The following is a 54,028-nucleotide window of genomic DNA, read 5'->3' on the forward strand; positions in this document are numbered from 1 at the left end:
GTAGAGGCAGTAGAGGCAGTAGAGGCAGTAGAGGCAGTAGAGGCAGTAGAGGCAGTAGAGGCAGTAGAGGCAGTAGAGGCAGTAGAGGCAGTAGAGGCAGTAGAGGCAGTAGAGGCAGTATCAGAATCCACCAAAAGAAAAGCCGGGACAAGCCCGGCTTTTTCTTTTATCACTCAGCAGCTGCTTCAGCAGCGGCCGGGCGGTCTACCAGCTCAATGTAAGCCATAGGAGCGTTGTCACCAGCACGGAAACCGCATTTCAGAATGCGAGTATAACCGCCGGCGCGCTCCAGGTAGCGCGGGCCCAGTTCATTGAACAGCTTAGCCACGATCGCGTTATCGCGAGTACGGGCAAATGCCAGGCGACGATTAGCAACGCTATCAGTCTTGGCAAGGGTGATCAGCGGTTCAACTACACGACGCAGCTCTTTTGCCTTAGGCAGAGTCGTCTTGATGATCTCATGACGAACCAGGGAGCTGGCCATGTTGCGGAACATAGCCTGACGATGGCTGCTGTTCCGGTTCAGTTGACGACCACTCAAACGATGGCGCATGACCTTATCCTTCTAACTAAATCTGTGAAACCCGTAATCTGGATTACTCGTCAGCGATGCTGGCGGGCGGCCAGTTCTCAAGGCGCATGCCAAGAGACAGACCACGGGAGGCCAACACGTCCTTGATCTCAGTCAGGGACTTCTTACCGAGGTTAGGAGTCTTAAGCAACTCAACTTCGGTACGCTGTACCAGATCACCAATATAGTGGATAGCTTCTGCCTTCAGACAGTTCGCTGAACGAACTGTCAGCTCCAAATCATCGACAGGACGCAGCAGAATCGGATCAAACTCGGGTTTCTCTTCTTTCTTCTCGGGCACGCTGACATCGCGCAGATCCACGAAAGCTTCCAGTTGCTCTGCCAGAATAGTGGCGGAACGACGGATGGCTTCTTCCGGATCCAGAGTACCATTGGTCTCCATGTCGATAACCAGCTTGTCCAAGTCGGTGCGCTGTTCCACACGTGCCGCCTCGACATTGTAGGCGATGCGAACGATGGGGCTGAACGCGGAGTCCAGCAGCAGGCGACCGATAGGACGCTCTTCATCATCGTTGTGAACACGAGCAGAAGCAGGCACATAACCACGACCGCGCTGAACTTTCAGGCGCATGCTGATCTCAGCATTTGCACCAGTCAGGTGGCAGATTACGTGCTCCGGGTTTACGATCTCGACTTCATCACCGTGAGTGATATCACCAGCGGTAACGGGGCCTGTTCCAGACTTGGTCAGGGACAGAGTTACCTCGTCCTTGCCTTCCAGCTTCACAGCGATACCTTTCAGGTTGAGCAGGATTTCAAGAATGTCTTCCTGTACACCTTCTTTGCTGCTGTACTCGTGCAGTACTCCGTCGATCTCGACTTCAGTAACCGCACAACCGGGCATAGATGACAGCAAAATACGACGCAGGGCATTGCCCAGCGTGTGGCCAAAGCCACGCTCAAGCGGCTCGAGAGTCACTTTCGCGTGAGTCGGGCTAACTTGCTCGATGTCAACTAGCCGCGGTTTAAGAAAATCTGTTACAGAACCCAGCATTGTGTCCTCTCTTTAGAAGCTAGCTTTACTTGGAGTAAAGCTCGACGATCAGCTGTTCGTTAATGTCGGCAGACAGGTCGGAACGCTCCGGCAGGCGCTTGAAGGCACCTTCCATCTTAGCAGCGTCAACCTCTACCCAAGTCGGCTTCTCGCGCTGACCAGCAACTTCCAGGGAAGCTTTGATACGCGCTTGCTTCTTAGCCTTCTCGCGAACGCAGATCACGTCCTCAGGGGATACCTGGAAAGAAGGAACATTCACAACGCGGCCGTTTACCATGATGGCTTTGTGGCTCACCAGCTGACGAGATTCAGCACGAGTGGCGCCGAAGCCCATGCGGTAGACGACGTTGTCCAGACGACCTTCCAGCAGCTGCAACAGGTTTTCACCGGTGTTACCCTTTTGACGGGCAGCGTCGCGGTAGTAGTTGCGGAACTGTTTTTCCAATACGCCGTAGATACGACGTACTTTTTGTTTCTCGCGCAGTTGCACACCGTAGTCGGACAGACGCGCTTTACGCGCACCGTGTTGACCAGGAACGGTGTCAATCTTGCACTTAGAATCAATCGCACGAACACCAGACTTCAGGAAGAGGTCGGTGCCCTCACGACGGCTAAGCTTAAGCTTAGGACCGATATATCTTGCCATCTTCTTTCTCCAACAATCCTAGACCAAGTAGCTACAGCGTTACACGCGGCGCTTCTTGGGAGGACGACAACCGTTGTGCGGGATCGGAGTCACATCAGTAATGTTAGTGATGCGGAAACCAGCCGCGTTCAGAGCGCGGATGGAAGACTCACGACCGGGACCCGGACCTTTGACCATGACTTCCAGGTTCTTCACGCCGTATTCTTTGGCGATCTCACCAGCACGCTCAGCAGCTACCTGGGCAGCAAACGGAGTGGACTTACGGGAACCACGGAAACCGGAACCACCAGAGGTAGCCCAAGACAGAGCATTGCCCTGACGGTCAGTAATGGTCACGATTGTGTTGTTGAAAGATGCATGAACGTGCGCAATACCGTCGCTCACTTGCTTTTTAACGCGCTTGCGAGCACGAGTCGGAGTTTTAGCCATTTTCTACCTTCCCGTTACTTCTTGATAGCCTTGCGCGGACCCTTACGGGTACGAGCGTTGGTCTTGGTACGTTGACCACGAACAGGCAGGCTACGACGGTGACGCAAACCACGGTAGCAACCCAGATCCATCAATCGCTTGATGTTCATGGAAATCTGACGACGCAGGTCACCTTCGACGGTGAATTTACCTACTTGTTCACGCAGACTCTCGATCTGAGCTTCGTCCAGGTCTTTAATTTTCACATTCTCAGCGATACCGGCTGCGGCACAGATGGCCTTGGAGCGGGTACGACCGACGCCATAAATAGCAGTCAACGCAATGACTGCATGTTTATGGTCAGGAATGTTAATGCCAGCGATACGGGCCACTATTCACTCCTACATATAGTAGATAACGACCACCACAAAGCCCGTGAGCGGATACGTGGCGGTCAACCAATACACAACAAAAGTTGGCTGGCTATATTAGCCAGCACAACTATTTGTTGCAAGTACTAACCGTAAAAAATTAGCCTTGGCGCTGTTTATGCTTTGGCTCGCTGCAAATCACACGCACCACACCGTGACGCTTGATGATTTTGCAGTTACGGCAGATTGCCTTAACGGAAGCACGAACTTTCATTGCTTAACTCCGTAACTACGCCGACCTTTAGCGGCCGTAGCCCTTCAGGTTGGCCTTCCTCAGGACGTCGCCATATTGATGAGACATCATATGGGTCTGAACCTGAGCCATGAAGTCCATGATAACTACCACGATAATCAGCAGCGAGGTGCCACCGAAGTAGAACTGTACGTTCCAGGCAGTCATCAGGAACTGGGGTACCAGACAGATAAAGGTAATATAGAGCGCACCTGCCAATGTCAGGCGAGTCATAACCTTATCGATGTAACGTGCTGTCTGCTCGCCCGGGCGGATCCCCGGGATAAAGGCTCCACTCTTCTTCAGGTTATCTGCTGTCTCGCGGGGGTTGAACACCAGCGCGGTATAGAAGAAGCAGAAGAAGATAATGGCTGCTGCATAGAGCATCTCGTACAAGGGCTGACCCGGCTGCAGGACCATAGAGACCTGTTGCAGAATGTCAGCGATCTTGCCCTCGCCCTGACCAAACCAGGAGGTAATGGTACCCGGGAAGAGGATGATGCTGGATGCGAAAATCGCAGGAATCACACCGGCCATATTCACTTTCAACGGCAGGTGTGTGCTTTGCGCAGCGAATACCTGGCGGCCTTGTTGACGCTTGGCATAGTTAACGACGATACGACGCTGACCACGCTCCACGAACACCACAAAGTAAGTCACAGCGAAAACAATCAAGCCCAGCAACAACAACAGCAGGATGTGCAATTCCCCTTGACGTGCCTGTTCGGCCGTAGCGCCAATGGCATGAGGCAGACCGGCGACGATACCTGTGAAGATAATCAACGAGATACCATTACCAATCCCACGCTCGGTAATCTGTTCACCCAACCACATCAAGAACATGGTACCGGTGACCAGACTCACAACGGCTGTGAAATAGAAGCCCAAACCCGGATGAGTCACGAGTCCTTGCATCATATTCGGCAGACCTGTTGCAATACCAATGGCCTGGAACGTTCCCAAAACCAGCGTGCCCCAACGGGTATATTGGCTAATCTTGCGACGGCCGGATTCACCTTCTTTCTTGAGTTCAGCAAGAGCAGGGTGAACCACAGTCAGCAGCTGGATAATAATCGACGCCGAAATGTACGGCATGATCCCCAGTGCAAGAATAGAAGCACGCGAGAGTGCACCACCACTGAACATGTTGAACATCTCAATGATGGTGCCCTTCTGTTGTTGGAACAACTCGGCCAGTACGGCGGCGTCAATACCAGGGATCGGCACATAAGAGCCTGCACGGAACACGATAATTGCCCCGAGAACGAAGAGCAGACGGCTCTTCAGTTCGCTCAGACCACCTTGTGCTTTAACATCCAATCCTGGTTTCTTAGCCATTGTACTGATTATTCCTCGATTTTACCGCCAGCGGCCTCGATGGCTGCACGTGCACCCTTGGTGACGGACAGACCACGAACGGTCACAGCACGGTCAATGTTGCCAGACAGAACAACTTTAGCGAACACGATGTTTTTGGTAATAACACCGGCTTGCTTCAGAGTGCTCACGTCGACCACATCACCTTCTACCAGGGCGATTTCGTTCAGGCGCACTTCGGCAGAAACCAAAGATTTGCGAGAGAAGAAACCGAACTTCGGCAGACGGATTTTCAAAGGCATCTGGCCGCCTTCGAAACCGTTGCGGACCTTGCCGCCACCGGAACGAGAGGTCTGACCTTTAACACCACGACCACCGGTCTTGCCCAGACCAGAACCGATACCACGGCCCGGACGGTGCTTGACGCGCTTGGAGCCAGCGGCCGGAGACAGAGTATTCAGACGCATGCTTAGCCCTCCACCTTAACCATGTAATAAACCTGGTTGATCATGCCGCGTACGCAGGGAGTATCTTCCAGCTCAACGGTGTGACCAATGCGACGCAGACCCAGACCACGCAGAGTCGCCTTGTGCTTTGGCAGACGGCCGATAGAGCTGCGAGTTTGAGTTACTTTTACAGTGTTAGCCATGTCGCATTACCCCAGAATTTCTTCAACGCGTAGACCACGCTTGGCCGCGATCTGTTCCGGTGATTGACCGTGAACCAGAGCGTCGACAGTTGCGCGAACAACGTTGATTGGGTTGGTGGAACCGTAGGTCTTGGCCAGCACGTTGTGGATACCAGCAACTTCCAGTACGGCACGCATGGCGCCGCCTGCAATGATACCAGTACCTTGGGAGGCCGGCTTCATGAACACGGTGGAACCAGAGTGAACGCCACGCACCGGGTGGTGCAGGGTGCCGTTGTTCAGCTCAACCTTGTTCAGGTTACGCTTAGCCTGTTCCATCGCCTTTTGAATGGCGGCCGGAACTTCACGGGCCTTACCGTAACCGTAACCTACACGGCCGTTACCATCACCCACCACGGTCAACGCGGTGAAGGACATGATACGACCACCTTTAACAGTTTTCGAAACACGGTTTACTGCAATGAGCTTTTCTTGCAGTTCGCCGGCTTGAGATTCGACTTTAGCCATCTTCGACTCCTAGCTTAGAACTGAAGACCAGCGTCACGAGCAGCGGCAGCCAGAGCGGCTACACGACCGTGATACTTGAAACCGGAACGATCGAAAGATACGTTCTGAACGCCTTTGGCAATAGCACGCTCAGCGATAGCCTTACCTACAGCGGTAGCAGCATCTGCGTTACCGGTGTATTTCAGAGCTTCACTGATGGCTTTCTCTACTGTGGAAGCAGAGGCCAGAACTTCGGAACCGTTGGCTGCAATAACCTGCGCATAGATATGACGCGGGGTACGGTGAACAACCAGACGGGTAGCTCCCAGTTCCTGCATCTTTTTCCGAGCACGAGTAGCACGACGGAGACGAGCTGCTTTCTTGTCCATAGTGTTACCTTACTTCTTCTTAGCTTCTTTAGTACGCACTTGCTCGTTGGCATAGCGTACACCCTTGCCCTTGTAGGGCTCCGGAGCGCGGTAAGCACGGATATCGGCGGCGACTTGGCCAACCAGCTGCTTGTCCACACCACGCAGAACGATCTCGGTGGCGGACGGACATTCAGCGGTGACACCAGCCGGCAGCGCATGCTCTACCGGGTGAGAGAAGCCCAGTGCCAGCGCAACAGCATTGCCCTTGATGGAGGCTTTGTAACCTACACCAACCAGCTGCAGCTTGCGCTCGAAGCCTTGGGTAACACCGACTACCATGTTGTTGACCAATGCACGGGCAGTACCGGCCTGAGCGTCAGCACCAGCGATGCCATCGCGCGGGGCGAACTTCAGTACATTGTCTTCTTTGGTCACTTCTACACCGGCGTGGATGGAACGAACCAGGGAACCCTTGCCACCTTTGATGGACAGTTCTTGGCCGTTCAGAGTCACCTCTACGCCAGCAGGAATAGTGACGGGTGCCTTAGCAACGCGAGACATTTCCGACCTCCTATTAAGCGACGTAGCAGATGATCTCACCACCCATGCTTGCCTTGCGGGCAGCACGGTCGGTCATCACACCTTTAGACGTGGACACGATAGCAACACCGAGACCGCCCATGACTTTCGGCAGATCAGTAGTGCGCTTGTAAATACGCAGGCCGGGACGGCTCACGCGTTGGATCAGTTCTACAACCGGCTTGCCCTGGAAATACTTCAGTTCGATTTCCAGTTCCGGTTTCACGTCACCAGCTACGTTGTAGCCAGCGATGTAACCTTCTTCTTTCAGCACTTTGGCGATAGCCACTTTCAGCTTGGAAGAAGGCATGGAAACCGCAACTTTGCTCGCCGCCTGACCGTTACGGATGCGGGTCAGCATATCCGCGATCGGATCTTGCATGCTCATAGTCTAACTCCCGAGATTCTTACCAAGAGGCCTTTTTGAGGCCCGGAATTTCGCCCTTCATGGCATGCTCACGCACCTTGATGCGAGAGAGGCCAAACTTCCGCAGGAAACCGTGCGGACGACCAGTGATGTTGCAACGGTTACGCTGGCGGGACGGACTGGAATCACGGGGCAGCTGTTGCAGTTGCAAGACAGCATCCCAACGCGCTTCTTCAGAAGCGTTCATATCAACGATGATAGCTTTCAGCTCGGTACGCTTGGTCGCGAACTTGGCTGCCAGCTTCGCACGCTTTGCTTCACGTGCTTTCATGGATGTTTTAGCCATAACCCTAACCTTACTTGCGGAATGGGAAGTTAAAGGCAGCCAGCAGAGCACGGCCTTCTTCGTCGGTATTCGCGGAAGTGGTGATGGTGATATCCAGACCACGGACGCGATCGACCTTGTCATAGTCGATTTCCGGGAAGATGATTTGCTCACGCACGCCCATGGAGTAGTTACCACGGCCATCGAACGCCTTGGCGTTCAGACCACGGAAGTCACGGATACGCGGTACGGAGATGCAAATCAGCCGTTCCAGGAACTCCCACATACGCTCGCCACGCAGGGTTACTTTACAACCTATCGGGTAGCCTTCACGAATCTTGAAGCCCGCAACAGATTTGCGTGCTTTGGTGATCAGCGGCTTCTGACCGGAAATGGCAGCCATATCGGCAGCAGCATTTTCCAGCAATTTCTTGTCAGAGATCGCTTCACCAACACCCATGTTCAGGGTGATTTTCTCGATCCGAGGGACTTGCATGATAGTCTTGTAACCGAACTGCTTGGACAGTTCATTTACTACATCGGATTTGTAGTAATCATGCAGTTTCGCCATCGTTAAACTCCAATTACTTCACAAGTTCGCCGGTGGATTTGAAGAAACGGACTTTCTTGCCGTCTTCAATCCGGAAACCAACGCGGTCAGCCTTGCCAGTGGCAGAGTTGAACAGCGCGACGTTAGATACATCGATGGGGGCTTCTTTGGTGACGATGCCGCCAGCCTGACCCAGTGCGGGTACCGGCTTTTGGTGTTTCTTCACCTGGTTGATGCCTTCCACGATTACCTTACCTTTTGCAATCAGGACTTGAGTGACTTTGCCACGCTTGCCCTTGTCTTTGCCGGTAAGAACAATTACTTCGTCTTCGCGACGGATTTTAGCTGCCATCGTTCGACTCCTTACAGTACTTCGGGTGCCAGGGACACAATCTTCATGAACTTCTCGTTACGGAGTTCACGGGTCACCGGGCCAAAAATACGAGTACCGATTGGCTGTTGGTTGTTGTTAAGCAACACAGCCGCATTGTTGTCGAAACGGATGACAGAGCCGTCCGGACGACGAACGCCTTTACGGGTGCGTACGACCACCGCGTTATACACATCACCTTTCTTCACTTTACCGCGAGGAATGGCTTCCTTGATGGAAACCTTGATGATGTCGCCGATGCCGGCATAACGGCGGTGCGAACCACCCAGAACCTTAATACACATTACACTGCGAGCGCCGGAGTTGTCGGCAACACCCAGCATACTTTGCATCTGGATCATCTTAGTGCTCCGCTTTGTTTACTTCTTATCCCTGATGGGATCTGGCTGCCTTCAAAAGGCGCGAAACTATAACACAGCTATTTTTGAAAAGGTAGCCTAAAAAACAAACGGCCCCGATGGGGGGCCGTTTGGGCTAAAAAGTACCGAATTAGGCCTTTTCTACGACAGCAACCAGGGTCCAGGACTTGGTCTTGGACAGCGGGCGGCACTCGCGGATTTCCACGAGATCGCCAGCCTTGCACTCGTTGTTCTCGTCATGCACGTGCAGCTTGGTAGTACGCTTGATGATCTTACCGTAGATCGGGTGCTTTACCTTGCGCTCGATAGCGACGGTGATGGACTTGTCCATCTTGTCGCTAATTACACGACCTTGCAGAGTACGGATCTTGTCAGTCATTACGCACCTGCCTTCTCAGTCAGTACAGTCTTGATACGTGCGACGTCACGACGCACTTGTTTCAGAGTGTGAGTCTGAGCCAGCTGGCCGGTGGAAGCTTGCATGCGCATGTTGAATTGCTCACGCAGCAGACCCAGCAGCTCCTGGTTCAGTTCTTCGACGCTCTTTTGACGCAGATCTTGGGCTTTCATCACATCACCGTCTTAATTACGAAAGTGGTCTGAACAGACAGCTTAGCTGCGGCCAGGGCAAACGCTTCACGCGCCAGAGCCTCAGGTACACCATCCATCTCGTACAGAACCTTGCCAGGCTGGATCGGGCAAACCCAGTATTCCACGTTACCCTTACCTTTACCCATACGAACTTCGAGGGGCTTTTCGGTGATGGGCTTGTCCGGGAACACACGGATCCAGATCTTGCCTTGACGCTTAACGTGACGGGTCATGGCACGACGGGCTGCTTCGATTTGACGAGCAGTCAGTTGACCACGAGATGTCGCCTTCAGGCCAAAGGTACCGAAGGATACTTCGTTACCGGCATTGGCCAGACCGCGGTTACGACCCTTGTGGGTCTTGCGGAATTTAGTACGCTTAGGTTGCAACATTTACCGAATCTCCTTACTTGGCAGCGCGGCGCTTGTTGTCACGCTTGGGCTTCGCAGGAGCTTGCTCTTGAGCAGCGGCAGCATTGACTGCAGCCAGACCGCCCAGAACTTCGCCCTTGAAGATCCAAACTTTAACGCCGATCACACCGTAAGTGGTGTGGGCTTCAGAAGTTGCGTAGTCGATGTCGGCGCGCAGGGTGTGCAGGGGCACACGACCTTCACGGTACCATTCGGTACGCGCGATTTCAGCGCCGCCCAGACGACCGGAAACTTCCACTTTGATGCCCTTGGCACCCAGGCGCATGGCGTTCTGTACGGCGCGCTTCATAGCACGACGGAACATTACGCGACGCTCCAGCTGGGAAGTGATGCTGTCGGCAACCAGTTTGCCATCCAGCTCCGGCTTGCGGACTTCGGAAATGTTGATCTGAGCAGGCACGCCAGCGATTGCGGCTACAGCTTTGCGCAGTTTTTCAACGTCTTCGCCTTTCTTGCCGATCACGACACCCGGACGAGCGGTGTGAATGGTCACACGGATGCTCTTGGCCGGACGCTCGATAGTGATCTTGGACAAGGAAGCGTTTTTCAGCTCCTTGGTCAGGAACTGGCGTACTTGGAAATCGCTGTACAGGTTGTCAGCGAAGTCTTTGGTGTTCGCGAACCAGGTAGAATTCCAAGGCTTGGTAATACCCAGGCGAATGCCATTAGGATGTACTTTCTGACCCATTGCTTATCTCCCAGCCTTAGCGTCGGATACCACTACAGTGATGTGAGCGGTACGCTTGAGGATACGATCCGCGCGACCTTTGGCACGCGGGCGGATGCGCTTCATGGAGGGACCTTCGTCTACCATGATGGTGGCAACACGCAGGGTGTCGATATCGGCACCTTCGTTGTGCTCAGCGTTGGCAATGGCAGATTCCAGCACTTTCTTCACCAGAACAGCAGCCTTTTTCGGGCTGAAGGTCAGGATGTTCAGAGCCTTGTCTACGGACAGACCACGTACTTGATCGGCTACCAGACGAGCTTTCTGGGCAGAAGTACGGGCATAACGGTGTTTAGCGATAGCTTCCATCATTTATCCCTTAGCGCTTCTTAGCCTTCTTATCAGCAGCATGGCCGCGATAAGTACGAGTCGGTGCGAATTCACCCAGTTTGTGACCGATCATTTCTTCGGTAACGAAAACCGGAACGTGCTGACGACCATTATGGACAGCGATGGTCAAACCGATCATGTTCGGGATGATCATTGAACGACGGGACCAGGTCTTAACCGGCTTTTTATCCCCGCTTTCCACCGCTTTCTCTACCTTCTTCAGCAAGTGCAGGTCGATAAATGGACCCTTCTTGAGAGAACGTGGCATGGTGATTCCTCTATGTTAACAATTACTTGTTACGACGACGTACGATGTACTTGTCGGTACGCTTGTTCTTACGGGTCTTGAAGCCCTTAGCCTTCTGGCCCCATGGGGACACAGGCTGCATGCCCTTGTTACGACCCTCACCACCACCGTGCGGGTGATCAACCGGGTTCATCGCCATACCGCGAACGGTCGGACGAATACCACGCCAGCGGTTAGCACCGGCTTTACCCAGTTGACGCAGCATGTGCTCGGAGTTACCCACTTCACCGATGGTAGCGCGGCACTCGGCCAGAACTTTACGTACTTCGCCGGAACGCAGACGCAGAGTTACATAGTTACCTTCACGAGCCAGGATCTGGATGAAAGTACCAGCGGAACGAGCCAGCTGGGCACCTTTACCAGGCTTCATCTCAACGGCGTGAACGGTAGAACCGACCGGGATGTTGCGCATCGGCAGGGTGTTACCTACCTTGATGGCAGCATCAGCACCAGAGGCGATTGCATCACCAGCTTTCAGGCCTTTCGGAGCCAGGATGTAACGACGCTCGCCGTCTGCATACAGCACCAGGGCGATGTTTGCGGTACGGTTAGGATCGTATTCCAGACGCTCAACTTTGGCCGGAATGCCGTCTTTGTCGCGCTTGAAGTCGATCAGACGGTAGTGTTGCTTGTGACCACCACCGATATGACGAGTGGTGATACGACCGTTGTTGTTACGGCCACCGGACTTGCTTTTGCTGTCCAGCAGAGCGGCGAAGGGCTTGCCCTTGTACAGCTCTTGGTTGACGATCTTGACGACGTGGCGGCGGCCCGGAGAAGTAGGCTTGCACTTAACGATTGCCATTTTTCAGAACTCCTCTTACTCGGCTGCGCCCATGAAGTCGATGTCCTGACCAGCTTTCAGGGTCACATAAGCCTTTTTCCAATCGGAACGACGGCCTACGCGTGCACCTGCGCGCTTGGTCTTACCCTTCATGTTCAGGGTACGGACGGTCTCAACTTCGACCTCGAACAGTTTCGCAACTGCAGCTTTGACTTCCGCCTTGGTGGCATCAACAGCAACTTTGAACACGATAGTGTTCTGCTTTTCTGCGACCATGGTGCTCTTTTCAGAGATGTGCGGAGCCTTCAGAACTTTCAGCAGACGCTCTTCACGGATCATGCCAGCATCTCCTCGATTTGCTTAACTGCGTCAGCAGTCATCAGAACCTTGTCGAAAGCGATCAGGCTGACCGGGTCGATACCGGCAACGTCACGCACGTCAACTTTGTACAGGTTACGAGCAGCCAGGAACAGGTTCTCATCGACTTCAGCAGTCACGATCAGAACGTCAGTCAGTTCCATTTCTTTCAGCTTGGCGATCAGTTCTTTGGTCTTCGGCGCTTCGATGCCGAACTTCTCAACAACGATCAGGCGCTCTTGACGTACCAGCTCGGACAGGATGCTACGGATAGCGCCGCGGTACATCTTCTTGTTTACTTTCTGGCTGTGATCTTGCGGCTTAGCAGCAAAGGTCACACCACCGGAACGCCAGATGGGCGAACGGATGGAGCCAGCACGGGCACGACCAGTACCCTTCTGACGCCACGGCTTTTTGCCGCCACCAGACACTTCAGAGCGAGTCAGCTGCGCACGAGTACCCTGACGGGCACCAGCGGCATATGCAACGACAACCTGGTGAACCAGAGCTTCGTTGAATTCGCGCCCGAAGGTAGTCTCGGAAACTTCAAGAGCGCTCTTGGCGTCTTTCATTACCAATTCCATTACTATCTCCTCAGACGTTACGCTTTGACGGCAGGTTTGACGATCACGTTGCCGTTGGTTGCACCCGGTACTGCGCCTTTGATGAGCAGCAGGTTGCGTTCAGCGTCAACACGAACCAGTTCCAGGTTCTGAGTCGTTACACGCTCAGCACCCATGTGACCAGCCATCTTCTTGCCCTTGAATACACGGCCCGGGGTCTGGTTTTGACCGATGGAGCCAGGTACACGGTGGGACAGGGAGTTACCGTGGGTCATATCCTGGGTACGGAAGTTCCAGCGCTTAACAGTACCGGCAAAACCTTTACCCTTGGATGTGCCGGTAACGTCTACCAGCTTAACGTCAGCGAGAAGATCTACTTTCAGCTCGCTACCAACAGTGAAAGTTTCACCGTTGTTCAGGCGGAATTCCCACAGACCGCGACCGGCTTCTACACCAGCTTTGGCGAAGTGGCCAGCTTCCGGCTTGGTTACGCGGCTGGCTTTCTTGGCGCCAGTGGTAACCTGAATAGCGTTGTAGCCGTCGGTTTCTACAGATTTGACCTGAGTTACACGGTTAGCTTCAACTTCGATAACAGTCACCGGGATAGAAACGCCATCTTCAGTGAAGATGCGAGTCATACCCACTTTGCGACCTACAAGACCGATTGTCATTGTTATCAACCTCTTTCCGTAATTAACCCAGGCTGATCTGGACGTCTACACCAGCTGCCAGATCCAGACGCATCAGAGCGTCTACGGTCTTGTCAGTCGGCTCAACGATGTCTACCAGACGCTTGTGAGTGCGGATCTCGTACTGATCACGCGCGTCTTTGTTGACGTGCGGGGAGATCAGAACGGTGAAACGCTCTTTGCGAGTCGGCAGCGGGATAGGACCGCGAACCTGCGCGCCAGTGCGCTTAGCAGTTTCAACGATTTCCGCAGTGGATTGATCGATCAGGCGATGATCAAAAGCCTTCAGGCGGATACGGATTCTTTGGTTCTGCATTGACAGAGCTCCAATAGATAAAAGAACATAAATCAACACCGCCCGACCGGACTACTCCCGCCAGAGGTGTGATTTTTCACGTTTCCTCCCATATCGGGAGGACTGTATGGCTGGCAACTCGTAAACGGGAAGCTCAGCAAGCAGACATATCGTCTGGCTGCCTCATGGGCAAGCGGAGGGGATTATACGGATTTTTTCCACTCACGCAAGTGAAGGCGGACAGATTGTGCGCAATGTTGTGTGGCGGATGGATCTCCTTACGATCGGCCCATCGCCCTCGGCAAGATGGTAACGACAATGTTGCAAACAGGCTGATAGACTGCGCCCTCGCCCCTGTCTGCGGAACCCATCCCATGCTCAAGAATCAGAAGAAAGCCTACCAGTACGGGCTCTGTGCCGTCGCCCTCTGGTCCACGGTGGCCAGCGCCTTCAAGATCTCCCTCGCCTACTTTGAACCGGTACAGCTGCTGCTGGTCGCGGCCTGCACCTCGACCCTGACCCTGGGGTGCATAGTGGCCTGTCAGGGCAAACTGCCGCTACTGCTCGACTACATCAAGAGTCGCCCCCTCTACTACCTCGCTCTCGGGGTCCTGAACCCCTTTCTCTATTACCTGCTGCTGTTCAAGGCATATGATCTGCTGCCCGCCCAGCAGGCGCAGACTCTCAACTACACCTGGGCCATCACCCTCAGCCTGCTGGCCGTTCCCTTCCTCGGTCAAAAGCTGCGCCGCCGCGATGGCGTCGCCATCGTGCTCGGCTATTTCGGCGCCCTGGTGATCGCCACCAGGGGGGACGTGTTCGGTCTGCAGTTCGACAGCCCCCTCGGCGTCACGCTGGCGCTGGTGTCGACCCTGATCTGGGCCGGTTACTGGATCCTCAACACCCGCAATCAGGGGGACCCCGTCGTCAGCCTGCTGCTCGGCTTCCTCATCAGCCTGCCCTTCATCATCGTGGCGACCTGGTTGCTCTCGGACTTTGCCATGACCGCCTGGCAGGGATGGGCTGGCGCCATCTATGTGGGGCTGTTCGAGATGGGTTTCGGTTTCGTGCTCTGGCTGATGGCCCTGCGCCACGCCACCAACACGGCCCCCATCAGCAACCTTATCTTCATCTCGCCGTTTGCCTCTCTGGTGCTGCTCAACCTGTTGATCGGCGAAACCATTCACCCGGCAACCCCCATCGGGCTGGTTCTCATCGTCGCCGCCCTGCTTATCCAGCAACTCAAATATGGCAAGCGCTACCGCAAGGTGAGCGACCCCCACCCCTGACAGACAAAGGGCGTATCCCTCGATACGCCCTGCTTTCAATCCATCCACTCCAGCGGCTGGTTCTTGGGTAGCCGGATCTCCACCTGCAAGCCCCCCAGTTCGGAGCGCCCCAGCCTGATGGTGCCGTGATGCTGGGAGACTATCTTGGCAACGATGGCCAGCCCCAGCCCACTCCCGCCACCGGTGCGCGCCACATTGCCCTGGGTGAAGGGCTTGAGCACCCGGGAGTAGTCCTCTTCTGCGATCCCCGGGCCATTGTCGGAGAGTCGCAGCCGCACCCAGTGGCCATCATCCCTGAGCTCGGCCTGCAACCGGGTCGCACCATAGCGCAGGGAGTTGCCCGACAGATTGTTGAGGATACGGCGAATGCTGATGGGATGGCAGGCCACACGCACCGCCTCCTCCGGCAGGAGCAGCTCCACTTCCAGTCCCTGATCGGTCTGCATCAGCAACGCATCGTGAATGAGCTGGGTCAGGTCGACGGGCCGGGCATCGAGCCCCTCGTTCGGGCGAATGTAATCGATGAACTGATCAATGATGCCGTTCGACTCATCGATATCCGCATTGATGCTCTCCTTGAGGTACTCATCCCCCGAGGACATCATCTCGGTTGCGAGACGAATACGGGTGAGAGGGGTGCGCAAATCGTGGGATACCCCGGCCATCATCAGGTTGCGCTCCTCGATCAGCCCCTTGATGGAGCTCGACATGTGGTTGAAGGTGCGGGTCAGGCGGCGCACCTCCCGCGAGCCCTGCTCCCCCAGGGCATCGGGAAAGTTGCCGCGCGCCACCGCCACGGCCCCCGCTTCCAGATCCTCCAGCGGTCGCACCAGCTGACGGGCAAAACGCCAGGCTGCAAACAGGGTCACCACCAGCAAGACGCTCATATAGAGGATGAGCGGTTCGATGTCGTCATCTTCAATTTCAGTCAGGGGAATGCGCACCCACATCTGGCTGGCCTGGGGAGGCTGGATCCAGATGATATAGTGATCCTGGATTTCAACTCTGACCCTGGTATCCCCTTTCAATTCGCGGCTGATGCTCTGCTCCAGATAGGGGTAGGGCTTGGAATCATTCAGCCCGTGCTGCTCCGCCTCGCTCTGGGTATAGATGTCGCTGCCAGTGGTCACATAGACCAGCGCCTCGGCATCTTCACTGAGCGCCAGCTGGTTGTTGTCCACCGGGAAGATGAGTTTGACCTGGTTTGCCAGCAAGTGGCTGATCTGCTTGACGGTCGGCGCCAGCAGGTAGTTGTAGAAGGTAACGTAGGAGACGACTTGATAGACCACCAGCACGGCAGCCAGAAACCAGAGCATGCGGGAGAACATGCTGCCCACTTTCTTCATGCGTTCTCACCGTCCGGTACGAACACATACCCCAGACCCCAGACAGTCTGCAGATAGCGGGGCTGGGCCGGGTCCTGTTCCAGCAGGCGGCGCAGGCGGGAGACCTGCACATCAATGCTGCGCTCGGTGGCCGTGTACTCGCGACCACGGGCCAGGTTCATCAGCTTGTCACGGGAGAGCGGTTCGCGAGGATGACTCACCAGCACCTTGAGCACGGCGAACTCCCCGCTGGTCAGGGCAACCGGTTCGCCATCACGACTCAGTTCACGGGTCGCCAGATTGAGCTGGTAGGCCCCGAAACTCACCATCTTCTCCGCCGCGGAAGGGGCGCCGGGCAGCTCCACGGTATGGCGGCGCAGCACGGCGCGGATCCGGGCCAGCAGCTCACGGGGGTTGAACGGCTTGGGCAGATAATCGTCGGCCCCCATCTCCAGACCGACGATGCGATCCACTTCGTCCCCCTTGGCGGTGAGCATCAAGACAGGGATCTGGTTGCCGGCCTCGCGCAGGCGGCGGCAGATGGAGAGGCCGTCTTCCCCCGGCAGCATCAGATCAAGCACCATCAGGCTGAAGTTTTCACGCGTCAGCAGGCGATCGGCCTGCTCCCCGTTGGCGACACCCCGCACTACAAACCCCTGCTCGGTGAGGTAGCGCTCCAGCAAGGAACGCAGTTTCAGATCGTCGTCCACCACCAGGACCTTGTATTGCTGACTCATTGCCACCTCTCTTTTCTGTCTCCCCTCATACTAGAGCCGCCCCCTGCAACCACAAAGCATAAATATGTTACCGGTTATTGCCCTCATTCGGCCCCGGAGCCGGGAAGGATGGATGGCCAGCTCTGCTTTTTGCTCGACAGGGCGGCGACAATGACTAAGATCCCGGGCAACCGGATGCAATTGGCGAGGGAGTGATAACCCCATGAAAACCAAACTCATTACCCGTGAAGGCTACACCAGGCTCCGGCAGGAGCACGACATGCTCTGGCGGGAGGAGAGGCCCGATGTCACCAAAAAAGTAGCTTGGGCGGCGAGCCTGGGTGATCGCAGCGAGAATGCCGATTACCAGTACAACAAGAAACGCCTGCGGGAGATCGACCGCCGGGTTCGCTACCTGCGCAAGTGCCTGGAAGAGCTGACCATAGTCGACTACTCCCCCTCCCAGGAGGGCAAGGTCTTCTTCGGCGCCTGGGTCGAGGTGGAAAACGACGAGGGTGAGACCAAGCGCTTTCGCATCGTCGGCTATGACGAGATCTTCGAGCGCAAGGATTACATCTCCATCGACTCCCCCATGGCCCGCGCCCTGCTCAAGAAAGAGGTGGGGGACGAGGCCATAGTGCGTACGCCAGTCGGTGACGCCTGCTGGTACATCAATGAGATCAGCTATCCCAAATCAGCCAGCGCCGGCCCTGGCTGCCAAATCGGCTGACGAGACCAGGAGAGACCGAGCATGCCCACCCACCGGGTATGACAAGCATCGTTTTTGCCGGGGTGGCATCCCGCTGCCCGACCCCATATAGTGCTCACACCCGGCGCCTTGCGGCGCCAACCGGCCTGCGCGGCAGTGGCCTGGCAGGTATCTAAAGTATCGCCAGGACAGACCCCCTGTTCGGCGACATAGCCCCACGCTGGCCAGTTAGACAGGACCCGACCAAGAGACCCTCGATGCAAAGCCACGTAATAGAACATCAGATCGCCGGTGAGCTGAATGCCCGCCCGGAACAGGTGCAGGCAGCCGTTCGCCTGCTGGACGAAGGCGCGACCGTTCCCTTTATCGCCCGTTACCGCAAAGAGGTGACCGGCGGTCTGGACGACAGCCAGCTGCGTACCCTGGAGAGCCGCCTCGGCTACCTGCGCGAACTGGCGGATCGCCGCCAGGTGATCCTGCGCTCCATTGAAGAGCAGGGCAAACTGACCCCCGAGCTGGCCCGCGAGCTGAACGATGCCGACAGCAAGACCCGGCTGGAAGACCTCTACCTCCCCTACAAGCCCAAGCGCCGTACCAAGGGGCAGATGGCCATCGAAGCGGGGTTGGAGCCACTGGCCGACCTGCTGCTGAGCGACCCGCTGAAAGATCCCGAGCAGGAGGCGGTTCGCTTCCTCAATGCCGAGCAGGGGATCACCGACGGCAAGGCCGCCCTCGACGGTGCCCGCTATATCCTGATGGAGCGCTTCGCCGAGCAGGCCGACCTGCTGGAGAAGCTGCGGGACTACCTGTGGCACAACGCCACCCTGCGCGCTCGCGTGGTGGCCGGCAAGGAGCAGGAAGGGGCCAAGTTCAAGGATTACTTCGAACATGACGAACCTCTGCACAAGGCCCCCTCCCACCGGGTGCTGGCCATGCTGCGCGGTCGCAACGAGGGGATCCTCAACCTGGCGCTGGTCGCTGGTGACGATGAGGGCGCCAGCCCCTGCGAAGGGATCATTGCCCATCACCTCAAGCTCAACCTGCAAAATCGCCCGGCCGACAAGTGGCTGCAAGGGGTGGTGAGCTGGACCTGGAAGATCAAGCTCTCCCTGCAGATGGAAACCGAGCTGATCGGCCGTATCCGCGAGTCAGCGGAGGAGGAGGCGATCAAGGTGTTCGCCATGAACCTCAAGGATCTGCTGATGGCGGCACCGGCCGGCATGCGCTGCACCATGGGGCTGGATCCCGGCATCCGCACCGGGGTCAAGGTGGCGGTGGTGGATGCCACCGGCAAGCTGGTCGATCACGCGACCATCTATCCGTTCGAACCCAAACGCCAGGTTGACCAGAGTCTCAAGACCCTGAGCGAGCTGTGCCAGAAGCACAAGGTCGAGCTCATCAGCATCGGCAACGGCACCGCATCCCGGGAAACCGACCGCCTGGTGAGCGATCTGTTCGAGCGCTACCCGGCCGCCAAGGCGCAGAAAATCGTGGTCAGTGAAGCGGGGGCATCGGTCTACTCCGCCTCCGAGCTCGCCTCCCAGGAATTCCCGGATCTCGACGTCTCCATTCGCGGCGCCGTCTCCATCGCCCGCCGGCTGCAGGATCCCCTGGCAGAGCTGGTCAAGATCGACCCCAAGAGCATAGGTGTCGGTCAGTACCAGCACGATGTCGGCCAGAGCCAGCTGGCCCGCCGCCTCGACGCGGTGGTCGAGGATTGCGTGAACGCGGTGGGGGTGGATGTGAATACCGCCTCGGTCGCCCTGCTCAACCGGGTTTCCGGCCTCTCCCAGACCCTGGCCCAGAACATCGTCGCCTACCGGGACGAACACGGCGCCTTCCAGCATCGCCAACAGTTGCTGAAAGTAGGCCGACTCGGGCCCAAGGCATTCGAGCAATGCGCCGGCTTCCTGCGCATTCGGGGCGGCAGCAACCCGCTGGACGGCTCGGCGGTGCACCCGGAATCCTACCCTGTGGTGGAGCGGATCCTCGCCAAGCTGGAGCAGACCGTGGGCAGCCTGCTCGGCAACAGCAGCCTGCTGCGCACCCTCAAGCCCACCGACTACACCGACGAGCAGTTCGGGGTGCCTACCGTCACCGACATCATCGGCGAGCTGGACAAGCCCGGCCGCGACCCGCGTCCCGAGTTCAAGACCGCCACCTTCAAGGAAGGGGTGGAGAAAATCAGCGATCTGGTGCCCGAGATGGTGCTGGAGGGTGTGGTCACCAACGTCACCAACTTCGGCGCCTTCGTCGACATCGGTGTCCATCAGGACGGGCTGGTGCATATCTCCTCCCTCACCGATCGCTTCGTCAAGGATCCCCGCGAGGTGGTCAAGGCGGGCGACATAGTGCGGGTCAAGGTGCTGGAAGTGGACGTGCCGCGCAAACGCATCAGTCTGACCATGCGTCTGGATGAAAAAGCCGGCCAGCCTGCACGCAAACCGGCCGAGCCGCGTCACACCGGCAACGCCCGACCGAAACAGGCGCCCCGTCAGAGCGCTCCGACCGAGGGTGCCATGGGCAACGCCTTCGCGGCTGCCCTGTCGAAACTGAAGAAATAAGTCCCCAGAATGCAAAAAAGCCCCGAAAGGGGCTTTTTCATGCCTGCACGGAGCGGGATCAAACGTCCTGACTCAGGCTATGGGGGGAGGCTGGCCTCACCGCTTGCTGATAGTGCCTGGCAATCACCTGGTTTCGATTGTCCATATAAGCACCGAGCGGGCCTGTGGTTTCCTGCCTGAGGGTCATCAGATCCTTGCGGGCCTGTGCCTCCTTGCCAGAGGCGGCACGGGCCACACTCATGTCTTGTGACGATGGTTCATCGGGAGCCAGTGCAGCGGCACGCACCTGCTGCATCTTGGCGATGGTCGCGGCGGGATCCCCGGGAATGGTCCCCATGTCGATGACCACCTCCCCCCCGGTGGCATAACGCTTGCCATCCGGCCCACGGGAAAACTGGTAGGTAGGGCTCCCCGCATGCTCACCGCCGACCGCCTGGTGTGCCTGCTCGTGCTTGCGCACCTCGAGATCCCGCTCGACCAGCGCAGCCACCTGACGCTGCTGCTTCTGCTGCTCCTGCTGTTCGCCATCCTGGCGTTGTCGACGCTCCCCCTCCTCCCCCGTTGCCTCGACAAAACGGTGCGCCACCATCACGGGGCCGGTCTGGCCGTTCTCTTTCGTGGACGAGGATGGGGTGGCGGGATTGGCCTGGGCGGCCCGGGATCTCTCTTTCTGGGAACCGACGCCGGACTCGGCGTTGGACGCCTCGCTCTGGCGGCTGGGGGGCACCAGTTCTGCGCGGCGGTTGTCAGTCTGTGCCGATTCCGTCTGCGGCTGCAGTTGATTCGGAATGATGGTCGGCAGACTGACGTTGATGTTCATGTCACACCCGGATATCGATCAGGGTGCCCAGCATGTCGCTGGCCGTCTGGATCACCTTGGCGGATGCCCCGGCATGCAGCTCGGCCACCTTGAGATTCACCAGTTCATCCGGCAACTGCACCTGATCACCCGCTGGCGTATTGAGACGGGCGATCTGGCTGGACGCCTGGCCCGCCAACTGCTCGGCCCGTTGGAACCCCTGCACGCCCGCCGTCATGGCTGATTCGATACGCATTGGCACACTCCTCTGTAGGGTTGGCCAATTATCCACCAACCTGACGAGTTATTGAAGCCTGCCGCTCAAATCTCAGTCAATGAACCGCCGCAGGAGGGTGATGAACTGCTCTGGATGGGAGATGAAGGGAGCATGGGATGCCTTCTCCAGCACCAGACTGTGGCTGGCAGGGTAGCGCGCATCCAGCAAGGGAATGGCGGCCTTCGGCACCAGGGTATCCAGCCTGCCGTAAAGACGCAGCCAGGGCAGATCCAGGCCGATCAGTTCATCCCGCAGATCGACCTCGGCCAGCAGGCCCAGACCCGCCTCCAGGGCCGCAAGCCGGGGAGCGGGTCGCTCCGCCAGCCAGTGACGCAACTGGCGAATGTCGTTTCTGGCGTGCTCGCTGCCCATGGCCTGGATCGCGAGGAAGCGCTCTATGGTCTGCATGAAGTCGCCGGCCAGCATCTGGTTGAACCCCGCCAGCACCTTGGGGGCAATCCCGGGCCACTCGTCGCGGGCCATGAAGCAGGGAGAACTGGCTACGGTAATAAGAGAGTGAAGGCGTTCAGGCATGGTCAGCGCCAACTGACTCGCCACCAGACCACCGAGGGACCAGCCGAGCAGATGGCATTTTTCAGGCAATATGGCCGCCACCTGCTCTGCCAGCCAGGGCAGGGTGTAGTCTGTCCCTGCTTGCAGGGGGCTGTTGCCAAAGCCGGGCAGGTCCACCAGATGCAGCCGATAGTGGGCAGCCAGTTCTTGGGCAATACCGTGCCAGACGGCCCCGTTCATGCCCCAGCCATGCAACAACACCAGGTCCGGGCCCTGGCCAAACCGCTCAACCGATACGCTCATCTAGACTCAAGATCCCTGTTTATCTGCTTGGAGCCTGCATGTTAAAGCGGCTGCTCGCCAAAGCAAGTCCGATCCTTGGCACCCAGTCCGACTGGCTCGGTCTGTGCCTGCTCTGTCGCCAACCCTGTGACGAGACGCCCTTGTTGTGCTCCTGGTGCCGCCACGCCCAGCGCCAACACGACAGACGATGCCTGATGTGTGCAGCACCGCTGCCGGAGCAACATCGCGAGAGCGAACTGCTGTGCGGACGCTGCCAGCGCAGACCCGCCCCCTGGGAGCGTTTGCAGGTGATCGGTGATTATCAGGCACCTTATGCCCAACTCATCTCCCGGCTGAAGTATTCCGGTCAGATCCTGCTCGCGCCGCTGCTTGCCCGCCTGCTGGCAGACCATCTGGACCTATCCAACCCACCGCAGGTCATCATTCCGGTTCCCCTGCACTGGTGGCGCCAGTGGTGGCGCGGCTTCAATCAGGCAGAAGAAATCGGCCATGCCCTGAGCGCACTCACCGGCATTCCTTGCGACCCCCGCGTACTGCGCCGGACAAGGTCGACCCCGCAACAGACCCGGCTCAGTGCCGGCCAGCGGCGACGCAATCTGCGTGGCGCCTTCGAAATGGCACCTCACCACTACCGGCATGTGGCACTGCTTGATGATGTGGTCACCACGGGCGCCACCGCAGGTCAGCTCACCCGGTTGCTTCATGAGCACGGCGTCACCACGGTAGAGGTGTGGGCCATCTGCCGTACCCTCCGACACCTGAAATAACCGGGCAGGGATCCGGCCCGGGAGTCCGCTGGCGGCATGATTCCGATACGCCCGGGCTCACAGGCTCGCCATCGGCACGCTACCCAAGCCCCGCCAAGCGAGTTATCATGAATACCCTAGTCGTACACTCAGGTTTATGAGGATAGTGATGATCAGCATTTCCGACACCGCCCAGGCCCACTTCCGCAAGTTGCTGGAGAAGCAGCCTGATGGCACCAACATCCGGGTGTTTGTGGTCAATCCGGGAACCCAGAATGCCGAGTGCGGCGTATCCTATTGCCCACCCGACGCGGTCGATCCGGAAGATCAGCACCTGCCGTTCAGCGGCTTCGACTGCCTGGTCGATCCCCTGAGCGCCCCCTTCCTGGTGGATGCCACCATCGATTTCGTCACCGATCAGATGGGCTCCCAGCTCACCCTGAAAGCCCCCAACGCCAAGATGCGCAAAGTGGCCGATGACGCCCCGCTGATCGACCGTATCGAATACGTGCTGATGTCCGAGGTGAACCCCATGCTGGCCGGTCACGGCGGCAAGGTCACCCTGGTCGAGCTGACCGACGACAAACTGGCCATCCTACAGTTCGGCGGCGGTTGCAACGGTTGCTCCATGGTCGACTACACCCTGAAAGAGGGGATCGAGAAGCAGTTGCTGGAGAAATTCCCGGGCGAACTCAACGGCGTCAAGGATGCCACCGAGCACCAGCGCGGCGACCACTCCTACTACTGATTTGCCCCCTTGCGGCAAAGAAAAGGCCCCGCCAGCTGGCGGGGCCTTTTGCATTCTGCGGATGGCAGAAGATCACTCGTCCTTCTTGTCTCGCGACAGCAGGGCGATGGCCGCCTCTTTCGGATTCTTGCCTTCGTACAACACCTTGAAGATCTGTTCGCAGATGGGCATCTCGACGCCACAGCGGGCCGCCAGCAGATGCACCTCCTTGGTGTTGCGATAGCCTTCCACCACCTGGCCTATCTCGGCCATGGCGGTGTCAACCGACTTGCCCGCTCCCAGCGCCAGACCGAAACGGCGGTTGCGCGACTGGTTGTCGGTACAGGTCAGCACCAGATCCCCTAGCCCCGCCATCCCCATGAAGGTCTTGACGTCGGCCCCGAGGGCGGCACCCAGACGCTGCATCTCCACCAGGCCCCGAGTGATGAGCGCAGTTCTGGCGTTGGCGCCAAAGCCGAGTCCGTCAGAGAGACCGGCACCGATGGCGATGACGTTCTTGACCGCCCCGCCCAGCTGCAGACCGATGAAGTCCGGATTGGTATAGACCCGGAACGAGCGGCCGCAGTGCAGCAGGTGGGAGAGATCGTCGGCAAAGTCGTCGTGAGTCGAGGCCACCGAGATGGCGGTCGGCAGACCGGCGGCCAGCTCGCGGGCGAAGGTCGGGCCCGAGATGACCGCCAGTGGAATGGCATCCCCCAGCACCTCCCGCGCCACCTCTTGCAGCAGACGGCCGCTGTCCGGCTCCAGCCCCTTGGTCGCCCAGGCGATCCGGGTATCCGGGCGCAGGAAGGGTTTGACCCGGGCCAGTACCTGGCCGAACACATGACTCGGCACCACCAGCAGCAGCACGGGAGCGGCTTGCACCGCCGCCTGCAGATCCGACGTCAGTTGCAGATCGGCCGGGAAGGGGACATCCGGCAAGAATGCCTTGTTGCAGCGATCCTGTTCCAGCTCGGCGACATGGGCAGGGTCGTGACCCCACAGCAGGGTCGGATGACCATTGCGCGCCAGAGAAATGGCAAGGGCGGAGCCATAAGACCCCGCCCCCAGGACCGAGATTGCGATCTGGTCGGCCATTATCAGGCTTCCGCAGTCGCCTGCTGGGCCTGTACCTGCGCCATGTGTTGGGCGAACAGGGCGTCGAAGTTGACCGGTGCCAGGTTCAGCTGCGGGAAGGAACCCTTGCTCACCAGGTTGGACACCGCTTCGCGGGCATACGGGAACAGGATGTTCGGGCAGAAGGCCGCCAGGCAGTGGGCCAGTTGCGGCTCAGGCAGGTTGCCGATGGTGAAGATGCCGGCTTGCTGCACTTCGCACAGGAAGGCGGTCTCGGTTTCCAGCTTGCAGGTGACAGTCAGGGTCAGCACCACTTCATAGACGCTGTCGGCCAGGACATTGGTCTTGGTGTCCATGTCCAGCTTGACGTCCGGCTGCCACTCTTTCTGGAAGATGTGCGGAGTATTCGGGGCTTCGAAGGAAACATCCTTGGTGTAGACACGCTGGATGTGGAATTCCGGTTGCACTTCCTGGTTGTTGATTTCGTCAGCCATTTCGTTTGATTCCTTTTTAAGATAATGAGTGGGCGCAGGCCCTTAAATCAGCGTTTTTTGGTCACCGGCAGATTGTCTGCACGCCATTGGGCCATGCCACCGCTGAGCACATACACCTGCTTGAAACCGGCCTTGCTCAGTTGGCGACCCGCGCCACCAGCGGTCATCCCCGACTCGCACACCACTATGATGGGGGCATCCTTGTGCTTTTCAACCGGACCCAGATTATTCGCCTGGATCTGGGCGAGCGGCAGGTGATGGGCCCCGGCCAGATGACCCTTGGCAAATTCATCCTGACTGCGAATGTCCACGACGGTGGCATTTTCACGGTTGATAAGCAGGGTAGCGGCGTGGTTGTTGACCGCCTTCACCGGAGAAAAACGAGCACGCACAGTGGTATACACCAGGGTGCCTGCCAGGCCCAACCAGGCTGCGGTCAGCAGCGGATTGCGGGCCGCGAAATCCAAATACTCTTGCATCTTCTACTATCCAGGGACCAAGACAAGGGCCCGAGTATACATGGGGCCCTGCATAAGATCAGCCATCTTGGCGGCAAAGCGAGAGCAAGCTCCCATCAGGGATGGCTGCCGATTCTTCCTCCTCCAACCGGGCCGAACGAGAGGATGCTCCATGCCGAAAAGAGGGGGGAAACAGAGGAAAACCCGCCGCGGCAGACAAGCCGGCAACATGCCTAAAACAGCGGGATAACAGTTAAAAAGCGAGGCTGGAGAGGGACTTGGCTATCAGGTGACTATTTCGGCAGATGTAGTAATATTACGCTAGTTTCACTTCCCGCAATTCATTCCTATCCGAGAGGACATAGCCTTATGTCAACAGCTAAGAAACCGCTGGTTCTGGTCATCATGGACGGTTGGGGCTACAGCACCAAGCAAGAGTACAACGCCGTTGCTGCCGCCAAGACCCCCAACCTGGATCGCCTGGCCCGTGACTACACCAGCACCCTGATCTCCGGCTCCGGCCTGGACGTGGGTCTGCCGGACGGCCAGATGGGCAACTCCGAAGTGGGCCACACCAACATCGGTGCCGGTCGCGTCGTCTATCAGGAGCTGACCCGCATCTCCAAGGACATCCAGGACGGCGACTTCTTCCAGAACGTCGAGCTGGCCAAGGCTGTCGACGCTGCCGTGACCAAGGGCAAGGCCGTGCACATCATGGGTCTGATGTCCCCGGGTGGCGTACACAGCCACGAAGAGCACATCATGGGCATGATCGAGATGGCCGCCAAGCGTGGCGCCGAGCAGATCTACTTCCACGCCTTCCTGGATGGCCGCGACGTCCCGCCGCGCAGTGCCCAGTCCTCCATCGAGCTGTTCGACGCCCTGTTTGCCCGACTGGGCAAGGGCCGTTTCGCCTCCATGATCGGTCGTTACTACGCCATGGACCGCGACAACCGCTGGGATCGCGTGCAGCAGGCCTATGACCTGATGACCCAGGGCAAGGGCGAATTCACCGCTGACAACGCCACCGACGCGCTGGCCGCCGCCTATGCCCGCGACGAGAACGACGAGTTCGTCAAAGCCACCCGCATCGGCGACGCTGTACCGATGATCGACGGCGATGCGCTGATCTTCATGAACTTCCGAGCCGACCGCGCCCGCGAGATCACCCGCGCCTTCGTCGACAGCGACTTCACCGGCTTCGCCCGCACCGCCACCCCGGCCCTGCACTTCGTGATGCTGACCGAATACGCGGCCGACATCAAAACCGCCTGCGCCTATCCGCCCACCGCCCTGGTCAATACCCTGGGTGAGTGGCTGGCCAAGCAGGGCAAGACCCAGCTGCGCATCTCCGAGACCGAGAAGTACGCCCACGTCACCTTCTTCTTCAACGGTGGCGAAGAGGCCTGCTTCACTGGCGAAGATCGCGAAATCGTAGCGAGCCCGAAAGTGGCTACCTATGACCTGCAGCCGGAGATGAGCTCCGAAGAGCTGACCGACAAGCTGGTTGCGGCCATCAAGAGCGGCAAGTACGACGTCATCATCTGCAACTACCCGAACGGCGACATGGTCGGTCACACCGGCGTGTTCGATGCGGCCGTCAAAGCCTGTGAAGCGGTCGACCACTGCATCGGTCGCGTCACCGACGCCCTGGCGGAAGTGGGCGGCGAGTGCCTCATCACCGCCGACCATGGCAACGCCGAGAAGATGATGGACGAAGAGACTGGTCAGGCTCACACCGCCCACACCAATCTGCCGGTTCCCCTCATCTACTTCGGTCGTAAAGCCGAGGTTGCCGAAGGCGGCAAACTGTCCGATCTGGCCCCCACCATGCTGACCCTGATGGGTCTGCCGGTGCCGCCGGAAATGACTGGCAAGCCCCTGATGATTCTGAAATAATCCTGCCCCATGCGGGGATGCGAAATTATTTCACAGAAAACCAGTCGCGTCGGCCTGTTGGCCGGCGCGCTGTTTTTTTGCCTGATCGGCGGTACCGGCACAGCCCGGGCTGCGAACCAGCAGTTGGGGGCCATGCAGTCCCAGATCAAGGAACAGCAACAGACCCTCAAGCTCAGCAAGCAGGAGCTTGCCAAGCTCAACACCCAGCTCAAGGCTGACGAGCAGGCCATTTCGGCTGCCGCCGCCAAACTCGAGCAGACCAGACAGCAACTCCGGCAGAACCAGCAGAAGCTGGCGTCCCTGCAGCAGGACAAGCTGGCACTGGAGCAACAAGCCAAACACCAGAAGCAGTTGCTGGCCAAGCAGGCGGAAAGCGCCTTCCAGGCGGGCAACCACGATTACCTCAAACTGCTGCTCAACCAGCAGGATCCGGCCAAGCTGAGCCGCGCCCTCGACTACTTCGACTACCTCAACAAGGCCCGCATCGAGGCCATTGAAGCCCTGCGCGCCACCCGTGACAAGCTGGCCAAGAACCAGCAGGCCACCAGAGAGACCGAGAACCGCCTCCAGACCCTGCTCGGCGAGCAGCAGGAGCATCACCAGAGCCTGCTGGCCAGCCAGCAGAGCCGTGCCAAGGTGCGCAACCAGTTGCAGCAGTCGGTGCAGGCCGACGAACAGAAGCTCGACAAGCTGGTCAAGGCGGAGAAGGCGCTCAAGGCGCGGCTGGAAGAGCTGCGTCGCCAGCAGGAAGAAAAGGAACGCCGCGAACGGGCCGAGCGGGAGCGCCTCGCCAAGATCAAGGCCGAGCAGGAGCGCCAGCGCCGTCTGGAGGCCCAGCGCCTGGCAGCCGAGCAGAAGCGCATCGAGGAGCAGCAGCGGATCGCGGCCCAGCAGCGCCAGGTCGGCGAACAGCAGCGGCTGGCGGCCCAGCAGCAACGCGTCGCCGAACAGCAGGCCAAGGTGGCGCAGCAGCAAGCGGCCGCCCGCAACAGCGCCAAGGCAAGCAGCAACGGCTACGGCGGTCTGAGCACGGGTGGCAACCTGCGCTGGCCGGTGCAGGGCCCCATCCTCATCTCCTACGGCTCGCCGCGTACCGCCGAGCTGAAGTGGAAGGGCACCCTGATCGGCGCCAGTGAAGGGACCCAGGTCAAGGCGGTGGCACCGGGCCAGGTGGTCTACGCCGACTGGCTCGACGGCTTCGGCATGCTGCTGGTCATCGACCACGGCAAGGGTTACATGAGCCTCTACGGCCACAACCAGTCGCTGCTGCGCCAGGTGGGACAAAAGGTGGAGCAAGGGGAACCCGTGGCCCTGGTCGGCGACAGCGGCGGACAGGAGCGCTCCGGCCTCTACTTCGAGATCCGCTATCAGGGCGAGGCCATCAACCCGACCAAGTGGCTGGCCAGACGCTAAGCCCGCCTTGTCGGTGCCCGAGTGAAGTCCGCTACCTCATCCCCAGCCCTTCTCCCGCGAGGGGGGCAGGGAGCAAAAGACAGCAACACCGCGTCGTTTACCACTTCACCTGACAAAAAGTCTGCATCGCGCAGGCTTTTTGCTTGGCAGGGGAGGCACCACACCGCCCGCCCCGATGATGAAAACTTACCTCTTTTCCACCCCGCTCAGGGGAAGACCACCAGCCCGATCTGCTCCAGCAGCCCCTGCTGCTGATCTTCATTGATCTGCACCCCGGCGAGGTCGACCCGGCGCAGATCCAGACCGGGCAGATCGCACTGGCGCAGATCGCAGCCTTGCAGGTTGAAGCTGGTCCAGTCGATTTGCCCGAACTCGGAGCCGCTGAGATCCGAGCCAGCCAGGGAGGCGCCCAGCAGGTTGGCCCCCTGCCAGCGGTTGCCGGCAAGCTCGCACCGCTCCAGCAGGCAGCTTTCGAAGTTGGCGTAGCTGAAGTTGTTGCCGGTGAGGTGGGCCTCGCAGAAGTAGCTTTTGGCAGTGATCCGGTTGGCGAAACTGGCATGGGCGAAGTTGATCCCCATGGCCTGGCAGTCGCGCATCTCCAGCCCAAGACACTGGCTGCGGCCGAAGTCCGCCAGGGTGAGATCGCAGCGCAGGAAGCTCGCCTCCCTCAGATCGCAGCCCTGAAACAGGCAGCCCAGCTCCCGTTCCCTGTCATAGAAGCTGCAGTCGACGAAGCGGCTCTCCCCGAGATCGAGCCAGGAGAAGTGACAGCCGATGAAGCGGCACCCCTGGAACTGCTCCCCCTCCACCTCCTGCTGCTCGAAGTGGACCCCCTCGAAACACCTGCCCTTGATCATCCCCTGCCCCCTGTTGATGGCGTCATATGCTGACATTGCCGTGCAAAAACGGTAATGTTACTTGTAACATTTTTTGCCGGATCCCCAGATGAACGACACCCGCAAGCGCCGCCCTACCCTGCAGGACATTGCCGACCTGACCGGTGTCACCAAGATGACCGTCAGCCGCTACCTGCGCGACCCGTCCGCCGTGGCCGAAGGGACCCGCGAGCGCATCGCCGCCGCGGTGGAGGAGCTCGGCTACATCCCGAACCGGGCGCCGGACATGCTGTCGAACGCCACCAGCAAGGCGATCGGCATCCTGATCCCCTCCCTCTCCAACCAGGTCTTCTCGGCAGTGATCCACGGCATCGAGGCGGTGACCCGGCCCGCCGGCTACCAGACCCTGCTCGCCCACTACGGCTACAGCCCGGAGCGGGAGGAGGAGCAGATCGCCTCGCTCCTCTCCTACAACGTGGACGGGCTCATCCTCTCGGACACCCAGCACACCGAGCGCACCCGCAAGATGATCGCCACCGCCGGCATCCCGGTGGTGGAGACCATGGATCTGCCCCTCTCCCCCATCGACATGGTGGTGGGCATGGATCACCGGGCCGCCGCCCGGGCCATGGTAACAGAGATGCTGCGCCGGGGACGGCGCAAGGTGATCTACCTCGGCGCCCGGCTCGACGTGCGCACCCAGCTGCGAATGGAAGGCTACTACCAGGCGATGGCCGATTTCGGTCTGACCGGCCAGCACCTGCTGACGGAGCAATCCTCCAGCTTCACCCTGGGGGGAGAGCTGCTGGCCCAGGCCATGGCGCGCTTCCCCGATCTCGACGGCCTGTTCTGCACCAACGACGACCTGGCAGTGGGGGCCCTGCTGCAATGCCAGGCCAGGTGGATCCCGGTGCCCCAGCAGGTGGCCATCGCCGGCAGCAACGCCCTCGACATCGGCCACGCCATGACCCCCAAGCTCGCCAGTATCGTCACCCCCCGCGAGACCATAGGTCGCGAAGCCGCCATCATGCTGCTGGCCCGCCTCGGCGGCCAGCCGCTGGCGACCAGGTGCAAGGACATCGGCTTCTCCCTCTATGAGGGGGAAAGTCTCGGCTGATCCCCGTCCATCATGGCGCGTTCGACCGCCATGATGGCGTCTTCTCCCCTCTCCCCTCGCCGCCCTCTGGCCTATGCTGGCTCCTCCATCCCCCCTGTCAGGAGCAGACCATGCACCACACCGAACGATTGAAAGCCTGCCTGCAGCGCGTCATCTGCGATCCCGCCTTCCCCCTGGCGGAGCTCGACGCCTGGTTCACCCCCGACTACTGCCAGGAGGTGAACGGCGAGCGGCTCGACTACCCGGCGTTTCACCAGCACATCGCCACACTGCGCCGCCATCTGGCCGGGGCGAGCATCGAGTTTGTCGCCACCCTGGCGCAGGGGGAGCGGGTGCACTCGACCCATGTGGTACGGGCCACCCGCCAGGACGGCGGCACCCTGGTCTGCAAGGTGAGCGGCCTCTTCACCTTTCGCGGCGATCGGATCTGCCACACCGACGAGGTGACCTGTCTGCTGGCGGGCAGCAAGGAGGATGCGGATATCGGCTCGCGGTGCTGACTGCCGGCAACCCGCAGACACCGCCATGGCGGGCAGGAAGGCAGACGACGGGCCCTCAGGCCGCCGGTTCGCGCCGGGCAAGGCGCTGGAGTGCGCGGGACAAGGCACCGGGATCCTCGTAGCCGAGCCGATCGGCGATCTGGGCCAGCGTGAGCCCCCGGTGCTGCAACTGGCGCGCCCGTCCCAGCACCACCTGCTCCCGCCACTGGCGAAAGCTGCACCCCAGCTGCTGGAGGAAGAGCCGGTTGAGGGTGCGCACCGAGGCGCCGCAATCTGCCGCCAGCGCCGTCAGCGTCAGATGGATGGCGGGTGCCTGGCACACCCTGTCCAGCACCCGCAGCAGGCGCGGGTCCAGCTCACCGGTGAGGGGAATGCGCGCCGCGAGCGGGTCGGCGCGCTCCAGCTCCTGGCCAAGCACCGTCAGATAGGCCCCCTTCACCTCCTCCTCGGCCAGCTCGGGCAGGCGGGCGAAGAGGCCCGCCAGCAGCGGGCTGACCTGCAAGGGGCCGAAGGCGGTGCGGGCCGACGTCGGCACATAGAGGAGGGAGAGCCGGGAGCGGCGCAGCACGCGAAACTCGTGCTCCCACCCCGCCGGAATAAAGCAGATCTGGCCCGCCACCAGCAGTTCTCCCTCCCCTCGCCCCGTGATGATGCCGCCCCCGTCGTGCAGATAGCAGTATTGGGCATGGGGGTGGCAGTGCAGCGCGGTGAAGTGCCCTTGCGGGTAGGATGGATGCAGACAGGACATGAAGGCTCCAGGGGAGAGGGGCGGCCCCCGACCTTAAGCCAGGGCGAGGCCGGAAGCAAACGGCCCACCCCCTCCGGGGGCGGAAAAACAGCAGGCCACCCGGGGGTGGCCTGTTTAATTTTTCTAAACGATATTTGCTTAGCGTTTAACCAATTCAACCGCTTCCCGGGAGAGGCGGGTCACCTCCTCCCAGTTGCCGCTCTTGACGGCGTCTGCCGGCAGCATCCAGGAGCCGCCGACGGTGGCCACACATTTCAGCGCCAGGTAGTCGGCCACGTTTTTCGGGCCGATGCCGCCGGTGGGGCAGAATTTCACCTGGGGCAGGGGCGCCGCGATGGCGGAGAGTGCCTTGGTGCCGCCGTTCGCCTCGGCCGGGAAGAATTTGAGGTGGTCGTAGCCCGCTTCCAGCGCCTGCATCACCTCGGACGGGGTGGCCACCCCCGGGATCAGCGGTGCCGTGCTCTTGGCCGCGTGGGCCAGCAGGGCCGGGGTCATGCCCGGGGAGATGATGAAGCGGGCACCGGCAGCGACGGCGGCATCAAACTGCGCGCAGTTGAGCACGGTACCGGCACCGACCATGGCATCCGGCATCGCCTTGGCGATGAGGGCGATGGCGTCCAGCGCCACCGGGGTGCGCAGGGTGATCTCGAACACCGAGATGCCGCCGTCGAGCAGCGCCTTGGCCATCGGCAGGGCCTGCTCCAGGTCGTTGATGACCATCACGGGTACCAGGGGGGAGGCGGCAAACACCTCGGCAGGGGTCACTTTCCAGTTCTGCATAGCTCTTCCTTAGTCAAAGATGGTGGCGCCGCACTCGGCGCTCGATACCGCGCGACGCATCACGCTGAACAGTTCACGGCCCCACCCCTCTTGTTCCAGGGTGAGGTCGATCTCGGCCTGGGTACGGCCGCTCAAATCGGTCAGGCAGTCGAGGCGGCCGGACTCGGCATCCACCCGCAGCAGATCGCCATCGGCGAGCAGGCCGATGGCCCCGCCGTGCAGCGCTTCCGGGGTGACGTGGATGGCGGCCGGGATCTTGCCGGAGGCGCCGGAGAGGCGGCCGTCGGTGACCAGGGCCACCTTGTGACCCGCCTTCTGCAGGTTGCCAAGCACCGGCATCAGCTTGTGCAGCTCCGGCATGCCGTTGGCGGCCGGGCCGTTGTGGCGCACCACGATGACGGCGTCCTGGTTCAACTCACCGGCCTTGTAGGCCGCCTCCACCGCATGCTGGGAGGAGAAGACCCGGGCCGGGGCCTCGATGACCCGATACTCGGGCGCGACGGCGGAAACCTTGACCACGGCGCGGCCCAGGTTGCCCGCCAGCAGCTTGGTGCCGCCGGTGGCCTGGAACTCGCTGCCAGAGGGAGAGAGCACGCTCGGATCCGCGCTCTCGCCCACCGGTTGCCACACCAGCTTGCCATCCACCAGTGCCGGACGGCTGAGGTAGTCCTGCATCTCGCCGAAGACCGGGGTGGCATCCAGGTGGATCAGCCCCTCTTCGGCCAGACGACGCATCAGGCCGGGCACGCCCCCCGCCTGTTCGAAGGCGTTGACGTCCGCCGGGCCGTTCGGGTACATGCGCACCAGGAGCGGCACCACGTCGGAGAGATCGCTCAGGTCGTCCCAGGTCAGCTCCAGGCCGGCGGCGCGGGCCAGCGCCACCATGTGGATGCTGTGGTTGGTGCTGCCGCCGGAGGCGAGCAGGGCCACCAGGCCGTTGACCAGGGCGCGCTCGTCGATCACCGCACTCAGGGGGCGATAGGCCGGGGAGCCCGGGATCATGGCGCTGATGCGGCGGGCCGCTTCCTCGGTGAGGGCGTGGCGCAGCTCGCTGTGCGGATGCACGAAGGCGGAGCCCGGCAGCATCAGGCCCATGGCTTCGAACACCAGCTGGTTGGTGTTGGCGGTGCCGTAGAAGGTGCAGGTGCCTGCCGCGTGGTAGGCGCCGCACTCCATCTTGAGCAGGGCGTCACGGCCCACTTCACCGGCAGCGTACTGCTGGCGCACCTTCACCTTCTCGTCGTTGCTGATGCCGCTCGCCATGGGGCCGGCAGGCACGAAGGCGGTGGGCAGGTGGGCGTGGGAAAGCGCCCCCATGATCTGGCCCGGGGCAATCTTGTCGCAGATACCGAGCAGCAAGGTGGCGTCGAAGGTGTTGTGGGAGAGGGAGACCGCGGTGGCCTGGGCGATGAGATCCCGGGAGAAGAGGGACATGTCCATCCCCGGCTGACCCTGGGTCACGCCGTCGCACATGGCGGGCACGCCGCCGGCGACCTGGGCGCTGTGGCCGAGCTCCGCCAGGGCGCCCTTGATGATGTCCGGGTAGCCCTGATAGGGCTGATGGGCACTCAGCATGTCGTTGTAGGCGGTGACGATGGCCACGTTGGCGCGGGTCATGTCGAGGATCCGCCCCTTCTCGTCACAGCTCGAGGCGGCCACGGCGTGGGCCAGGTTGCCACAGGAGAGGGAGGCGCGGGTCTTGCCCTGATCGGCCTGGCGCTGGATGCGGGCCAGGAAGCGGGCACGGCGGGCGGTGCTGCGCTCGCGGATGCGGTTGGTCACCTGGGTGATCACGGGATGGGTCATAGCTTTCTCTCCAACTCTATATACGGGCGCGGTCGGCTGCAGCCGGGCGCGCGACATGGCTCATTGCGCCTACGTCAGCGCGGTGACGGCACGGTCGACCACCTGTTCGAAGGTCCCGTCGATATCGATGCGAAACACGCCGGGCTCGCCATCCGGTCGCTCCAGGGTATCAAACTGGCTTTGTACCATGGCTTCGCGCATGAAGTGGCCCTGCCGTGCCCGCATCCGTTCGAGAATGAGGGACTGGCTGCCGTCCAGAAACAGGAAACTCACCGAGTCGTTGCCCTCGCGGATCTGGTCGCGGTACTGCTTCTTGAGGGCCGAGCAGACGATGACGCCGAGCTCGTTCTTGCGCTCCAGGCTGTAGGCCGCATCGCGGATCCGCTCCAGCCAGGGGGCCCTGTCTTCGTCGTTGAGCGGGTTGCCCGCCGCCATCTTCTGGATGTTCGCGCGAGGGTGCAGATCATCGCCGTCGATGAACTTGGCCCCCAGAGCATTGGCCACCTTGAGGCCGATGCTGGACTTGCCGCTGCCACACACACCCATCACGATAATGCACTTGCCCGCCATTATTTGACCTCTCTCTCACTTTTCAAAAAACGTTCGCCTGATGGGTTCTAAGCTACCACGTTACCGGTAACATGTTACCGGTAACGTTTCGCAATGTGAAGTGCAGCACAGAAATGTGCAGAACAACAACTAGAACCATTTGAGGACAATTTTATGGACGGAGCAATGAACACACCCGATGTCGCCTATCTGCTCTCGGTAGCGGGCGGAGCCATTGTCATGTTGCTGGTGCTGATCATGCGATTCAAGGTACATGCCTTCGTGGCATTGACCCTGGTCAGCATGCTGACAGCCCTGGCCACCGGGGTCACCTATGACCAGGTGATCCCCACCATGCTGACCGGTTTCGGCGGCACCCTGGCCTCGGTCGCGCTGCTGGTCGGCCTCGGCGCCATGATAGGCCGGATCCTGGAGATGACGGGGGGCGCCAAGGTACTGGCCGATACCCTGATCAACCGCTTCGGCTCCCACCGCGCCCCCTTCGCGCTGGGTGTGGCCTCCCTGCTATTCGGCTTCCCGATCTTCTTTGACGCCGGCCTCATCGTCATGCTGCCCATCATCTTCAGCGTGGCGAAGCAGTTCGGCGGCTCCGTCCTCAAGTATGCCCTGCCCTCCGCCGGTGCCTTTGCGGTGATGCACGCCTTCCTGCCGCCCCACCCGGGCCCGGTGGCCGCCAGCGAGCTGCTGGGTGCCAACATCGGTCTGCTCACCATCGTGGGCCTGCTGGTCGCGCTGCCCACCTGGTATCTGGGTGCTTACCTGTTCGGGCTCTGGTCCGGCAAGAAGTTTGAGCTGCCCCTGCCCCCGAGCTTCACTGCCAGTGCCGAGCAGCTCTCCGACAAGGCGCCGAGCTTCGGCCAGGTGATCTCCATCCTGCTGCTGCCGCTGGTGCTGATCTTCATGGATACCGGCCTCAATACCCTGAGCGTCATGGGCGTCATCGACAAGGGTGCGGACTGGGTCAACGTGCTGCGCATGGTCGGCAAGACTCCGGTCGCCCTGCTCATCACTGTGCTGTACGCCCTCTGGATGTTCCGCCAGAGCCAGGGCAAGGTGCAGCTCGAGAAGTTCTGCAACGACGCCCTGGCCCCGGTCTGCGCCGTCATCCTGGTCACCGGTGCCGGCGGCATGTTCGGCGGCGTATTGCGGGCGAGCGGCATCGGCACCGCGCTGGCCGACGTGCTCTCCGATACCGGCATGCCGGTGATCCTGGCAGCCTTCCTGGTGTCCGCCGCGCTGCGGGTCGCTCAGGGTTCCGCCACCGTGGCCCTGACCACTACCGCCGCCCTGATGGCGCCGACCGTGGCCGCCACCACCGGCCTGAGCGAACTGGATCTGACCTTCATCGTCATTGCCATCGCCGGGGGTGCCACCGTGCTCTCCCACTTCAATGACTCCGGCTTCTGGCTGGTCAGCCGCTTCCTGAACATGGACGAGAAGACCACCCTCAAGACCTGGACCGTGATGGAGACGCTGCTCGGCACCATCGCCTTCCTCATCGTGGCCACGGCCAGCGCCATCCTCTGACGGAAACACATCGGGGCCGCATCCGTCGGCCCCGATGTGATATTGCACCGACTTTTTACGGATTCTTGCTTGGGCCCATCGCCACAGATTGCTAGAATTGCCTATTCTTCGCCCCGAGTGGAACGCTTCATCCCGTGATTTCAGGCTTCTCTATGCATTCATCGGCACATTATCGACAGTTGCTGACCCGCTTACCCCAGATCGCGGTTGCCGCGGATCAGTTCCAGATACTCAGCAGCGCCAAAGACTTCAAGAGCCGTATCCTGTCGCTCATCGCCCATGCGACCCAGCGCATCTATCTGATCGCGCTCTATCTGCAGGATGACGAGGCGGGACGGGAGATCCTCTCCGCCCTCTATGCCGCCAAGCAGCGCAATCCCTCTCTCGACATCAAGGTGTTCGTCGACTTCCACCGCGCCCAGCGCGGCCTGATCGGCAAAGGCAAGCAGGGGGGCAACCACCTGATGTACCAGGCCATGGCCGCCAGCCACCAACACCAGATCGAGATCTACGGCGTGCCGGTCAAGGGCCGCGAGCTGCTCGGGGTGCTGCACCTCAAGGGCTTCATCTTCGACGACACCCTGCTTTACTCCGGCGCCAGTCTCAACGACATCTACCTGCACCAGCAGGAGCGCTACCGCTTCGATCGCTATCACCAGATCCACAGCCCGGCACTGACCCGCAGCATGGTCAACTACGTGGATGACGTCTTCCTCGGCAGCGAAGCCGTCCAGCGGCTGGATCGCACCGGCATCCCCGGCGCCAAGCAGCTCAAGGGACCGATCCGCCGCTTCAAGCAGCGTCTGCGCCTCTGCCAGTACCGCTTCGAGAGCATCCAGCCCAACGATCGGGAGATCACCGTGACCCCCATGGTGGGCCTGGGCAAGCGGGGCAACCAGCTCAACCGGATGATCCGCAACCTGGTGCGGGCCACCGAGCGGGAGATCTTCATCTGCACCCCCTACTTCAACCCCCCCAAGGAGTTGAACAAGGACGTGGAGGCGCTGCTCAAACGCGGCTGCAAGGTGACCATCGTCGTGGGCGACAAGACCGCCAACGACTTCTTTATCCCCCCGGAGGAGAAGTTCTCCACCATCGGCGGTCTGCCCTATCTCTACGAGACCAACCTGCGCAAGTTTGCCGAGCGCAACCAGCACCACATCGACAACGGCCGGCTCAACCTCATGCTCTGGTGCTGCGAGAAGAACTCCTATCACCTCAAGGGGATCTTCGTGGATGAGGAGTGGGCCCTGCTCACCGGCAACAACCTCAATCCCCGAGCCTGGGCGCTGGATCTGGAGAACGGCCTGCTGGTACACGACCAGCACCATCACCTGCGCGAGCAGTTCAGTGCGGAGCGGGAGAACATCCTGGCCCACACCCGCCGCATCAGTCACTTCGACCAGATAGAGCAGATCAAGGATTACCCGGATCAGGTGCGCAAGCTGCTGGCCCGGATCCACAGGGTCAAGGCTCACCTGCTGCTCAAGCGCATCATCTGACCGCCAGGGCGCCCCGTCAGTGAAAAGGCCTGCCGTTTCCGGCAGGCCTTTTTCATGGATGACCCTCACCCCGCTCCCTTGCCCACCAGCCCGGAACGGCACAACGCGGCTTGCATCGAGGCCGCAACAACCCCTATCATCTGGACATATTTACAGTGTTTTCGGGCATCTAATTGATGAAATTGGATAAAATCTCCCTCGACAGCCTCAAGGGTGTCGGCAGCAAGATGCTGGAGAAACTCGAGCGGCTGGGGCTGGCCACGGTGCAGGATCTGCTGTTCCACCTCCCCCTACGCTACGAGGACCGCACCCAGGTGTGGCCCATCGGCGATCTGCCGCCCGGCCTGCACGGTGCCGTCGAGGGCGAGATCCAGGACACCCAGCTGGTGATGGGGCGCCGCCGCATGCTGGTGTGCCGTATCAGCGACGGCACCGGCAGCCTGACCCTGCGCTTCTTCAATTTCACCGCTGCCCAGAAAAACAGCCTGGCCCAAGGCCGCCTTATCCGCTGCTTCGGCGAGACACGTCCCGGCAAGTACGGCCTGGAGATGGCCCACCCCGAGTACAAGCTGCTCGGCGAGGAGCAGGCCGGCCAGACCGAAGAGGCCCTCACCCCCGTCTACCCCACCACAGAGGGGCTGCGCCAGCTCACCCTGCGCAGCCTCACGGATCAGGCCCTGGCCCAACTCGACCTCTACGGGGTCGAGGAGCTGCTGCCTGCCGGCCTCTATCCCCAGCAGATCGATCTGGCCGCGGCCCTGAAGCTGCTGCACCGCCCGCCTCCCTCGGTGGCGCTGGCCCTGCTCGAGAGCGGCCAGCACCCGGCACAGCAGCGGCTGGTACTGGAAGAGCTGCTGGCCCACAACCTCTCGGTCTTGAAGGTACGCGCCCAGGCACAGACCCAGCTGGCCCGTGCCCTCAAACCCGCTCCCGAGCTGGTCCGGCAGCTGCTCGGCGCCCTGCCGTTCACCCCCACCGGCGCCCAGAGCCGGGTGGTGGCGGAGATAGCCAGGGATCTGCAACAGAGCCACCCCATGATGCGGCTGGTGCAGGGGGACGTGGGCTCAGGTAAAACGCTGGTCGCGGCACTGGCCGCCCTGCAGGCCATCGGCAACGGCTGCCAGGTGGGGCTGATGGCCCCGACCGAGCTGCTTGCCGAGCAGCACGCCATCAACTTCGCCAGGTGGCTGGAGCCGCTCGGCATCAAGGTGGGCTGGCTGGCGGGCAAGCAGAAGGGCAAGGCGCGGGAAGAGGCGCTGGCCGCCATCGCGGACGGCAGCGTCAAGATGGTGGTGGGCACCCACGCCATCTTCCAGGAGCAGGTGGTATTCCAGCGCCTCGCCCTGGTCATCATCGATGAACAGCACAGGTTCGGCGTGCATCAGCGTCTCGCCCTGCGAGAAAAAGGAGAGCGGGAAGGGGTGCATCCCCACCAGCTCATCATGACCGCCACCCCCATCCCCCGTACCCTGGCGATGACCGCCTATGCCGACCTCGATACCTCCATCATCGACGAGCTGCCACCGGGCCGCACCCCCATCACCACGGTGGCACTGCCCGACAGCCGCCGCCAGGACGTGATCGAACGGGTCAGACTCGCCTGCGAGGAGGGCAAGCAGGCCTACTGGGTCTGCACCCTGATCGAGGAGTCGGAGGTGCTGGAGTGCCAGGCCGCCGAGGACACCGCCGCCGAGCTGCAAAATCTGCTACCCGGCCTGCACATCGGGCTGGTGCACGGCCGGATGCGACCGGTCGAGAAACAGCGGGTGATGGAGGAGTTCAAGGCGGGCATACTGCAACTGCTGGTCGCCACCACCGTCATCGAGGTGGGGGTGGACGTGCCCAACGCCAGCCTGATGATCATCGAGAACCCGGAGCGACTGGGGCTGGCGCAGCTGCACCAGCTGCGCGGCCGGGTCGGGCGTGGCTCGGTGGCCTCCCACTGCGTGCTGCTCTATCATGCCCCCTTGTCCAAGACGGCCCAGAGCCGCCTCGGGGTGCTGCGGGAGACCAACGACGGCTTTCTCATCGCCCAGCGGGATCTGGAGCTGCGTGGCCCAGGCGAGCTGCTTGGTACCCGCCAGACCGGTCTGGCCGATCTCAAGATCGCCGATCTGGTGCGCGACCAGCCGCTCATTCCCCAGGTGCAGAAGATGGCGCGCTTCCTGATGGACAAACACCCGGCGCATGTCGAGCCCCTGATCCGCCGCTGGCTGGGCCTGCGAGACCACTACTCCAATGCTTGACCAAGGCAGATGCAGAAGAGGGTCAACTTGCCTGATGGATAAACACCCGAGCCATGTCGAGCCCCTGATCCGCCGCTGGCTGGGCCTGCGAGACCACTACTCCAATGCTTGACCAAGGCAGATGCAGAAAATGGTCACCTTGCCTGATGGATAAACCCCCGAGCCATGTCGAACCCTTGATACGATACTGGCTCGGTCTACGGGATCACTACTCGAATGCCTGACCAAGCAACAGAAACAGGAGGAAAGCACTGATGAATTCCTGGCTCCGCGGCCTGCTCTACACCTTTGCCTTCCTGCTGCTCTTTGTCTGGGTCGGTCTCGGCCTGTTCGATGCCGAGCGCGCCAAAGGCCCCATCGCCAACTGGCTCAGCCAGCAGACCGGGGTGCCCGTCACCATAGGCCGGCTGGTGTTCAATCCGCTGCACCCCTACACCCTGCTGGCGGAACAGGTGCGCTATGGGGATGCGGTACAGCTGGAAAAACTCTATCTGGAGATCGAGCACATCGACTGGTTGAACCGGGATGTGCGCATCGCCCACCTGGACCTCATCCGTCCCGTCATCAAGCTGCCGCTCCCCAACCAGTTGCCAAGCCTGCCGGTTCACTCCCTCACCATCAGCGACAGCACCATCGACAACCTGAACCTGCAGAGCGAGGCCCTGACCCTGCGCGGCCTCAGTGCATCCCTGAGTGACTGGGAACTGATCGACCCGAGACGCCAGCCCCAGGCCAACCTCACCCTGGGCATCAACCAGCTGGAGACCCCCATGTTCACCCTGGCCCGTCTCAGCCTCAAGGGGCGGCTGGAGGGGCAGGTGCTCAGCACCGACAGACTGACCACCAACCTGTTCGACGGCCTGCTCGAGACCGGCATGGTGCTGAACTGGCCAGAGCGCAGCCTGCAACTGCACGATCTCAAGGCCCGCGCCATGCGACTCGAGCTTGGTGACATCCCCCCTGGCGAGTTCCCCCTGCGCCGCATCACCCTGGACAGGGGTCAGCTTGCCCAGGTGAGCATCAATGCCATCGATCAGGAGCTCTCCCTCAACAACTTCAACGGCCAGCTCACCGCCTTCGACTGGCAGGCGGGCAGCCAGCCCAGCGGCTATCTGGCGGGCACCCTAGGCGACATGGGCCGCGGCTTGTTCCAGCTTGAGGCCGTCGAGGGCAAGCTCGCCTTCTCCCCCCGCCAGCTGGATGCCGAGCTGCGGGGCAAAGCATACGAAGGGGAGTTCAACGTCGAGCTGGCCCTCGACACCCAGCAGCAGAAGCTCACCCTGAAGGATCTGGCCCTGAGCGGCATGGACATCAGTTTGCCCCAGGGGTGGTGGCAGGATTGGCAGGGCTGGCGCCCGCAACAGATCGACATCCGCAAACTGGCCTTCGACAAGCTCAAGGTGCTCTCTTTCGACGACACCCTGCCCCTCTCCCTGACCGGCTGGCAACTCTACCTGAACGATCTCGCCCTGCGGGGCAACCAGCCAGGCCCCCTGCTGGGGCGCGCCCGCATCGAGAGCAAGTGGTTCGAGCTGGTGTGGGACGGTCTCAGTGCTCGCAACGGCACCCTGGATGGCGAGCTGACCCCCAGCTCCTGGCAGCTCAACACCTTCACCACCTCCCTGCCCGACGAGGGCTCCCTCAACCTGAGCGGCCAGTGGGGCAGGACGCCCGGGCAGGAGAGCCGCCTGCAGTTGCAGGGCAAGCAGCTGGATCTGGAGCAGTGGGGCAAGTTGCTGCACTCCCCCGTCTCCTTCGCGGGCAAGGTGGATCTGGCGGCAGATCTGCAGGCCGACCTCAACGGGCAGCCCGGCGAGCAGACGGCCAACTGGCGCCGGACCCTTCAGGGCAGCCTGAGCCTGGAGAGCAAGGATCCCTTCTGGGACAAGGTCGGCATCGACCCCTTGCTGGATGACTGGTTCAGGGAGCAGACCCCCCCCGATCTGACACCGCAGACGCTGTGGCAGGCGATGCAACGCGGAGACACCCCCTTCTATCAGATCAGGCTGGATGCCAGGGCGGAGCAGGGCAAGGTGCGGATCGAGCAAGGTGGCGCCTCCACCATCACCCACCTGCTGGCGCTGCAAGGTGGTGTCGACCTGGCCGCAGACCAGTGGCAGCTCGACCTCGGGGTCCTGAACAAGGGGCGCTGCGCCGAGCTGCTCGCCCGCTGGCGCGGCCCCCTCAATGCGCCCGACCTGGGCTGGAGTTTCCCCACGGGACAGGACGCCTGTGGCTGGGAGGCGGGTGTGCGCTACCCCGCCCAGGGACGAAGCGGCCCGCTCTGGCGCCCACGGCCACCCGCCGCCCAATAACGAACAAGGCCTCGCGAAGAGGCCTTGTTGCTGTGAACATCAGGGATCAGCGTGCGCCGCGCTTGATGGGCAGTACCACATACTGACCGACAAACTCCACCGCCAGCTTGCGGCCACTGAACAGCTGCACCCGCAGGCTGAACTTGGCGGATTCTCCGCCCCTCAGCGGCTCGAGCACGGCGGGCATGCCCTCCCGGGCCACCCGCGCCTCCGGCTCTTCGCTCACCGGCCGGTAATACTTGATGTTGCCCTCGGCCAGCACGGTATCCCCTCCCAGCCCTGCCTCCTTGAGCTGCAACCAGATAAGACCCCAGCCCGCCAGCACGCACTGGCTGTAGATGCTGCCGGCGAACATGGTGTCGTGGACGTTGAGATTGGCCGCCAGGTTGGCCTTGAGGTGGAAGGTCTGGCCATCGTAGTGGGTGATGTGCACCCCCATCTTCTCGCTGATGGGAATGCCCCGCGACCAGCGGGTGGTGAGATCCTGGCACCACTCCGGACGGTACTGGATGGTCTGCATGGGACTCAGGGACTTGATCATCTGGCGGTGAGGGATGCGGCCGAAGGAGACGGGGCCTTCCCCTACCTCGAGGAAGCCACAGCGGCGATAGAACTCCACCGCCTCCTGGCGGGCGTTCATCACCAGCCGTTTCACCTTCTCGTCGCGGGCAAGCTGTTCGAGATCCTCCACCATGCGGGCGCCCAGCCCCTGGCCGCGAAATTCGGGTCGCAGCGCCATAAAGCGGATCTGGGCTTCATCGCCGCCCACAAAGAGGCGACCCACGGCGATGGGCGTTCCGTCGGGGGAGAGCATCAGCCGGTGAATGGCAACGGTATCGTACTCGTCACGCTCGGAGCCCAGGGGCAGATTGAAGGGTTTGCGCAGTAGTTCCCAGCGCAACTGATAGTAAGCATCCAGCTCCGCTGGTGTTTCTGGGGTGACTACCCGGTACATAAAGCGATCCTTGAGTGTGCGCCGACTGGCAGATGGAAGGACTGACGCAACCATTTCTCCCGGCGCAGCCTGTAGTAGGTATCCAGCTCGGCTGCCGTTTGGGGGGTGACCACCCGGTACATAACAACATCCTTGAGTTACACTGGTCGAAAGCCATCTTGCCGTGCAAATTCATGGACTTCAATCTGCAAGCGTACCAAGCCGATCACTTATTGCACCTCAGTGCCAAACCCGAACGCCGCGTTTCGGTGCTTGAAAATGCCCGTCATCGCTGGCTGGAAATGGACGGCGTGGTGCAATCCGCCATGAGCCTCCACCAGCCGGCACGCCTCTGTCTGCCTCATCAACGGAGCATCGCGGAGCAGTTGCCAAAGCAGGCAAGCCGGATCCTGGAGCTGGGGCTGGGCGGAGGGGATCTCACCCGTCACCTGGCGGCACGCTGGCCCGATGCCCACCACGACTGCGTGGATCTGGATGCCGAGATCCTCACCCTGTTCCAGCAGTTCTTCCTCCCCTCGTCAGGGGGCTCACCTCGGCTGCATCACGCCGATGCGCTGCACTTCCTGCACCAGAGCCAGGAGATCTACGATCTGGTGCTGCTGGATTTGTTCAGCCAGGACGGCAACCCCCTTCTGCTGTTCCAGGCTCCGCTCTATCAGGCACTGGCCAGCCGCCTGAGCGGAACCCTCATCATCAATCTGCTGCCCCGCACCCGGCTCGAACAGGCACAGGCTCTGCGACTGGCAGAGGAGTGGATAGGCCCGACCCACGTCCACGACGTGCCCGGCTACCGCAACGTCATCCTGCACGCGACCCGTCGGCATGGCCAGGGCGGGCGAGCACCGGCAGGGTGAAGAACCTGCGAAGTGTGCAGGCATCGCGTCCTGCCCTCCGGTGAGGCCTGCCCTGCCTGCAACCCTTATACCTGCAGCCAGAAGGTGACGGGGCCATCGTTGAGCAGCCTGACCTTCATGTCGGCGGCGAAGCGGCCGGTTTCGGTCGGCACGCCGCTCTCCCTGGCGCGGGCCACGAAGTACTCATAGAGTCGCTCGGCATCTGCGGGATGGGCGCCACCGGAGAAGCTGGGTCTCATCCCCTTGCCGGTATCCGCCGCCAGGGTGAACTGGGAGACCACCAGCAGGCTGCCACCCACCTGACTCACGTTGAGGTTCATCTTGCCGTTCTCGTCCGAGAAGATGCGATAACCGCTCACCTTGTGCAGCAGCTTGTCCGCCTTGGCCTCGTCATCCCCCTGCTCCACCCCGAGCAGCACCAGCAACCCCTGGCCGATGGCCCCGGTCACCTCTCCCTCTACCGTTACGCTGGCCTCGCTGACCCGCTGAATCAGTGCAATCACATCCCTCTCCTCTCAAAACAGCACGACCGCCCATCCTGCGGGATGAGCGGTCGTCGATGCTACCAATAAATGCCCTGCCCGGGCCAACGCCTTTGTGGCGGGATCCGGTGTGATGGCCGGCCGGCGTCAGGCCAGCTCCTCTGCACCGGGCTTCTCGTACTCCCCGAGGCAGGCGGTGGTCTCGGCCCCCAGCAACACCACCAGCCAGCTCAGATACACCCAGACGAACAGGATGGGAATGGTCGCCAGGGCGCCATAGATGGCCTGGTAGGAGGGGAAGTTGGTGATGTAGATGGCAAAGCCGCGCTTGGCCAGCTCGAACAGGGTGGCCGCCACCAGGGCACCTATGAAGGCGTGGGTCAGCCGCACGCGGCAGTTGGGCACCACGGTATAGATCAGCAGGAAGGTGAGCACGGAGAAGAGGAACGGCAGGCTGCGCAGCAGCAGATAGCCGATACCGAACAGGCTGTCAGCCGCGAACAACCTGAGCGAGAGAATGTAGGAGGAGATGGCGATGCTGGCCCCGATGAGCACGGGGCCCAGGGTCAGGATCATCCAGTACATGGCGAATGCCTGGGCCAAGGGCCGGCTTCGGGTGGATCGCCAGATGTAGTTGAGGTTCTTGTCGATGGCCGAGATGAGCATCAGGGCCACCACGATCAGGGCACCGATACCGACGGCCGTGGTGTTGGTGGCGTTGGCCACGAAGCCGTCGATGTACTCCTTGAGCATCTCGCCGGCGGTGGGGACGAAGTTGTGATAGACGAACTGCTCCATCGCCTGCTTCAGGCTCTGGAACACCGGAAAGGCCGACATCATGCCGAACACCACGGCGATCATGGGCACCAGGGAGAGCAGGGTGACATAGGCCAGGTAACCGGCGGTCACCGTCAATCTGTCCTGCTGGAAGCGGCCCCAGACAAACTGGGCGAAGTGGGCACCATCGTGGCGCAAGAAGGAGAGTGCATGGGCCAGACGGCCGCGGATCTGCTGCTGCATCTTGTTTCTCGTAAGCGTGATCATGCAGACATTGTGTCAGATAGGGTGGTCATTTGGCCACCCGCAGACCGGCCGGATGCGCCTCCATCGAGCTCAGGCACCATGCGCCCTCATGTCGAGCCCATAAAAAAAGAGGCCTTAAGGCCTCTCTTTGGTCTGTCGATGAACAGCTATCGATCAAGCACGACCGGCGCGCTTGCGATCCAGTTCGGTCAGCAGCTTTTTACGGATACGGATGGCCTTGGGGGTGATCTCCACCAGCTCGTCGTTGTCGATGAACTCGAGAGCCTGCTCCAGGGTCATGCGGATCGGCGGAGTCAGCACCTGGGCTTCGTCGGTACCGGAGGCACGCATGTTGGTCAGCTGCTTGCCTTTCAGGCAGTTGACGGTCAGGTCGTTGGAGCGGGAGTGGATCCCGATCACCTGGCCTTCGTACACTTCGGTCGCGTGACCGATGAACAGACGACCACGATCTTGCAGACCGAACAGGGCGAAGGTCAGGGCCTTGCCGGTGGCGTTGGAGATCAGCACACCGTTCTGACGCTCACCGATGCTGCCACCCTTGTGCGGACCGTAGTGGTCGAAGGTGTGGTACAGCAGACCGGTACCAGAGGTCATGGTCAGGAACTCGGTCTGGAAGCCGATCAGACCACGGCTCGGGATGATGAAGTCCAGACGGACGCGACCCTTGCCATCCGGGGTCATGTTGGTCATCTCGCCTTTACGCAGGCCGAGCTGCTCCATCACGGAACCCTGATGCGCTTCTTCCACGTCCACAGTGACGGTTTCGAACGGTTCTTGCAGTTCGCCATTCACGGTACGCAGGATTACTTCCGGGCGGGATACCGCCAGTTCGTAACCTTCGCGGCGCATGTTTTCGATCAGGATGGAGAGGTGCAGTTCACCACGGCCGGAGACGCGGAACTTGTCCGGATCTTCGGTCTCTTCCACGCGCAGGGCCACGTTGTGGACCAGCTCCTGGTTCAGACGCTCCAGAATGTTGCGGGAGGTGACGAACTTGCCTTCTTTACCGGCGAACGGCGAGGTGTTGACCTGGAAGGTCATGTTCACGGTCGGCTCGTCAACGGAGAGCGGCGGCAGGGCTTCGACGGCACTGTTGTCACAGATGGTGTCAGAGATCTTCAGCTCGCCCAGACCGGTGATGGCGATGATGTCGCCCGCTTGCGCGTCGGTCACTTCGGTACGGGACAGGCCCAGGTAGCCCAGCACCTGACCTACCTTGCCGGTACGCGGTTTGCCGTTGGCACCGACGATGGTGACCTGCTGGTTGGTCTTGACGCGACCACGAGTGATGCGGCCGATACCGATGACGCCCACGTAGGAGTTGTAGTCCAGCTGGGAGATTTGCATCTGGAAGGCACCGTCAACGTCGCCCTTCGGGGCTTCCACGTTGTCGACGATGGCCTGGAACAGGGGTTCCATGTTCTCGGACGGGACGTCCTGATCCAGGGTGGCCCAACCGTTCAGTGCAGAGGCATAAACAACCTTGAAGTCCAGTTGCTCATCGGTGGCACCCAGGTTGTCGAACAGATCGAAGACCTGATCCATTACCCAGTCAGGACGAGCACCCGGACGGTCGATCTTGTTGATGACCACGATGGGCTTCAGACCCTGGGCGAACGCCTTCTGGGTCACGAAACGGGTCTGCGGCATCGGGCCGTCAACGGCGTCGACCAGCAGCAGCACGGAGTCAACCATGGAGAGTACGCGCTCAACTTCACCACCGAAGTCGGCGTGACCCGGGGTATCCACGATGTTGATGCGGTAGTCGTTCCAGCGGATCGCAGTGTTCTTGGCGAGAATGGTGATGCCACGTTCCCGTTCCAGATCATTGGAGTCCATGATCCGTTCCTGACCTTCGCTGGTGCGATCCAGAGTGCCGGATTGCTGCAGCAGCTTATCAACCAGAGTCGTTTTGCCGTGGTCAACGTGCGCAATAATCGCAATATTGCGTAAATTCTCTAACATTCTCGCCTCAAATCACCGGGTAAAATTGGGCGCTAATTGTACTCTCGCCTTTGTGATCTGCCTAGCAGAATTGCAACACATTCACACACAACAAAGGATCAGGATCATGGACCCCGCAGCAAAAGGCTGCTTAGATGGCCTGGATACGCTGGCGCACCATCTCGGTGCACCAAAACGATCCAAAGTTGCACCACTTTAATGCAGCAACCAGCATGAGAACGGGTTTCTCGACAGCCTGAAACGGTGCAAGTGCCCTGAAATCAAGCTGTCACAAACTTGGCACGATACTGGCTTATGTGAATGTGACGACGCATTCACCCAAAGAGTTTTAACACCGGAGGTTACTTAGCATGTCAGCCCAGAACGTTTTGGCCCTGATCCAGGAACACGAAGTCAAGTTTGTTGATCTGCGTTTTACCGACACCAAGGGTAAAGAGCAGCACGTATCCATCCCTTCCCACCAGGTTGACGAAGACTTCTTCGAAGACGGCAAGATGTTCGATGGTTCCTCCATCGGCGGCTGGAAGGGCATCAACGAGTCTGACATGGTGCTGATGCCGGACCCGGCTTCCGCCAAACTGGACCCGTTCACCGAAGAGACCACTCTGAACATCGTCTGTGACGTGCTTGAACCCGCCACCATGCAAGGCTATGACCGCGATCCGCGCTCCATCGCCAAGCGTGCCGAAGATTTCCTGAAGTCCAGCGGCATCGCTGACACCGTGCTGTTCGGGCCGGAGCCGGAATTCTTCATGTTCGACAACATCACCTTCTCCAACACCATGGGCCACAGCTTCGTGAAGATCGAATCCGAAGAAGCTGCCTGGAACTCCGGTACCGACTACGAGCACGGCAACAAGGGTCACCGTCCATTCGTCAAGGGTGGTTACTTCCCGGTTGCCCCGGTTGACTCCTCCCAGGACATCCGTGCCGCCATGTGCCTGGTGCTGGAAGAGATGGGCCAGGTCGTCGAAGCTCACCACCACGAAGTGGCGACCGCCGGTCAGAACGAGATCGCAACCCGCTTCAACACCCTCACCCTGAAGGCTGACGAAGTGCAGGTCCTGAAGTACGTGATCCACAACGTGGCCCACGCCTACAACAAGACCGTCACCTTCATGCCGAAACCCATGTTCGGTGACAACGGCTCCGGCATGCACTGCCACCAGTCCTTGGCCAAAGACGGCGTCAACCTGTTCGCAGGCGACCTGTACGGCGGTCTGTCCGAGATGGCGCTGCACTACATCGGCGGCATCATCAAGCACGCCAAGGCCATCAACGCCTTCGCCAACCCGACCACCAACTCCTACAAGCGTCTGGTGCCGGGCTATGAAGCACCGGTCATGCTGGCCTACTCCGCCCGCAACCGTTCTGCCTCCATCCGTATCCCGGTCGTGCCGAGCCCGAAAGCCCGCCGCATCGAAGTACGCTTCCCGGATCCGGCTGCCAACCCGTACCTGGCCTTCGCTGCCCAGCTGATGGCCGGTCTGGACGGTATCATCAACAAGATCCATCCGGGCGATGCCATGGACAAGAACCTGTATGATCTGCCGCCGGAAGAAGCCGCTGAAGTGCCGACCGTTGCCGGTTCCCTGGACGAAGCGCTGTCCGCACTGGATGCAGACCGTGAGTTCCTGACCCGTGGTGGCGTGTTCAGCGATGATTTCATCAACTCCTACCTGGAACTGAAACAGCAGGATGTTGACCGCGTGCGCATGACCCCGCACCCGCTGGAGTTCGAGCTGTACTACTCCGTCTAATCCGCTTTCCCATGACAAACCCGCCATCTGGCGGGTTTTTTTCATTCTGGCATCGGAAATACCGCCAAACGGGCACGATCATGCAGAAAGATGATCCCGTTCACGGAGCCGTACTATCCTCGGCTGTTCACACCCCGACCCCGTGGTTTTTCTCTGATAGGATTAAGGTGAACCCCGTCAAGGAGAGATGGATGAACACTGTACCCTGGCTGCTGAGCCTCCTGCTGATGGCCTCCTGTTCTGCACAGGCCGCACGCGTCTACTCCTGGGTCGATCCCCAGGGAGTGACCCACTACACCGATGCCCCCCCTCCCGGCAAGAGCGCAAAAGAGGTGGACCTGCGGGTCTCGCCGCTCATCGGCACAGCCCCCCACTCGGTCCAGGTGGACAACTTCAACAGCCTGACCGGTGTCGATGCCAGGAAAGCCCTGGAAGCGGCTCCCCTGGAGATCGACCTCATCTCTCCGGAACCGGGCAGCACATTGCGCGACAATACCGGCAACATCGTCTTCCAGGGCGAGATCTCTCCCCAGGTCCCGGTGCAATACGATGTGCGTCTGATCCTGAACGGCAAGGCGGTGCCCCTGGTTCACAACAGCCTGGCCATACGGGTGGAAAACCTCGATAGGGGCGCTTACGAGGCACGGCTCGAGTTGCTCGCCAAAGACGGTACGATCCTTGCTAAATCTAAGCCAACCACCTTTTACCTGCACAGGGCGTCGGTGAATCAGGCTCCCAGAGCCGCCCCCAAGGCCAATTAGGGGTGATGTGACGCACCGATGCGGGTAAACTTGATGCACTATATTGGTGCATTCAAGGTGTACAGCACCGTTTTAGGGAGAAACCTGTGCCAACCCGCTCGGACAACGCCAAGACACTCTTGGACAATCTGCTGACCGCCGTCATTCTCATGGATGAACGTCTCTGCATTCAATTCGTCAACCCGGCGGCAGAGCAGCTGCTTTCCCTCAGCGAACGACGACTGATCGGCATCGAACTGCCCCACCTGCTGGAACACATCTCTCTCGATCTGCAGCGTTTCAAACAGTGCCTCATTTCGGGGCAGGGCTTCACCGACAGCGAAGTCACCCTGGTGGTGGAGGGGGAGCCCAGGCTGGTGGAGATCAGCGTCAGTCCCATGGCCGATCATGAACAGCGACTGATGGTGGTAGAACTGCGCAAGATCGATCAGCAGAAGAAGATCAGCCAGGAGCTGCAGCAACACGCCCAGCAGCAGGCCGCCAAGGAGCTGGTGCGCGGCCTGGCGCACGAAATCAAGAACCCCCTGGGGGGATTGCGCGGCGCGGCCCAACTGCTGCAAAAGGAGTTGCCCGACCCGGCCTTACGTGAATACACCGGCATCATCATCGAGCAGGCCGATCGCCTGCGGGTGCTGGTCGACAGGTTGCTCGGTCCCCAGCGTCCCGGCCGTCACCAGATGCACAATGTTCACTCCGTGCTGGAACAGGTGCGCCGTCTGGTGGACCTGGAGCTGCCGCCGCAGATCCGCATCGAGCGGGACTACGACCCCAGCATCCCCGAATTCGAGATGGAATCGGACCAGCTGCAACAGGCGTTCCTGAACATAGTGCGCAACGCCGCCGAGGCCCTTGGGGATCAGGACGGCCTCATCCGCATCAAGACGCGCACCGCCTTCCAGATCACCATCCATGGCCAGCGCTATCGCCTGGCGGCCGAAATCAAGATCATCGACAACGGCCCCGGCATTCCCGACGCCATTCGCGACACCCTCTTCTATCCCATGATCACCGGCAAGGACGGGGGAACAGGCCTGGGCCTCTCCATCGCCCAGAACCTGATCGATCAGCACAAGGGGCGCATCGACTGCATCAGCTGGCCGGGCCACACCGAATTCACCATTTATTTACCACTTCGCAAGTAAGGGAACCTCATGACAGCAAAAGTGTGGATCGTCGATGACGACAGCTCCATCCGGTGGGTTCTGGAGCGCACCCTTGGCAGCGAAGGCTTCGAATGCGAAAGTTTCGCCGACGGCGAAGCCCTGCTGAGTTCACTGGAGATGCGCTCACCGGACGTGATCCTCTCGGATATTCGCATGCCGGGCATCGACGGCCTGAGCCTGCTGGAGCAGATCCATCGCCGCCAGGCCGATCTGCCCATCATCATCATGACGGCCCACTCGGACCTCGACTCCGCAGTCAACGCCTACCAGCGAGGTGCCTTCGAATACCTGCCCAAGCCGTTCGACATCGACGAAGCGGTCACCCTGGTACGCCGGGCCGAGAACCACCTCAAGGAGCAGCGGACCAAGCGCAAGGCTCGCCAACAGGAAGCCACCACCACCCCGGAGATCATCGGCGAAGCCCCTGCCATGCAGGAGGTGTTCCGCGCCATCGGCCGGCTGTCGCGCTCCAGCATCTCGGTGCTCATCAACGGTCAAAGCGGTACCGGCAAGGAGCTGGTTGCCCATGCCCTGCACAAGCACAGCCCCCGGGCCCACAAGAACTTCATCGCCCTCAACATGGCGGCCATCCCGAAAGATCTCATCGAATCCGAGCTGTTCGGTCATGAGAAGGGAGCCTTCACCGGCGCCAACAACATTCGTCACGGCCGCTTCGAACAGGCCGATGGTGGCACCCTGTTTCTCGACGAAATAGGCGACATGCCGCTGGACGTGCAGACCCGGTTGCTGCGGGTTCTGGCGGACGGGCAGTTCTACCGGGTTGGTGGCCACCAACCGGTGCAGGTGGATGTGCGGATCATTGCCGCCACCCACCAGAATCTGGAGAAACGGGTCGCCGACGGCGAGTTTCGGGAAGACCTGTTCCACCGCCTCAACGTCATCCGCATCCATATTCCGGCCCTCAAGGAGCGCCGGGAGGACATCCCCCAGCTGGCCCAGCACTTCCTGCTGCGAGCCGCCAAGGAGCTGAACGTGGAGGCCAAGAGCCTGCACCCGGATACCCAGACTTACATCAGCCGCCTGCCCTGGCCGGGCAACGTGCGCCAGCTGGAGAACGTCTGCCGCTGGCTGACGGTGATGGCCTCGGGCCAGGAGGTGCTGGTAGGCGATCTGCCCACCGAGCTGCTGACTCCCATCACTAGCACCGCCGAGCCGGGCCAGCCCGCCCTGACCGGTGGCTGGCAGCAGCAGTTGCAGGACTGGGTGGCCGCCAAGCTGGCGCTGGGGGAGACCGATATCCTGGCGGATGCCATGCCCCAGTTCGAACGGATCATGCTGGAGACGGCACTGGATCACACCCATGGTCACAAGCAGGAGGCAGCCCGCCTGCTCGGCTGGGGCCGCAATACCCTGACCCGCAAGCTCAAGGAGCTCGACATTCCCTGAGCCTGCGGGAAAAACGATTCCCATCACGCCTTGAGGGAAAGCCTGACCAATCACACCCCGTTTGCTTGCAAACGGGGTATCTTTTTCAGGCGCCCCGCCTAGAATGGCAGGCTTTCCAACCCGACTCGCAGAAGGTGCCCCATGATTGACAGATCCCTCCCCCTGACCGACCTGCATCGCCATCTGGATGGCAACATCCGCCCGCAGACCATTCTCGAGCTGGGACGTCAGCACAACATCCGACTGCCAGCCGATGAACTGGAGGCCCTGCGCCCACACGTGCAGATCGTCGAGAACGAGCCGAGTTTGGTGGCCTTCCTGAAGAAACTGGACTGGGGCGTGGCCGTGCTGGCCGACTACGATGCCTGCCGCCGGGTCGCCTACGAAAACGTGGAAGATCTGCTGCGTGCCGGGATCGACTATGCCGAGCTGCGCTTCAGCCCGGCCTACATGGCGATGACCCACAAACTGCACCCGCAGGGCGTGGTCGAAGCCATCATCGACGGCGTGGCCGCAGGCAGCCGTGACTTCGGCATCAAGACCAATCTCATCGGCATCATGAGCCGTACCTTCGGCACCGAGCAGTGCAAGCAGGAGCTGGATGCCTGTC

The 54,028-nt window shown here is 60.7% G+C and carries 64 protein-coding genes (1 of these 64 running past the window's edge); 19 read left to right on the forward strand and 45 right to left on the reverse strand.

Annotation, left to right across the window (positions count from 1 at the left end; translation table 11 throughout):
• Positions 1–169: 169 nt before the first annotated feature.
• The 28 genes from rplQ to rpsJ form a co-directional block, all read right to left on the reverse strand.
• Positions 170–553, reverse strand: a complete 384-nt coding sequence (gene rplQ / locus PG883_RS10980) for a 50S ribosomal protein L17 (protein ID WP_005307999.1) — start codon at positions 551–553, stop codon at positions 170–172.
• Positions 554–596: 43 nt separating this feature from the next.
• Positions 597–1,586 carry a DNA-directed RNA polymerase subunit alpha gene (locus PG883_RS10985; protein ID WP_005307997.1) on the reverse strand — a complete coding sequence of 330 codons (990 nt, stop codon included), beginning with the start codon at positions 1,584–1,586 and terminating at the stop codon, positions 597–599.
• 25 nt (positions 1,587–1,611) lie between these two features.
• Positions 1,612–2,232, reverse strand: a complete 621-nt coding sequence (rpsD, locus tag PG883_RS10990; protein WP_010672568.1) for a 30S ribosomal protein S4 — start codon at positions 2,230–2,232, stop codon at positions 1,612–1,614.
• Between the two features lie 39 nt (positions 2,233–2,271).
• Entirely contained in the window at positions 2,272–2,661 is a 390-nt protein-coding gene (rpsK, locus tag PG883_RS10995) for a 30S ribosomal protein S11 (RefSeq protein ID WP_005319702.1), read from the reverse strand.
• A gap of 14 nt (positions 2,662–2,675) precedes the next feature.
• Positions 2,676–3,032, reverse strand: a complete 357-nt coding sequence (gene rpsM, locus PG883_RS11000) for a 30S ribosomal protein S13 (RefSeq protein WP_005307991.1) — start codon at positions 3,030–3,032, stop codon at positions 2,676–2,678.
• A 139-nt stretch (positions 3,033–3,171) separates the two neighbouring features.
• On the reverse strand, positions 3,172–3,285 hold the full coding sequence (rpmJ, locus tag PG883_RS11005; protein ID WP_005319705.1) for a 50S ribosomal protein L36: 114 nt from the start codon (positions 3,283–3,285) through the stop codon (positions 3,172–3,174).
• Positions 3,286–3,312: 27 nt separating this feature from the next.
• Complete coding sequence (gene secY / locus PG883_RS11010; protein ID WP_010672567.1) at positions 3,313–4,641, reverse strand: preprotein translocase subunit SecY; 1,329 nt, start codon at positions 4,639–4,641, stop codon at positions 3,313–3,315.
• 8 nt (positions 4,642–4,649) lie between these two features.
• On the reverse strand, positions 4,650–5,087 hold the full coding sequence (rplO, locus tag PG883_RS11015; protein WP_005307987.1) for a 50S ribosomal protein L15: 438 nt from the start codon (positions 5,085–5,087) through the stop codon (positions 4,650–4,652).
• Between the two features lie 2 nt (positions 5,088–5,089).
• The gene (gene rpmD / locus PG883_RS11020) at positions 5,090–5,269 is read right to left on the reverse strand and encodes a 50S ribosomal protein L30 (RefSeq protein ID WP_005307985.1); all 180 of its coding nucleotides are present in this window, start codon (positions 5,267–5,269) and stop codon (positions 5,090–5,092) included.
• 6 nt (positions 5,270–5,275) lie between these two features.
• Positions 5,276–5,776, reverse strand: coding sequence for a 30S ribosomal protein S5 (rpsE, locus tag PG883_RS11025; protein WP_005340605.1), 501 nt, complete (start codon positions 5,774–5,776; stop codon positions 5,276–5,278).
• 14 nt (positions 5,777–5,790) lie between these two features.
• Entirely contained in the window at positions 5,791–6,144 is a 354-nt protein-coding gene (gene rplR / locus PG883_RS11030; RefSeq protein WP_010672566.1) for a 50S ribosomal protein L18, read from the reverse strand.
• 9 nt (positions 6,145–6,153) lie between these two features.
• Entirely contained in the window at positions 6,154–6,687 is a 534-nt protein-coding gene (gene rplF, locus PG883_RS11035; protein ID WP_010672565.1) for a 50S ribosomal protein L6, read from the reverse strand.
• A 13-nt stretch (positions 6,688–6,700) separates the two neighbouring features.
• Entirely contained in the window at positions 6,701–7,093 is a 393-nt protein-coding gene (rpsH, locus tag PG883_RS11040) for a 30S ribosomal protein S8 (protein ID WP_010672564.1), read from the reverse strand.
• A 19-nt stretch (positions 7,094–7,112) separates the two neighbouring features.
• Complete coding sequence (gene rpsN, locus PG883_RS11045; protein ID WP_005331161.1) at positions 7,113–7,418, reverse strand: 30S ribosomal protein S14; 306 nt, start codon at positions 7,416–7,418, stop codon at positions 7,113–7,115.
• Between the two features lie 10 nt (positions 7,419–7,428).
• Positions 7,429–7,968: a 50S ribosomal protein L5 gene (gene rplE, locus PG883_RS11050; protein ID WP_005331162.1), complete on the reverse strand. Its 540-nt coding sequence runs from the start codon at positions 7,966–7,968 to the stop codon at positions 7,429–7,431.
• A gap of 13 nt (positions 7,969–7,981) precedes the next feature.
• Positions 7,982–8,299: a 50S ribosomal protein L24 gene (gene rplX / locus PG883_RS11055; RefSeq protein ID WP_005307977.1), complete on the reverse strand. Its 318-nt coding sequence runs from the start codon at positions 8,297–8,299 to the stop codon at positions 7,982–7,984.
• 11 nt (positions 8,300–8,310) lie between these two features.
• A complete protein-coding gene (gene rplN / locus PG883_RS11060) occupies positions 8,311–8,679 on the reverse strand; it encodes a 50S ribosomal protein L14 (protein WP_005307975.1) in 369 nt (122 codons plus the stop codon).
• A gap of 148 nt (positions 8,680–8,827) precedes the next feature.
• Positions 8,828–9,076 (reverse strand): 30S ribosomal protein S17, encoded by a 249-nt coding sequence (gene rpsQ, locus PG883_RS11065; RefSeq protein WP_005307966.1) that lies wholly within the window; start codon positions 9,074–9,076, stop codon positions 8,828–8,830.
• Complete coding sequence (gene rpmC / locus PG883_RS11070) at positions 9,076–9,267, reverse strand: 50S ribosomal protein L29 (RefSeq protein ID WP_005307965.1); 192 nt, start codon at positions 9,265–9,267, stop codon at positions 9,076–9,078. Before rpmC ends, rpsQ begins: the two co-directional genes overlap by 1 nt.
• On the reverse strand, positions 9,267–9,680 hold the full coding sequence (gene rplP, locus PG883_RS11075) for a 50S ribosomal protein L16 (protein WP_010672562.1): 414 nt from the start codon (positions 9,678–9,680) through the stop codon (positions 9,267–9,269). The genes rpmC and rplP overlap by 1 nt, the downstream gene beginning before the upstream one ends.
• Before the next feature lie 13 nt (positions 9,681–9,693).
• The gene (gene rpsC, locus PG883_RS11080) at positions 9,694–10,407 is read right to left on the reverse strand and encodes a 30S ribosomal protein S3 (protein ID WP_005331168.1); all 714 of its coding nucleotides are present in this window, start codon (positions 10,405–10,407) and stop codon (positions 9,694–9,696) included.
• Positions 10,408–10,410: 3 nt separating this feature from the next.
• The gene (rplV, locus tag PG883_RS11085) at positions 10,411–10,755 is read right to left on the reverse strand and encodes a 50S ribosomal protein L22 (protein ID WP_010672561.1); all 345 of its coding nucleotides are present in this window, start codon (positions 10,753–10,755) and stop codon (positions 10,411–10,413) included.
• 10 nt (positions 10,756–10,765) lie between these two features.
• The gene (gene rpsS / locus PG883_RS11090) at positions 10,766–11,044 is read right to left on the reverse strand and encodes a 30S ribosomal protein S19 (RefSeq protein WP_005307960.1); all 279 of its coding nucleotides are present in this window, start codon (positions 11,042–11,044) and stop codon (positions 10,766–10,768) included.
• 22 nt (positions 11,045–11,066) lie between these two features.
• Positions 11,067–11,888 carry a 50S ribosomal protein L2 gene (rplB, locus tag PG883_RS11095; protein WP_010672560.1) on the reverse strand — a complete coding sequence of 274 codons (822 nt, stop codon included), beginning with the start codon at positions 11,886–11,888 and terminating at the stop codon, positions 11,067–11,069.
• Between the two features lie 15 nt (positions 11,889–11,903).
• Complete coding sequence (gene rplW / locus PG883_RS11100; RefSeq protein ID WP_005307955.1) at positions 11,904–12,206, reverse strand: 50S ribosomal protein L23; 303 nt, start codon at positions 12,204–12,206, stop codon at positions 11,904–11,906.
• The gene (gene rplD, locus PG883_RS11105; protein WP_005340616.1) at positions 12,203–12,808 is read right to left on the reverse strand and encodes a 50S ribosomal protein L4; all 606 of its coding nucleotides are present in this window, start codon (positions 12,806–12,808) and stop codon (positions 12,203–12,205) included. The genes rplW and rplD overlap by 4 nt, the downstream gene beginning before the upstream one ends.
• 17 nt (positions 12,809–12,825) lie before the next feature.
• Entirely contained in the window at positions 12,826–13,458 is a 633-nt protein-coding gene (gene rplC / locus PG883_RS11110) for a 50S ribosomal protein L3 (RefSeq protein WP_010672559.1), read from the reverse strand.
• A 22-nt stretch (positions 13,459–13,480) separates the two neighbouring features.
• Entirely contained in the window at positions 13,481–13,792 is a 312-nt protein-coding gene (rpsJ, locus tag PG883_RS11115; RefSeq protein WP_005307944.1) for a 30S ribosomal protein S10, read from the reverse strand.
• Positions 13,793–14,145: 353 nt separating this feature from the next.
• Here rpsJ and PG883_RS11120 point away from each other — a divergent pair, with 353 nt between their 5' ends.
• Entirely contained in the window at positions 14,146–15,060 is a 915-nt protein-coding gene (locus PG883_RS11120; RefSeq protein ID WP_041214072.1) for a DMT family transporter, read from the forward strand.
• A gap of 35 nt (positions 15,061–15,095) precedes the next feature.
• On the opposite strand, the gene envZ is transcribed toward PG883_RS11120, so the two are convergent.
• Together envZ and ompR are read right to left on the reverse strand one after the other, a co-directional pair.
• On the reverse strand, positions 15,096–16,406 hold the full coding sequence (gene envZ / locus PG883_RS11125; protein WP_010672557.1) for a two-component system sensor histidine kinase EnvZ: 1,311 nt from the start codon (positions 16,404–16,406) through the stop codon (positions 15,096–15,098).
• Positions 16,403–17,122 carry an osmolarity response regulator transcription factor OmpR gene (gene ompR / locus PG883_RS11130; protein ID WP_010672556.1) on the reverse strand — a complete coding sequence of 240 codons (720 nt, stop codon included), beginning with the start codon at positions 17,120–17,122 and terminating at the stop codon, positions 16,403–16,405. The genes envZ and ompR overlap by 4 nt, the downstream gene beginning before the upstream one ends.
• A gap of 202 nt (positions 17,123–17,324) precedes the next feature.
• On the opposite strand from ompR, the gene greB reads away from it, so the two are divergent.
• Positions 17,325–17,831 (forward strand): transcription elongation factor GreB, encoded by a 507-nt coding sequence (gene greB, locus PG883_RS11135; RefSeq protein ID WP_270807207.1) that lies wholly within the window; start codon positions 17,325–17,327, stop codon positions 17,829–17,831.
• 236 nt (positions 17,832–18,067) lie between these two features.
• Positions 18,068–20,374, forward strand: coding sequence for a Tex family protein (locus tag PG883_RS11140; protein ID WP_270807208.1), 2,307 nt, complete (start codon positions 18,068–18,070; stop codon positions 20,372–20,374).
• 58 nt (positions 20,375–20,432) lie between these two features.
• Here the strand turns inward: PG883_RS11140 and PG883_RS11145 are convergent, their stop codons facing one another.
• The 3 genes from PG883_RS11145 to bioH form a co-directional block, all read right to left on the reverse strand.
• Positions 20,433–21,194 carry a putative metalloprotease CJM1_0395 family protein gene (locus tag PG883_RS11145; protein ID WP_270807209.1) on the reverse strand — a complete coding sequence of 254 codons (762 nt, stop codon included), beginning with the start codon at positions 21,192–21,194 and terminating at the stop codon, positions 20,433–20,435.
• A gap of 1 nt (position 21,195) precedes the next feature.
• Entirely contained in the window at positions 21,196–21,429 is a 234-nt protein-coding gene (locus tag PG883_RS11150; protein ID WP_010672552.1) for a hypothetical protein, read from the reverse strand.
• A gap of 72 nt (positions 21,430–21,501) precedes the next feature.
• On the reverse strand, positions 21,502–22,266 hold the full coding sequence (bioH, locus tag PG883_RS11155; RefSeq protein WP_010672551.1) for a pimeloyl-ACP methyl ester esterase BioH: 765 nt from the start codon (positions 22,264–22,266) through the stop codon (positions 21,502–21,504).
• Positions 22,267–22,304: 38 nt separating this feature from the next.
• Here bioH and PG883_RS11160 point away from each other — a divergent pair, with 38 nt between their 5' ends.
• Positions 22,305–23,033 (forward strand): ComF family protein, encoded by a 729-nt coding sequence (locus tag PG883_RS11160; RefSeq protein WP_270807210.1) that lies wholly within the window; start codon positions 22,305–22,307, stop codon positions 23,031–23,033.
• A gap of 148 nt (positions 23,034–23,181) precedes the next feature.
• Positions 23,182–23,760, forward strand: a complete 579-nt coding sequence (gene nfuA, locus PG883_RS11165; RefSeq protein ID WP_010672549.1) for a Fe-S biogenesis protein NfuA — start codon at positions 23,182–23,184, stop codon at positions 23,758–23,760.
• Positions 23,761–23,832: 72 nt separating this feature from the next.
• Here the strand turns inward: nfuA and gpsA are convergent, their stop codons facing one another.
• The 3 genes from gpsA to PG883_RS11180 are packed head-to-tail and all read right to left on the reverse strand — an operon-like array spanning position 23,833 to position 25,789.
• Positions 23,833–24,837: an NAD(P)H-dependent glycerol-3-phosphate dehydrogenase gene (gene gpsA, locus PG883_RS11170; RefSeq protein ID WP_270807211.1), complete on the reverse strand. Its 1,005-nt coding sequence runs from the start codon at positions 24,835–24,837 to the stop codon at positions 23,833–23,835.
• A gap of 2 nt (positions 24,838–24,839) precedes the next feature.
• Positions 24,840–25,310: a protein-export chaperone SecB gene (gene secB / locus PG883_RS11175; RefSeq protein ID WP_010672547.1), complete on the reverse strand. Its 471-nt coding sequence runs from the start codon at positions 25,308–25,310 to the stop codon at positions 24,840–24,842.
• A 47-nt stretch (positions 25,311–25,357) separates the two neighbouring features.
• On the reverse strand, positions 25,358–25,789 hold the full coding sequence (locus PG883_RS11180; protein ID WP_010672546.1) for a rhodanese-like domain-containing protein: 432 nt from the start codon (positions 25,787–25,789) through the stop codon (positions 25,358–25,360).
• A 348-nt stretch (positions 25,790–26,137) separates the two neighbouring features.
• On the opposite strand from PG883_RS11180, the gene gpmM reads away from it, so the two are divergent.
• Both gpmM and PG883_RS11190 read left to right on the forward strand, forming a co-directional pair.
• Positions 26,138–27,667 (forward strand): 2,3-bisphosphoglycerate-independent phosphoglycerate mutase, encoded by a 1,530-nt coding sequence (gene gpmM, locus PG883_RS11185; protein ID WP_045522397.1) that lies wholly within the window; start codon positions 26,138–26,140, stop codon positions 27,665–27,667.
• Positions 27,668–27,676: 9 nt separating this feature from the next.
• On the forward strand, positions 27,677–29,080 hold the full coding sequence (locus PG883_RS11190; protein ID WP_151028530.1) for a peptidoglycan DD-metalloendopeptidase family protein: 1,404 nt from the start codon (positions 27,677–27,679) through the stop codon (positions 29,078–29,080).
• Between the two features lie 206 nt (positions 29,081–29,286).
• On the opposite strand, the gene PG883_RS11195 is transcribed toward PG883_RS11190, so the two are convergent.
• Complete coding sequence (locus PG883_RS11195; RefSeq protein ID WP_128273078.1) at positions 29,287–29,937, reverse strand: Qnr family pentapeptide repeat protein; 651 nt, start codon at positions 29,935–29,937, stop codon at positions 29,287–29,289.
• Between the two features lie 88 nt (positions 29,938–30,025).
• On the opposite strand from PG883_RS11195, the gene PG883_RS11200 reads away from it, so the two are divergent.
• Together PG883_RS11200 and PG883_RS11205 are read left to right on the forward strand one after the other, a co-directional pair.
• Positions 30,026–31,033: a substrate-binding domain-containing protein gene (locus tag PG883_RS11200; RefSeq protein WP_045522401.1), complete on the forward strand. Its 1,008-nt coding sequence runs from the start codon at positions 30,026–30,028 to the stop codon at positions 31,031–31,033.
• 110 nt (positions 31,034–31,143) lie between these two features.
• The gene (locus PG883_RS11205; protein WP_041212170.1) at positions 31,144–31,533 is read left to right on the forward strand and encodes a nuclear transport factor 2 family protein; all 390 of its coding nucleotides are present in this window, start codon (positions 31,144–31,146) and stop codon (positions 31,531–31,533) included.
• A 55-nt stretch (positions 31,534–31,588) separates the two neighbouring features.
• Here the strand turns inward: PG883_RS11205 and PG883_RS11210 are convergent, their stop codons facing one another.
• The 4 genes from PG883_RS11210 to PG883_RS11225 all read right to left on the reverse strand — a co-directional run bounded on the left by PG883_RS11210 (position 31,589) and on the right by PG883_RS11225 (position 35,437).
• Positions 31,589–32,281 (reverse strand): helix-turn-helix domain-containing protein, encoded by a 693-nt coding sequence (locus tag PG883_RS11210; protein ID WP_103858166.1) that lies wholly within the window; start codon positions 32,279–32,281, stop codon positions 31,589–31,591.
• 138 nt (positions 32,282–32,419) lie between these two features.
• Complete coding sequence (locus PG883_RS11215; RefSeq protein WP_041214082.1) at positions 32,420–33,061, reverse strand: bifunctional 4-hydroxy-2-oxoglutarate aldolase/2-dehydro-3-deoxy-phosphogluconate aldolase; 642 nt, start codon at positions 33,059–33,061, stop codon at positions 32,420–32,422.
• A gap of 9 nt (positions 33,062–33,070) precedes the next feature.
• A complete protein-coding gene (gene edd, locus PG883_RS11220) occupies positions 33,071–34,867 on the reverse strand; it encodes a phosphogluconate dehydratase (RefSeq protein WP_042015255.1) in 1,797 nt (598 codons plus the stop codon).
• A gap of 69 nt (positions 34,868–34,936) precedes the next feature.
• A complete protein-coding gene (locus tag PG883_RS11225; RefSeq protein ID WP_270807212.1) occupies positions 34,937–35,437 on the reverse strand; it encodes a gluconokinase in 501 nt (166 codons plus the stop codon).
• A 165-nt stretch (positions 35,438–35,602) separates the two neighbouring features.
• Between PG883_RS11225 and PG883_RS11230 the strand changes: the two genes are divergently transcribed.
• The 4 genes from PG883_RS11230 (at position 35,603) to PG883_RS11245 (ending at position 43,027) form a co-directional block, all read left to right on the forward strand.
• A complete protein-coding gene (locus PG883_RS11230) occupies positions 35,603–36,964 on the forward strand; it encodes a GntP family permease (RefSeq protein WP_223918078.1) in 1,362 nt (453 codons plus the stop codon).
• Between the two features lie 152 nt (positions 36,965–37,116).
• On the forward strand, positions 37,117–38,466 hold the full coding sequence (gene pssA / locus PG883_RS11235; RefSeq protein ID WP_270807213.1) for a CDP-diacylglycerol--serine O-phosphatidyltransferase: 1,350 nt from the start codon (positions 37,117–37,119) through the stop codon (positions 38,464–38,466).
• 176 nt (positions 38,467–38,642) lie between these two features.
• A complete protein-coding gene (gene recG, locus PG883_RS11240) occupies positions 38,643–40,712 on the forward strand; it encodes an ATP-dependent DNA helicase RecG (protein ID WP_270807214.1) in 2,070 nt (689 codons plus the stop codon).
• A 254-nt stretch (positions 40,713–40,966) separates the two neighbouring features.
• Positions 40,967–43,027 (forward strand): AsmA-like C-terminal region-containing protein, encoded by a 2,061-nt coding sequence (locus PG883_RS11245; protein ID WP_270807215.1) that lies wholly within the window; start codon positions 40,967–40,969, stop codon positions 43,025–43,027.
• Positions 43,028–43,073: 46 nt separating this feature from the next.
• Here the strand turns inward: PG883_RS11245 and PG883_RS11250 are convergent, their stop codons facing one another.
• Positions 43,074–43,982, reverse strand: coding sequence for a bifunctional GNAT family N-acetyltransferase/hotdog fold thioesterase (locus PG883_RS11250; RefSeq protein WP_010672532.1), 909 nt, complete (start codon positions 43,980–43,982; stop codon positions 43,074–43,076).
• Between the two features lie 173 nt (positions 43,983–44,155).
• On the opposite strand from PG883_RS11250, the gene PG883_RS11255 reads away from it, so the two are divergent.
• On the forward strand, positions 44,156–44,836 hold the full coding sequence (locus PG883_RS11255) for a spermidine synthase (RefSeq protein ID WP_270807216.1): 681 nt from the start codon (positions 44,156–44,158) through the stop codon (positions 44,834–44,836).
• A gap of 65 nt (positions 44,837–44,901) precedes the next feature.
• Here the strand turns inward: PG883_RS11255 and dtd are convergent, their stop codons facing one another.
• From dtd to typA, 3 genes are all read right to left on the reverse strand, one after another.
• Entirely contained in the window at positions 44,902–45,339 is a 438-nt protein-coding gene (dtd, locus tag PG883_RS11260) for a D-aminoacyl-tRNA deacylase (protein ID WP_039039510.1), read from the reverse strand.
• Positions 45,340–45,465: 126 nt separating this feature from the next.
• The gene (locus tag PG883_RS11265; RefSeq protein WP_039039511.1) at positions 45,466–46,338 is read right to left on the reverse strand and encodes a virulence factor BrkB family protein; all 873 of its coding nucleotides are present in this window, start codon (positions 46,336–46,338) and stop codon (positions 45,466–45,468) included.
• Positions 46,339–46,515: 177 nt separating this feature from the next.
• Entirely contained in the window at positions 46,516–48,327 is a 1,812-nt protein-coding gene (gene typA / locus PG883_RS11270; RefSeq protein WP_042882265.1) for a translational GTPase TypA, read from the reverse strand.
• A gap of 350 nt (positions 48,328–48,677) precedes the next feature.
• Here typA and glnA point away from each other — a divergent pair, with 350 nt between their 5' ends.
• The 5 genes from glnA to add all read left to right on the forward strand — a co-directional run.
• Positions 48,678–50,087, forward strand: a complete 1,410-nt coding sequence (glnA, locus tag PG883_RS11275; protein WP_010672526.1) for a glutamate--ammonia ligase — start codon at positions 48,678–48,680, stop codon at positions 50,085–50,087.
• Positions 50,088–50,278: 191 nt separating this feature from the next.
• Positions 50,279–50,848 carry a DUF4124 domain-containing protein gene (locus PG883_RS11280; protein ID WP_010672525.1) on the forward strand — a complete coding sequence of 190 codons (570 nt, stop codon included), beginning with the start codon at positions 50,279–50,281 and terminating at the stop codon, positions 50,846–50,848.
• An 86-nt stretch (positions 50,849–50,934) separates the two neighbouring features.
• On the forward strand, positions 50,935–51,990 hold the full coding sequence (gene glnL, locus PG883_RS11285; RefSeq protein ID WP_103858173.1) for a nitrogen regulation protein NR(II): 1,056 nt from the start codon (positions 50,935–50,937) through the stop codon (positions 51,988–51,990).
• Positions 51,991–51,999: 9 nt separating this feature from the next.
• Positions 52,000–53,418 (forward strand): nitrogen regulation protein NR(I), encoded by a 1,419-nt coding sequence (glnG, locus tag PG883_RS11290; RefSeq protein WP_010672523.1) that lies wholly within the window; start codon positions 52,000–52,002, stop codon positions 53,416–53,418.
• Positions 53,419–53,559: 141 nt separating this feature from the next.
• A protein-coding gene (add, locus tag PG883_RS11295) for an adenosine deaminase (protein ID WP_270807217.1) crosses the window boundary here: on the forward strand, positions 53,560–54,028 show its beginning. It continues 533 nt past the right edge of the window; 469 of the gene's 1,002 nt are visible here — the first part of the coding sequence; the start codon lies at positions 53,560–53,562; its stop codon lies off the right edge, out of view.

This window comes from Aeromonas sp. QDB25, assembly GCF_027707725.1.
GTDB lineage: Bacteria > Pseudomonadota > Gammaproteobacteria > Enterobacterales > Aeromonadaceae > Aeromonas > Aeromonas caviae.

Excerpts from the sequence above, each read along its gene's own strand:
- rplQ (WP_005307999.1), bottom strand. The coding sequence starts at position 553 with ATGCGCCATCGTTTGAGTGGTCGTCAACTGAACCGGAACAGCAGCCAT.
- PG883_RS10985 (WP_005307997.1), bottom strand. The coding sequence starts at position 1,586 with ATGCTGGGTTCTGTAACAGATTTTCTTAAACCGCGGCTAGTTGACATC.
- rpsD (WP_010672568.1), bottom strand. The coding sequence starts at position 2,232 with ATGGCAAGATATATCGGTCCTAAGCTTAAGCTTAGCCGTCGTGAGGGC.
- rpsK (WP_005319702.1), bottom strand. The coding sequence starts at position 2,661 with ATGGCTAAAACTCCGACTCGTGCTCGCAAGCGCGTTAAAAAGCAAGTG.
- rpmJ (WP_005319705.1), bottom strand. The coding sequence starts at position 3,285 with ATGAAAGTTCGTGCTTCCGTTAAGGCAATCTGCCGTAACTGCAAAATC.
- secY (WP_010672567.1), bottom strand. The coding sequence starts at position 4,641 with ATGGCTAAGAAACCAGGATTGGATGTTAAAGCACAAGGTGGTCTGAGC.
- rplO (WP_005307987.1), bottom strand. The coding sequence starts at position 5,087 with ATGCGTCTGAATACTCTGTCTCCGGCCGCTGGCTCCAAGCGCGTCAAG.
- rpmD (WP_005307985.1), bottom strand. The coding sequence starts at position 5,269 with ATGGCTAACACTGTAAAAGTAACTCAAACTCGCAGCTCTATCGGCCGT.
- rpsE (WP_005340605.1), bottom strand. The coding sequence starts at position 5,776 with ATGGCTAAAGTCGAATCTCAAGCCGGCGAACTGCAAGAAAAGCTCATT.
- rplR (WP_010672566.1), bottom strand. The coding sequence starts at position 6,144 with ATGGACAAGAAAGCAGCTCGTCTCCGTCGTGCTACTCGTGCTCGGAAA.
- rplF (WP_010672565.1), bottom strand. The coding sequence starts at position 6,687 with ATGTCTCGCGTTGCTAAGGCACCCGTCACTATTCCTGCTGGCGTAGAG.
- rpsH (WP_010672564.1), bottom strand. The coding sequence starts at position 7,093 with ATGAGCATGCAAGATCCGATCGCGGATATGCTGACCCGCATCCGTAAC.
- rpsN (WP_005331161.1), bottom strand. The coding sequence starts at position 7,418 with ATGGCTAAAACATCCATGAAAGCACGTGAAGCAAAGCGTGCGAAGCTG.
- rplE (WP_005331162.1), bottom strand. The coding sequence starts at position 7,968 with ATGGCGAAACTGCATGATTACTACAAATCCGATGTAGTAAATGAACTG.
- rplX (WP_005307977.1), bottom strand. The coding sequence starts at position 8,299 with ATGGCAGCTAAAATCCGTCGCGAAGACGAAGTAATTGTTCTTACCGGC.
- rplN (WP_005307975.1), bottom strand. The coding sequence starts at position 8,679 with ATGATCCAGATGCAAAGTATGCTGGGTGTTGCCGACAACTCCGGCGCT.
- rpsQ (WP_005307966.1), bottom strand. The coding sequence starts at position 9,076 with ATGACTGACAAGATCCGTACTCTGCAAGGTCGTGTAATTAGCGACAAG.
- rpmC (WP_005307965.1), bottom strand. The coding sequence starts at position 9,267 with ATGAAAGCCCAAGATCTGCGTCAAAAGAGCGTCGAAGAACTGAACCAG.
- rplP (WP_010672562.1), bottom strand. The coding sequence starts at position 9,680 with ATGTTGCAACCTAAGCGTACTAAATTCCGCAAGACCCACAAGGGTCGT.
- rpsC (WP_005331168.1), bottom strand. The coding sequence starts at position 10,407 with ATGGGTCAGAAAGTACATCCTAATGGCATTCGCCTGGGTATTACCAAG.
- rplV (WP_010672561.1), bottom strand. The coding sequence starts at position 10,755 with ATGGAAGCTATCGCTAAACACCGTTATGCCCGTACTTCTGCCCAGAAA.
- rpsS (WP_005307960.1), bottom strand. The coding sequence starts at position 11,044 with ATGCCACGTTCTCTCAAGAAGGGTCCATTTATCGACCTGCACTTGCTG.
- rplB (WP_010672560.1), bottom strand. The coding sequence starts at position 11,888 with ATGGCAATCGTTAAGTGCAAGCCTACTTCTCCGGGCCGCCGCCACGTC.
- rplW (WP_005307955.1), bottom strand. The coding sequence starts at position 12,206 with ATGATCCGTGAAGAGCGTCTGCTGAAAGTTCTGAAGGCTCCGCACATC.
- rplD (WP_005340616.1), bottom strand. The coding sequence starts at position 12,808 with ATGGAATTGGTAATGAAAGACGCCAAGAGCGCTCTTGAAGTTTCCGAG.
- rplC (WP_010672559.1), bottom strand. The coding sequence starts at position 13,458 with ATGACAATCGGTCTTGTAGGTCGCAAAGTGGGTATGACTCGCATCTTC.
- rpsJ (WP_005307944.1), bottom strand. The coding sequence starts at position 13,792 with ATGCAGAACCAAAGAATCCGTATCCGCCTGAAGGCTTTTGATCATCGC.
- PG883_RS11120 (WP_041214072.1), top strand. The coding sequence starts at position 14,146 with ATGCTCAAGAATCAGAAGAAAGCCTACCAGTACGGGCTCTGTGCCGTC.
- envZ (WP_010672557.1), bottom strand. The coding sequence starts at position 16,406 with ATGAAGAAAGTGGGCAGCATGTTCTCCCGCATGCTCTGGTTTCTGGCT.
- ompR (WP_010672556.1), bottom strand. The coding sequence starts at position 17,122 with ATGAGTCAGCAATACAAGGTCCTGGTGGTGGACGACGATCTGAAACTG.
- greB (WP_270807207.1), top strand. The coding sequence starts at position 17,325 with ATGAAAACCAAACTCATTACCCGTGAAGGCTACACCAGGCTCCGGCAG.
- PG883_RS11140 (WP_270807208.1), top strand. The coding sequence starts at position 18,068 with ATGCAAAGCCACGTAATAGAACATCAGATCGCCGGTGAGCTGAATGCC.
- PG883_RS11145 (WP_270807209.1), bottom strand. The coding sequence starts at position 21,194 with ATGAACATCAACGTCAGTCTGCCGACCATCATTCCGAATCAACTGCAG.
- PG883_RS11150 (WP_010672552.1), bottom strand. The coding sequence starts at position 21,429 with ATGCGTATCGAATCAGCCATGACGGCGGGCGTGCAGGGGTTCCAACGG.
- bioH (WP_010672551.1), bottom strand. The coding sequence starts at position 22,266 with ATGAGCGTATCGGTTGAGCGGTTTGGCCAGGGCCCGGACCTGGTGTTG.
- PG883_RS11160 (WP_270807210.1), top strand. The coding sequence starts at position 22,305 with ATGTTAAAGCGGCTGCTCGCCAAAGCAAGTCCGATCCTTGGCACCCAG.
- nfuA (WP_010672549.1), top strand. The coding sequence starts at position 23,182 with ATGATCAGCATTTCCGACACCGCCCAGGCCCACTTCCGCAAGTTGCTG.
- gpsA (WP_270807211.1), bottom strand. The coding sequence starts at position 24,837 with ATGGCCGACCAGATCGCAATCTCGGTCCTGGGGGCGGGGTCTTATGGC.
- secB (WP_010672547.1), bottom strand. The coding sequence starts at position 25,310 with ATGGCTGACGAAATCAACAACCAGGAAGTGCAACCGGAATTCCACATC.
- PG883_RS11180 (WP_010672546.1), bottom strand. The coding sequence starts at position 25,789 with ATGCAAGAGTATTTGGATTTCGCGGCCCGCAATCCGCTGCTGACCGCA.
- gpmM (WP_045522397.1), top strand. The coding sequence starts at position 26,138 with ATGTCAACAGCTAAGAAACCGCTGGTTCTGGTCATCATGGACGGTTGG.
- PG883_RS11190 (WP_151028530.1), top strand. The coding sequence starts at position 27,677 with ATGCGGGGATGCGAAATTATTTCACAGAAAACCAGTCGCGTCGGCCTG.
- PG883_RS11195 (WP_128273078.1), bottom strand. The coding sequence starts at position 29,937 with ATGATCAAGGGCAGGTGTTTCGAGGGGGTCCACTTCGAGCAGCAGGAG.
- PG883_RS11200 (WP_045522401.1), top strand. The coding sequence starts at position 30,026 with ATGAACGACACCCGCAAGCGCCGCCCTACCCTGCAGGACATTGCCGAC.
- PG883_RS11205 (WP_041212170.1), top strand. The coding sequence starts at position 31,144 with ATGCACCACACCGAACGATTGAAAGCCTGCCTGCAGCGCGTCATCTGC.
- PG883_RS11210 (WP_103858166.1), bottom strand. The coding sequence starts at position 32,281 with ATGTCCTGTCTGCATCCATCCTACCCGCAAGGGCACTTCACCGCGCTG.
- PG883_RS11215 (WP_041214082.1), bottom strand. The coding sequence starts at position 33,061 with ATGCAGAACTGGAAAGTGACCCCTGCCGAGGTGTTTGCCGCCTCCCCC.
- edd (WP_042015255.1), bottom strand. The coding sequence starts at position 34,867 with ATGACCCATCCCGTGATCACCCAGGTGACCAACCGCATCCGCGAGCGC.
- PG883_RS11225 (WP_270807212.1), bottom strand. The coding sequence starts at position 35,437 with ATGGCGGGCAAGTGCATTATCGTGATGGGTGTGTGTGGCAGCGGCAAG.
- PG883_RS11230 (WP_223918078.1), top strand. The coding sequence starts at position 35,603 with ATGAACACACCCGATGTCGCCTATCTGCTCTCGGTAGCGGGCGGAGCC.
- pssA (WP_270807213.1), top strand. The coding sequence starts at position 37,117 with ATGCATTCATCGGCACATTATCGACAGTTGCTGACCCGCTTACCCCAG.
- recG (WP_270807214.1), top strand. The coding sequence starts at position 38,643 with ATGAAATTGGATAAAATCTCCCTCGACAGCCTCAAGGGTGTCGGCAGC.
- PG883_RS11245 (WP_270807215.1), top strand. The coding sequence starts at position 40,967 with ATGAATTCCTGGCTCCGCGGCCTGCTCTACACCTTTGCCTTCCTGCTG.
- PG883_RS11250 (WP_010672532.1), bottom strand. The coding sequence starts at position 43,982 with ATGTACCGGGTAGTCACCCCAGAAACACCAGCGGAGCTGGATGCTTAC.
- PG883_RS11255 (WP_270807216.1), top strand. The coding sequence starts at position 44,156 with ATGGACTTCAATCTGCAAGCGTACCAAGCCGATCACTTATTGCACCTC.
- PG883_RS11265 (WP_039039511.1), bottom strand. The coding sequence starts at position 46,338 with ATGCAGCAGCAGATCCGCGGCCGTCTGGCCCATGCACTCTCCTTCTTG.
- typA (WP_042882265.1), bottom strand. The coding sequence starts at position 48,327 with ATGTTAGAGAATTTACGCAATATTGCGATTATTGCGCACGTTGACCAC.
- glnA (WP_010672526.1), top strand. The coding sequence starts at position 48,678 with ATGTCAGCCCAGAACGTTTTGGCCCTGATCCAGGAACACGAAGTCAAG.
- PG883_RS11280 (WP_010672525.1), top strand. The coding sequence starts at position 50,279 with ATGAACACTGTACCCTGGCTGCTGAGCCTCCTGCTGATGGCCTCCTGT.
- glnG (WP_010672523.1), top strand. The coding sequence starts at position 52,000 with ATGACAGCAAAAGTGTGGATCGTCGATGACGACAGCTCCATCCGGTGG.